Source organism: Micromonospora okii (assembly GCF_020884795.1).
In the GTDB taxonomy this organism is placed as follows: domain Bacteria; phylum Actinomycetota; class Actinomycetes; order Mycobacteriales; family Micromonosporaceae; genus Micromonospora; species Micromonospora okii.
The window spans coordinates 1-55,453 of the sequence record NZ_BBZF01000032.1 but is presented as its reverse complement, the minus strand read 5'-3'; the positions used below and the strand labels follow the sequence as shown (position 1 = coordinate 55,453).

The window sequence follows — 55,453 nt, the reverse complement described above, 5'->3', positions numbered from 1 at the left end:
ACCGGCACCACATCGGTGACGGCTGTCAGACCGGCGAACACCGCGTCGAGAATCGCCTCCGGGGCGGGAACGGTGCCCGAGACCCCGCTGAGGAGGACGAAACGGCTGTCGTCGGGGCGGTGCACCCCGAGTTCCGGTGAGCGTTCCTCCTTCCTCGCGACGTAGGCGGTGCCCACGGCGCTGGTCGCCTCACCCGTCAGGTACTTCTTGAAGGCCCCCATGTTCTGGTCAGCCAGGCCGATGAGTCGTCGGTCGACCGACTCCTGCCAGCCGTCGAACAGCGTGTCGGGTTTGTCGAGCCGCGTGGGCGCGGCGCCGGGGCTGGGCGCGGTGCCGGCGGGATCCCGAGGCGCGACGGTGTCCCCGGGACGGGAACATCCGGTCGTCCCCAGCAGGACGGCCAGGATGAGCGCGCCGGCCCTCGCGGCGTGGGATGCGCCGTCGCCTGGCCCGGTTCTCGTCATGTTCGCGCTTCCTTCTCCCGAGAGTCGGCGCACGATATCGCAGGAGCCGTGCTTCGGCGTCGACCGCCGGAACTCGTACGGCTGGTGTGGAATGGGTGAACCAGAGCGGGAGGTGACGGGGGTGGGTTACGCGGAGGTCAACGGCCTGCGGCTGTGGTACGAGGTCCACGGCGCCGGCCGCCCGCTGGTGCTGCTGCACGGCGGGTACGGCGCGGTGGAGACGTTCGCGTCGATTCTGCCCGCCCTCGCCGAGCGCCGCCGGGTCGTCGGGGTCGACCTCCAGGGCCACGGGCGCACCCCCGACGTCGACCGTCCACTGCGGTACGAGTCGATGGCCGACGACGTCGCCGCGCTGATCCGCCACCTCGACCTCGGCGAGACCGACGTGCTGGGCTACTCGCTGGGCGGCGGCGTGGCCCTGCGGCTGGCCGTCCAGCACCCGGAGGTGGTGCGCCGGCTGGTGGTGGTTTCCGCCCCGTTCCGCCGGCGAGGGTGGTACCCGGAGGTGCTGGCGGCGATGGCCGCCCACGACGAGCAGACCGGCGAGCGGATGCGGGGCACCCCGCCGCACGAGCGGTACGCCCGGATCGCGCCGGACCCGGACGCGTGGCCGGCGCTCTGGGCCAAGTCGGGCGACCTGCTGCGCCGCGACTACGACTGGTCGGCGCAGGTGGCGGCCCTCGCCGCGCCGACGCTGCTGGTCTTCGCCGACGCCGACTCGGTGCCGACGGGCCACGTGGCGGAGTTCTTCGGGCTGCTCGGGGGCGGCCACCGCGATGCGGGCTGGGACGGCACGAACCGTCCCGCGTCCCGGCTGGCGGTGCTGCCCGGCCTCACCCACTACGACATCCTCGCCTCGCCGGCGCTACCGGCGGTGGTGCTCCCGTTCCTCACCACCCAGGTCCGCGAGCCGACCTGAGCCTCCGCGAGCAGCCGGCCCGACCCCGCGAGCCGGCCTGAGCCCCCGCGAGCAGCCGGCCTGACCCCGCAGCGAGCAGCCGGGCCGACCCCGCGAGCCGACCTGAGCCGCCAGCAGCCGACCTGATCCCGCCCCGACCAGCCGGCCTGACTCGGCGATCCGACCCTGGCCCGCGTGCCACGTGGCCGCCGGATTACCGCTGGCGCGTTCGCCCGCCCTGCTGCACCATGCCGGGGGCGGGTTGCTGCTCGACCCGCCCGCCACCTCGGTCGACGCCGGCCCCCGACGCCGACCGGGTGGATTCCGCCCTGGTGTCCCGCCTCGTCGCTGGCGTCACCCGCAGCGCGGGCTGCGGAGGTGCCGCGCGGCCGACGGCGGCCTGCCCCCGAGGAGTCGCCGTGCCGCTCACCCTGACCCCCATGACCGCCGACCAGCTCGCCCGCCTGCGGGTGCCGCTCGAGCAGGCGTACGGCGAGGACCTGGCCGAGGCCAGGGGCCTGTCCCCGGAGGAGGGGCAGGCCGAGTCGCTGCGGCAGGTCGCCCGGCTGCTGCCCGACGGTGTGACCACCCCCGGTGTTTTGCTGCGGGTCGCCGAAGCCGACGGCGAGGAGGTCGGCTGGATCTGGGTGACCCTGCCCGGTCCCGAGCAGCCGACGATGGCGTGGGTCCACAACATCGAGGTGCATCCCGCCCACCGGGGACGCGGGCACGGTCGCCGGATGATGGAACTCGCCGAGGCCGAACTCGCCCGACTCGGCGTGGGTCGGCTCGGGCTGAACGTCTTCGGCCACAACACCGTGGCGCGCCGGCTGTACGAGAGCCTGGGCTTCGAGGTCAAGACGCAGCAGATGAGCAAGCCGATCGCCCCGTCGCCGCGCTGACCCGCCCCCAGGTGTGCCCCCGGGGCGAGCGGGAAACCCGCCCGGAACGCTTTCCCTGCGGGAGGAGCGAGGCGAATGAGGGACGGCACCGGCCCGACCATCGGCGTGCTCGGCTCGTACGGCGGGCGCAACCTCGGTGACGAGGCGATCCTGACCGGCCTGCTGGCCGACCTGCGCTCCCACGAGCCGCACGCCCGGATCGTCGTCTTCTCCCGCAACCCGGCACACACCGCCCAGGCCCACCCGGACGTCGAGGCGGTGCCCTGGGAGGGGGTGAGCCGGGTCGACTCGGCCCAGATCCTGGCCGAGCTGGACCTGCTGATCCTCGGTGGCGGCGGCATCCTCTACGACCGGGAGGCCCGCCGCTACCTGCGGGTGGTCCGGGTCGCCCAGGAGCGCGGCCTGCCCCTGCTCACGTACGCGGTGGGGGTGGGGCCCCTCAGCGACGCCGTGGACACGGGGATGGTGCGGGAAACCCTGGCCGGGGCGGTCGAGGTGACCGTGCGGGACCAGGAGTCCCGGATGGTGCTGGAGGAGGCCGGGCTGCTCAACCCGATCACCGTGACCGCCGACCCGGCGTTCCTGCTCACGCCCGAGGAGTTCCCCGACCGGTTCCTGCGCGAGGAGGGGGTGCCGGCCGGCCGGCGGCTCGTCGGGCTCAGCGTCCGCGAGCCGGGCCGGGCCGCCGAACGGCTCGACGTCGACGGCTACCACCGGTTGATCGCCCAGATCGCCGACTTCCTCATCCACCGCATCGACGCGTACGTGCTGTTCGTGCCGATGGAGCGCGACGACATCCGGCACTCGCACGGCGTCATGTCGCACATGACCGCCGCCGACCGGGGTCGCATCCTGCACGGCGACTACTCGCCCCGGCAGGTGCTCGGGCTGATGCGCCACTTCGACCTCGCCGTCGGCATGCGGCTGCACTTCCTGATCTTCGCCGCGATGGTCGGCACACCGTTCCTGCCGCTGCCGTACGCCGGGAAGGTCTTCGACCTCGCCCAACGGCTCGGCGTGCCGGCGCTGCGGGGCGTGGAGCGCGAGGTGGAGGGGCCGTTGCTGGCGGAGGTCGACCGGCTGTGGGACGAGCGGGCCGCCCGCGCCGGGGAGACCGCCCGCCGGGTTGCCGAGGTCTGCGACCAGGCCCGGGGAACCTCGCAGGTGACGGGCGCGGTGCTGGAGAGCCTGCGCTCCCGGACCCTGACCCGGGCCGCCGCGCCCGGTCAGACGGCCGACCTCCGCCACCGGTAGACCCACCCCTGGTCCCCGCCGGTCGACTCCAGCTCGTAGACCTCGGCCTCGGCCAGCCCGCGCTCGCCGAGATGGTGGTGGGTCAGCGGCGGCCGGCCGTTGCTGTCCAGCTCGACCGTCACCGTCCGCCCGTCGGCGGCCCCGCCCGCCAGCGGGATCTCTACCGTTGATGCCATGGGCCCATCCTGCCCCGGCGACCGACCCCCGGGCAGGAGATAGCCGTACCCGCGCCCAGCTCGGGACGACGGTCGTCTCCTCCAGCGGGGCCGACCCCACCGGAATCCGCCGTCGGGGCGGGCCTGCCGCGAACGGGTCCGGCGGCTAGGGTCCGGGGATGGCGGAGATCCCGATCGACCCCACCCTCGGGCCGGTGCTGGCCCGCACCGGCGACGAGCGTGCCGTGCTCGAATCCTTCCTCGACTTCCACCGCGCCACCGTGTCGCGCAAGCTGGCCGGCCTCTCCGACGCCGACGCGCGGCGCCGGTTGGTGCCCTCCCTCACCACCCTCGCCGGCCTGGTGAAGCACCTCACGCTGGTCGAGCGGAACTGGTTTCCCTTCCTGCTCGCCCCGGAGCCCGGCGACGCGTACATGACCAGCGAGGAAGAGGCCGAGGCGAGCTTCGCCCTCGACGACTCCGACACCGTCGAATCCCTCGTGATCGACTACGAGCGGGCCTGCGTCCGGTCCCGGGAGATCGCGGCCCGCTTCGACCTCGACCACGTGGTGCCACATCCGCAGCTCGGCGAGGTCTCGCTGCGCTGGATCCTGACGCACATGGTCGAGGAGACCGCCCGGCACGCCGGCCACGCCGACATCCTGCGGGAACTCACGGACGGCTCGACCGGCGCGATCTGACCCGCGCCCCGGTCGCGGCCGAACCGGGACGCGCCCGGCCCGACCGCCGGGGACCGGCCCGGCGGCCCGGCTATCCTCGGGTGTCGCCGGGCGGAGGGGGAGCGGGTGCTGGTCGTCCACGGGTCGTGGCTGCCCGGCGCGGGCCTCGCCGTCTGGGCGGAGGACAGCACCCTGCCGCCCCGGGCGCCCCGCCGGCCCGGCCGCGCGCCCCGCGAGCGCCCCCACCCGTTCGCCGCCGACCACGCCACGCTGGCCGCCGCCCTCGACGCCCCGGAGACCGCCGAGGCCGGGTCGGTGCTGCTGCGCCTGCCCACCCGGGCGGGCTCGCCGGCCGAGTCGCCGGAGCTGGTCCGGGCCGACGTCGCCGAACCGGTCCGTGGGCCGGTCACCCTCGCCGGCTGGCGGGCCCCGGCCCTCCGGTACGCCCCGGCGGACGCGCTCGCGCTGCTGACCGCCGCAGACGAGCGCGGCAGCGTGTCCGGTGCCACCCTGCGGCACCTGGTCGAGCTGGCCGGGTTCGCGGCCGACCTGGTCCGCCGCGGCCGGCTCCTGCCCGGCGTCGCCCCGGCCCCCGCGCCCCGGCCGACGTCCTTCCTCCCGGCCGACGCCCCGCCCGCCGCCCGCGCGGCCCGCCCGGCCCGGCAGGCCCGCCCGGCGCGGGGTGGCGCGGCGCGGGCGGTGTGGCGACCCCTGCTCACCGGCTCCGACGCGGCCTGGGCGCGGTCGCTGGCCCTGGCGTTGCCGCCGGCCGCCCGCGCCGCCGCCGACCTGCCGCCCGGCGAGCTGGTCGCCGCCGCCCTCGACGCGCTCACCGACGCCGCCGCCCGCGCCGCCCTGCCCCCCGGCGCGCTGACCCGGGCCGGGCGGCACACCGGCGCGGTGCCGGCCTGGCTGGCCGCGCTGACCGGGCCGGACGGCGGGTTCGCCGCCGACCCGGCCGCCCTCGACGCGCTGGCCGCCGAGCTGGACGCCTGGCAGCGCGACGCGGCCGGCGGCGCGGTCCGGGCCAGCTTCCGCCTCGTGGAGCCGGCCGTCGACCCGCTCGCCGACGCCCTGACCGCCGAGCTGGGCGTCGCCCCGGCCGCCCCCGATGCCCTGGCCGCCGAGCTGGGCATCGCGCCGGTAGCCTCCGATGCCCCGGCCGCCGAGCGGGGCGTCGTCCCGGCCGCCTCCGACGGGCAGGAGGCCGCCCCGGGCGACGCCGCCCGCTGGCGGGTCGAGTTCGGGCTCCAGGCCGCCGACGAGCCGAGCCTGCTGGTCGACGCCGGGCAGGTCTGGCGGTCCCCGACGAGCGAGACGGGGCTCGGCGGCCGGCTGGACGCCCCGCAGGAGACCCTCCTCGCCGAGCTGGGCCGGGCCAGCCGACTCTGGCCGGAGCTGGACGCCGCCCTACGCACGGCCGCCCCCGAGGCGCTGGAGCTGGACGTCGAGGGCGCGCACCGCTTCCTGCGGGAGGGTGCGCCGGTGCTGCACGCCGCCGGCTTCGGGGTGCTGCTGCCGGGTTGGTGGCGACGGCCGTCGGCGCGGTTGGGGGCGAGGTTGCAGGCGCGCAGCCGTACCGCCCCGGGGACGGTGGCCGCCGCGAGCGCCCTGGGCCTGGACGCCCTGGTCGACTACCGGTGGGAGGTGGCGCTCGGCGACGAGCCGCTGACCGCCGAGGAACTGGCGGCGCTGGCGGAGCTGAAGACCCCGCTGGTCCGGCTGCGCGGGCGCTGGGTGGAGCTGGACCCGGGGCGGCTCGCCGCCGGGCTGCGGCTGCTGCGCTCGGCCGGCGAGCTGACCGTCGCCGACCTGCTCCGGCTCGGGCTCGCCGAGGCGGACTCCGACGACGCGCTGCCCGTGCTGGAGGTGACGGCCGACGGGGCGCTCGGCGACCTGCTCGCCGGGCAGGCCGAGCGTCGCCTCACCCCGCTGGACCCGCCGCCCGCCTTCGCCGGGACGCTGCGGCCGTACCAGCGGCGCGGGCTGGCCTGGCTGGCCTTCCTCCAGTCGCTCGGCCTGGGCGGGGTGCTCGCCGACGACATGGGGCTGGGCAAGACGGTGCAGTTGCTCGCCCTGCTCGCCGGGGACCCGCCGGAGGCCGGGCCGACCCTGCTGGTCTGCCCGATGTCGCTGGTCGGCAACTGGCAGCGGGAGGCGGCCCGGTTCACCCCGAAGCTGCGCGTACACGTGCACCACGGGGCCGAGCGGGCGCGCGGCGACGACTTCGCGGCGGCCGTGCACGCGGCGGACCTGGTCCTCACCACCTACTCGGTGGCCGCCCGCGACGCCGTCGACCTCGCGGGGATCGACTGGCACCGGGTGGTGGTGGACGAGGCGCAGGCGATCAAGAACGCCTCGACCCGGCAGGCGGAGGCCGTGCGGTCGCTGCCCGCCCGGCACCGGATCGCGGTCACCGGCACGCCGGTGGAGAACCGGCTCGCCGACCTGTGGTCCATCATGCAGTTCGCCAACCCCGGGCTGCTCGGCCCGGCCGCCAGCTTCAAGAAGGCGTACGCCGAGCCGATCGAGCGGCACGGCGACGCCGAGGCCGCCGAGCGGCTGCGCCGGATGACCGGCCCGTTCGTGCTGCGCCGCCTCAAGACCGACTCGTCGATCATCTCCGACCTGCCCGAGAAGCTGGAGATGGAGGTGCTCTGCAACCTCACCGCCGAGCAGGCGTCGCTCTACCAGGCGGTGGTGGACGACATGCTGGCCCGCATCGAGTCCAGTGAGGGCATCGAGCGCCGGGGCCTGGTGCTGTCGGCGATGACCCGGCTCAAGCAGGTCTGCAACCACCCCGCCCAGCTCCTGCGCGACGGCTCCGCGTTGCCCGGGCGCTCCGGCAAGCTCGCCCGGCTGGAGGAGATCCTCGACGAGGTGCTCGCGGCGGGGGAGCGGGCGCTGCTGTTCACCCAGTACGCCGAGTTCGGCGGGATGCTGCGCGGCCACCTCTCCGCCCGGTTCGGCCGCGAGGTGCTCTTCCTGCACGGCGGGGTCGGCAAGGCCGACCGGGACGCGATGGTGAGCCGGTTCCAGTCGGCCGGGGGGCCACCGCTGTTCGTGCTCTCCCTCAAGGCCGGTGGCACGGGGCTCACCCTCACCGCCGCCAACCACGTCGTCCACGTCGACCGGTGGTGGAACCCGGCGGTCGAGGACCAGGCCACCGACCGGGCGTTCCGGATCGGCCAGCGCCGCCGGGTGCAGGTCCGCAAGTTCGTCTGCGCGGGCACGGTCGAGGAGAAGGTGGCCGCGATGATCGCCGAGAAGCGGAGTCTCGCCGCGTCCGTGGTGGGCACCGGCGAGCAGTGGGTCACCGAGCTGTCCACCGCGCGGCTGCGGGAGCTGTTCACCCTGGAGGCCGGGGCGGTGGTCGAGTGAGCGCCGACCCGGGGGCGACCGGCCGGTTCGCCGACTACGGGCCACCCCGCCGAGTGGAGGGCGGGTTGCGGGCGCGCAGCACCCGGGGCGCGATCGGCCACTCCTGGTGGTCCCGCCGGTTCCTGGAGGTGCTGGAGTCGTTCGCGCTGGGCACCCGGCTGACCCGGGGCCGGTCGTACGCGCGGGCCGGGCAGGTGCTCGACCTCGACATCGCGCCCGGCGTGGTCACCGCGCGCGTGCAGGGCTCGCGGGCTCAGCCGTACCGGGTGACGATCTCGCTGGCGCCGTTCCCGGCGGCGCTGTGGGACCGGGTCGAGGCGGAGCTGGCCGCGCAGGCGTTCTTCAGCGCCCGGCTGCTCGCCGGTGACCTGCCCGCCGAGCTGGAGGAGCTGTTCGCCGCGGCGGGCGCGCCCCTCTTCCCGGCCGGGGTCGGCGAGCTGACCCAGCGGTGCAGCTGCCCGGACCACGCCGTGCCGTGCAAGCACCTCGCCGCGACGTTCTACCTGCTCGCGGAGGCGTTCGACGCGGACCCGTTCGCGCTGCTGCACTGGCGGGGCCGCCGCCGCGCCGACCTGCTGGACCGGCTGCGGGCCCTGCGCGCCCGTACCAATGCCGGCGGAGACGAAGCCGGAAGCGCCGCGCCCGCGCCCACGAGGGACGCCGCGCCGGGTTCCGCCCGGGACGGCGGCACCGGCCGGGTGCTGCCGGCCGTGGGCGCCGCGCGGGCGCTCGCCGCGTTGCCGGCGGGGCCGCTCGCCGACGCCGTCGACCGGTTCTGGGCGGTGCCGGTGCCCCTGCCGGACCGGCCGCCGAGCCTGGCGACCGGGCCGGACCTCCTCCTGCGCCAGCTCGGTGCCCCGGGCGCCGCGCTCGGCGGGCCCGGCCTGGTGGAACGACTGGGTCCGGCGTACCGGGAGTTCGGCCGGTACCGCCCGGAGGCGGACCGTCGACCGCCGCAGCCGTGACGGTCGGACCGCAGGCCGCCCGCAGCCGTGACGGTCGGATCCCCGGAAGCCCGGAGGCCGTGACGGTCGGACCGGAGGCAGGCCCTCGGGAGTCCTGACGGGTCAGATCCAGCGCCGACGCAGGCGCCACATGAGCGCGGCGTTGGCCAGCAGCACCATCGCGAAGATCGCCCCGGCCAGCCGGCCCGCCAGGACGGTCGCCGCCGGCAGCGAGGCCCACAGCACGATGGTCAACAGCATCAGGTACCGGCCGCGGCGGGCCCGGGCCCGGTGGTCCAGACGGGCGAAGAACTCCGGGTCGCTCTCCCGGAGCCGACGGGTGATCTGTTCGAACCTGCGCTGATCCTCTTTGCTGAGCATGGCGGTGCCTTCCCCTCACGCGTTCAGCGGTTCGGCGGCATACCCGCTGCGGCGGCGGCTCACGCGCTCCTCCTGCCGCCACTTTCGCCCCCGCCCGACGGCCCGCCCGCCCGGGGCGCCTTCCCCGGCGTCGGCCCAGGCGCGGCAACACCCGTGGCCCCGAACCTCCCAGGCCGCCGAAGGGCGCACGAAGCGCCGGTACGGGGGCGAAACCTCGCCCCCGTACCCGATCGGCGCGTGTCCGGCCCCGCTCCGGACACCGCCCCCGGCAACGGCCGAACCGGACGGTCCCGGCCGGGGCGGCGCGCGCCCTGCCACCCGCGCCCGGAGACCTCGGCCGGCCGAGGCGCGCCCGTTCGTCGGCCCTGGATCCCGTCCACAATGGATGACGAAGCCGGCCCGGAGTCGGGGGCGGCGGCACGCGCCGATAGCGGTGACGACGCCGGGGGCGACCCGGCATCGAATGGAGTCAGCTTGCGGGGCGGCGGGTGCCGGCGGGGCGGGAACCCGTCGGGCGGGGGCGTCCCGGGCGGGAGCCGGGCGGACGGGTGGGCGGCCAGCGTCGCCCCCGGCGGTGGTACGGCGGCGGTTCGGCGCCGCCGGGCTGGCGCGCCGTGTCATCCCCGGACATCAGACCCCCGCTCGTGGCGCGCTCGCGCCCTCCACCGGGTCAACGATTCCCCGGGGCGCCGGGACGCTGCCCCCGACGCGTCCGGTCCCCGACAGCACGGCTCACCGGCCGCGCCGGGGCAGCGGCAGGTGGCCGGGGAACAGGTCGGCGAGGACCGGCACGCCGGCCGCCCGCAGCGCCTCGACCAGCGCGTTCTGCAAGAGGTAGGAATCCGGGAGCTGCCAACGCGCCTGCTCCGGGGCGACCGCCCAGCGCACCGTGCCCTCGGGCAGCCGGGTGGGCGGCGCCGGAATCCACGAGCCGACGCCGTGCCGGACGACGTGGAAGCAGTGCTCCAGTTCGGGGCGGAGCGGGTCGCCGGGGCGGACCAGGTACATCCACCGCCCGGTGGGGGTCACCAGCACCGGCCCGCGCACCCCGCGCCCGGCCGGGTGGGTGCCGATCGCGTCGAGGACGTCGCGCCCGAGGTGGGCCGACACCTCCAGGACGTCGAAGGCCCGCCCGGTGGCCAGCAGCACACCGTGCGGGCGGCTGCGCCACCAGGTCGCCACCCGCGCCGGGTCGGCGGTCGCCGCCCGCTCCCACTCCTCCAGGGCCGGGTGGCAGCCGACGGTGGGGCAGCCGACCCGGCCGCACACGAAGCGGCTGCGTGCCAGGCACGCCCCGGGGGTCACCTCCCAGCCGTGTGCGGCGTAGCGGACGGCGACCCGGCGCAGCCGGACCCGTTCCAGCGGCGACAGCCGTGCGACCCGTGGTCCGACGTTCCCCCACATTCCTACGAACTCCTCCCGCCCGGCGCCGCCAGGTGCCGGGTCACGTCGAGCGCCGTCACTGCCGTAATGCGCGGTCGTTGTCCTGGCGAACGGCTGGTGCAACTTGCACGGAAGCTACGAGGATCGTCCGGACGGCTGACGTACTGGCTGTGCGACCAGTGGAGACCTGAGGACGAACGGACGACGGCCCCATCCGGAGGGGGCGTCGCCGGGGGCCAGCCGGATGACGGCGGGAGAGGGACACGGAGATGGACGAGTTACCCATTGGCCGGCGGGTGGCCTACTGGCGCGGGCGGCGCAAGATGTCCCAACAGGTCTTCGCGGACCGGCTCGGCAAGTCGAAGAGCTGGGTGGACAAGGTCGAGCGCGGGGTGCGCCGGCTGGACAAGTTCTCCGTCCTCTACGAGATCGCCGACATCCTCGAGATCGACGTGCAGCTCCTGCTGGGCAAGGATCCGGAGCGCCGCACCGACGCGCTCAACTGCATCGACCAGGTCGAGGTCGAGGAGATCCGCGCCGCCCTGGAGCAGTACGACTCGATGAGCGCCTACTTCGCCGCGGTCCCGTTCCCGCCGCCGCTGGCGGACATGCGCAAGGCGGTCAACCACGCCTGGCTCACCTACCAGTACGGCCGCTACGCGATGCTCACCCGGGCGCTGCCGAAGCTGCTGCGCGACGCCCAGGCCGCCGACGCCGGCCACGGCGGCGACCACGCCCTGGAGGCGGCCAGGCTCCTCGGCCAGGTGTACCAGATCGCCTCCTCGGTGCTGCGCAAGCTCGGCGAGTGCGAGCTGGCCTGGCTGGCCGCCGACCGGGCGATGACGGTCGCCCTGCGCGCCGACGACCGCCTCCTGGCCGGCATCGCCACCACCCGGGTCTGCAACGCGTTGGCCTCGATGGGTCGGCTCCGCCCCGCCCTGGAGCTCAACGTCACCATCGCCAACCAGCTCGCCCCCGGCGGCGCCAACGACGCCACCCCGGAGCGCCTCTCCGTGTACGGGATGCTGCTGCTCCAGGGCGCGATGGCCGCCGCCCGGCTCGGCCACCCCGACACCGTGGCGGACCTCATCGGCGGCGCCGAGGAGGCGGCCGGGGTGGTCGGCGACGGCCAGAACCACTACTGGACCTCGTTCGGCCCGACGAACGTCGAGCTGCACCGGGCCGCCGCCGCCGTGGAGCTGGGCGACGGCGGGCGGGCGGTGGAGATCGACCAGCAGCGCATCGTCCCGGTCTCCTTCAACGCCCTGATGCCCGAGCGCCGGGCCCATCACCTGCTCGACCTGGCCCGGGGCATGGCCCAGATCGGCGACGTGGCCGGGGCGGGGGAGATGCTGCTGCGGGGCGACCGGCTCGCGCCCTCGGAGATCCGCTGCCGCCCGATCGCCCACGCGGTGATGTCGGACGTCCTGCGTCGCACACGGGGTGCGCCGTCGCCGCTGATTGCCGAGTTGGCTGAGCACATGGGAGTGGGAGTATGAGCGCGACGGGGGCCGGGACGCCCGGTCCGCAGCGCAGCAGCGAGCGCCGCGAGGTGCTCTACGTCATCGCCTGCGGGTCGCCGCTGGCCGGCCACATCGGTCGACTGGTCGAGCTGGCCCAGCGGGACGGCTGGGACGTGTGCGTGGTCACCACACCGGACGGCGCGAAGTTCGTCGACCGGCCGGCGCTGGCCCGGCAGACCGGCCACCCGGTGCGCAGCCGCTACAAGGGCCCGGGCGACCCCGACGTGCTGCCGTCCGCCGACGCGATGATCGTCTGCCCGGCCACGGTCAACACGGTCAACAAGTGGGCGGCCGGGATCACCGACACCCTCGCCCTCGGCCTGCTGGTCGAGGCGCAGGGCAAGGGGGTGCCGGTCCTGGCGGTGCCGTTCACCAACGTGGCGATGGCCGGGCACCCGGCCTTCCGCGCCAGCCTGGCCCGGCTCGCCGAGTGGGGGGTGGAGGTGCTCTTCGGCGACCACGTCGTCCCGCTGCACCCGCCCGGCTCCGGCGAGCGCCACCTGCACGCCTTCCCCTGGGCCGCCGTCCTGCCGGCGCTCCGCGACCGGCGCCGCCCGGTCACCCCCGCCGCCTGAGAAGAGGAGCAGGGCCCCCGGTGACGGACTCCGTTGCGCCGGGGGCCCGTGCCCACGGCCGAGGCCGTGCGGCGCGGTCAGCGCCGGTAAGCTGGCCCGCCGTGAGCACAACCGCGACAGCACCGCCGACGGTGGCCGACGTGGTGGCGGCGCTGGAGCGGCGCTACCCGCCGGCCTGGGCCGAGGAGTGGGACCGGGTCGGACTGGTCCTCGGCGAGCCCGCCGCCGAGGTGCGCCGGGTGGCCTGCGTGGTCGACGTGGTCCCCGAGACCGTCGCCGAGGCCCTCGCCGCCGGGGCGGACATGATCGTCGCCCACCATCCGCTGCTGCTGCGCGGGGTCTCCTCGGTCGCCCCGACCACGTACAAGGGGCGGATCGTGCACCAGTTGATCAAGGCCGACGTGGCGCTGTACGTGGCGCACACCAACGCCGACGTGGCCGACCCCGGCGTCTCCGACGCCCTCGCGGCCCGCTTCGGGCTGACCGGGCTGCGCCCGCTGCGCGCCCCCGCCCCGGGCTCCCCGGCCGCCGGGGCGGGCCGGGGCATCGGCCGCATCGGCGAGCTGCCCCGCCCGATGACCCTGGCCGAGCTGACCCGGCACGCCGCCGCCGTGCTCCCCGCGACCGCGTGGGGGGTTCGCGCCGCCGGCGACCCGGGGCGTATGGTGCGTACCCTCGCCGTCAGCGGCGGCTCGGGGGACGCCTTCCTCGGCGCGGCGAGCGCGGCCGGCGTCGACGCCTACCTCACCGCCGACCTGCGCCACCACCCCGCCGGGGAGCACCTCGCCGCCGGCGGCCCCGCCCTGCTCGACGCCGCCCACTGGGCGACCGAGCGCCCCTGGCTGGACGACCTGGCCGCCGCGCTCCGCGCCGAGCTGGGCGTCGAGACCACGGTGTCTGACCTGGACACCGACCCCTGGACCCTGCACGCCCCCGCCGCCACCGCCCCGGTGACCGCACCCGCCGCCGACCCCGATCCCGCCCCCGCCGCGGACGACAAGGAGCCCCGACGTGAAGGCTGACCCGAAGGTCCAGCGCCGCCTGCTCGACCTCCAGGCGATCGACACCGCCCTCGCCCAGCTCGCCCACCGCCGCCGCTCCCTGCCCGAGCGGGCCGAGCTGGAGGCCCTCGCGCGGGAGCTGTCCGCCCTGGAGGACGAGCGGGTCCGCGCGCAGGTGGCCGTCGACGACCTGGACCGGGACATCGCCCGGCTGGAGAAGGACGTCGACCAGGTCCGGGCCCGCAAGAGCAAGGACGAGGCCCGGCTCGCCGCCGGCACCGGCCCCGCCCGGGAGCTGGAGGCGCTCCAGCACGAGCTGGTCTCGCTCAACCGCCGGCAGAGCGACCTGGAGGACGCCGAGCTGGAGCTGATGGAGCAGCGCGAGACCGCGCAGGGCGTCCTCGACGGCGTCGAACGGCGCGCGGCGGAGGCGCGCGAGCGCCGCGAGGCCACCGAGCGCCGCCGCGACGAGGCCCTCGCCGAGATCGCCAAGGAGGAGGAGTTCAAGCGGAACGCCCGCCAGCCGCTCGCCGCCGACCTCCCCTCCGACCTGGTCACCCTCTACGACCGCATCCGCGAGGACACCGGGCTCGGCGCGGCCCCGCTCACCGGCGTCCGCTGCGGCGGCTGCCGCCTGGAGCTCTCCGGCGCCGACCTGGCCCGCATCCGCAAGGCTGCCCCGGACGACGTGGTCCGCTGCGAGGAGTGCAGCCGGATCATGGTCCGCACCAACGGGCCGGGGCTGTAGCCCCGATGGCGGTGCGCGCGGTCGTCATTGAGGCCGACGGCGGGTCCCGGGGCAACCCCGGCCCGGCCGGCTACGGCGCGGTGGTCCGGGACCCGGCCAGCGGCGAGGTCCTCGCCGAGCGCTCCGAGGCGATCGGAACGGCCACCAACAACGTCGCCGAGTACCGGGGGCTGATCGCCGGGCTGGAGGCCGCCGCCGAACTGGGCGCGGCCGAGGTCGACGCCCGGATGGACTCCAAGCTCGTGGTCGAGCAGATGTGCGGCCGGTGGCAGATCAAGCACCCCGGCCTGCGCCCGCTCGCCGCGCAGGCCGCCGCCCTGGTCGGCCGCTTCGCCAAGGTCCGCTTCCAGTGGATCCCCCGGGAGCGCAACCGGCACGCCGACGCCCTCGCCAACGCCGCGATGGACGCCGCCGCCGGCAGGCCGACGGGGGCCGCCGCCCCGGGCCGCGCTGCCGCCGCCGGTCCTGCGCGCGCTGCCGCTCCCGCCGAGCCGGCGCGCGAGGTGGCCGCCCCGGACTCGCCCGCGCGGGCCGCCGCGCGGGAGGCCGCCGCCCGCGCCGCCACCCGGGGGGCCGGCTCCGACCCGGCCACCGTCCCCGCGTCCTGGGAGCCGCGCCCGAGCGACGCGGCCACCCGGCTGATCCTGGTCCGGCACGGGGAGACCGAGTTCACCGCGCAGGGCCGCTACTCCGGCCGGGGCGACGTGCCGCTCTCCGCGCGGGGCCGCGCCCAGGCGAAGGCCACGGCCGCCCGGGTGGCCGCCCTCGCCCCGACCGTCGCGGCCGTGGTCACCTCGCCCCTGTCCCGGTGTACGGCCACCGCCGAGGCGATCGCCGACGCGCTCGGCGGCGTCCCGCTGCGCCGCCTGGACAACCTGGTCGAGTGCGACTTCGGGGCCTGGGAGGGGCGGACCTTCGCCGAGGTGCGCTCCGGCTGGCCGGGGGAGATGGACGCCTGGCTCGCCTCGACCCGGGTGGCCCCGCCGGACGGGGAGTCGTTCACCGAGGTCGCCGCCCGGGTGGAGCGGGCGACCGGGGCGCTGCTGAAGGCGTACCCCGGGGAGACCGTCGTGGTCGTCTCGCACGTCTCCCCGATCAAGCTGGTGCTGCGCGACGCTCTGGTGGCCGGCGACGCCTTCCTGCACCGCCTCCACCTGGCCCCGGCCGGCATCTCCGTGGTGGACCGCTGGGCCGACGGCGGCGTGACCGTCCGCTCGATCAACGACACGGCCCACCTCCCGCTCCCCACCCCCTGACGCCCGCCCCCTGCGGGGGCAGCCTCCGGGGTGGGGTGGGAGGAGTCGCCGGCCGTCAGCGGCGGGGGCGGTTCTCCAGCGCGCGGTTGAGCCGGGTGAGCATCTCGGCGAGGGTGTCACGGTCGCCGGGGCTCCAGTCGGCGAGGATGTCGCCGTAGAGCCGGGTGCGGGCCGCCCGCACGGCGGCCATCCGGTGCAGCCCGGCCGGGGTGGGGGAGATGACCGTGCCCCGGCCGTCGGTCGGGTCGGGGGCCCGGTCGATCAGGCCGTCGCGCTGCATGGCCGAGACCTGCCGGGTGACGGTGGAGCCGTCGAGGTCGAGCCGGGCGGCCAGCGCCGAGACGTTCTGCGGCCCGGCTGCGGCGAGGTGCCGCAGGATCACGTACGCCGCGCGGTCCAGCACCCGGTGCTCGGCGGTGCCGGTGGCCCGGCGGGTCGCCTCGCCGAGGCGCATCAGCATCGCCACCTCGGTCTCGATCCGCGCAAGGGCGGTCTCGTCCGGCTCGCTTCCCGTGGGGTGGTCGTCGCTCATGTTTGTATGATACAACCGAATTAACTGTACGATACAGCTATTTCGGGAGGCGGAGTGGAGCGGCGTATCGAGCCCCACCGCAGTGCCATCTACGCCACCACGCTGGTGGCCTTCCTCGCCATCGCCGGCATCGCCGTGGTCGACCCGATCCTGCCCGCCATCGGCGAGGCCATCGGGGTCACCGCCTGGCAGGTCGAGCTGCTGTTCACCGCGTACATCGCGGTCATGGCCGTCGGGATGATCCCCGCGACGCTGGCCAGCGGCAGGTTCGGCTTCAAGCCCGTGCTGATCACCGGCGTCTCGATCGTCGGCGTGGCCGCCGTCGCCGCCTCGCTCAGCAACGACATCGTCGCGCTCTCCGTGCTGCGCGGCGTCTGGGGGCTGGGCAACGCGATGTTCTTCGCCACCGCCATGGTGGTGCTGGTCAACCTCGCCAACGACCGCGAGTGGGTGGTCGGCCTCTTCGAGACCGCGCTCGGCCTCGGCTTCGCCGTCGGCCCGCTGATCGGCGGCCTGCTCGGCCAGGTGAGCTGGCGGCTGCCCTTCTTCGCCTGCGGCGTGTTCATGGTGCTCGCCCTGGCCGTCGCCGCCCGCAAGCTCCGCGAGCCGGCCCAACGCCAGGCACCCGTACGCGTCGGTCAGATCTTCGCCACCTACCGCAGGCCCGCGTTCGTCACCCTCTGCGTGGTCACCGCCGCGTACAACTTCGTCTTCTTCGTGGTCCTCGGCTACACGCCGCTCTTCCTCGGCCTCGACGTCGTACCGCTGGGCCTGGCCTTCACCGGCTGGGGCCTCGGCCTGGCCGCCGGCATCCTGGTGGTCGGCCACCGGCTCGCCCACCGCATCGGCGCGGTGCAGACCGTCGGCGTGGCCATCGCCGGCCTGCTGGTCTGCATGGCGCTGTTCGCCACCTCGACCGGCACCACCATGTCGCTGGTCGTGCTCGTGGCCTCCGGCCTGTTCATGGGCCTGGCCAACGCCAACCTCACCGACCTGGCGCTCGGCCTCGGCTCCCGCGACCGCCGGGTGGCCACCGGCGCGTTCAACCTGGTCCGCTGGGGCGCCGCCGCGCCCGCCCCGATCATCTCCGGCAAGCTCGCCGAGCACGGCCTCGCCCTGCCGTTCTGGGTCGGCTTCGGCGTCCTCGCCGTCGGCGTGCTGGTCTACCTCGCCTTCGCCCACGTGATGGCCGCCGGCTACGGCGAGCGGGTGCTCTGGTCCCGGTGGAACCGCGCCGCCGCCGACGCCGAGCGCGCCCCGGAGGAGCCGGTCGGCGAGGCGTACTGAGCCGTCCTCCCGGCCCGGCCCCGCCGGGGCTCAGCGCCGCCCGCTTGGCCCGGTGCCGCCGTCGCTTCTGTGCGGTCCCGCTCGGCCCGGTGCCGCCGGCGCTCAGCGCAGCGCGCGCCAGAGCAGGTACAGCCCGATGCCGACGCCGAACACCACGATCAGCGTCTTCAGCACCACCGGCGGCAGCCGGCGGACCAGCCGCGCCCCCACGTACCCGCCGACCAGGCTCGCCGGGGCGACCACCGCGACGGCCGCCCAGTTCACCGGCCCGAACAGCGCGAACACCACCACCGTGGTCAGCCCGATCAGGGCCGAGAGCACGTTCTTGACCGCCATCACCCGGGCCAGCGTCGCGTCCAGCACCAGGGCCAGGCCCGCCACCAGCATCACCCCGAGCGCCGCGCCGAAGTAGCCGCCGTACACCGCGCCGACCGCGACCATGGCCTGCGCACTGACGGTACGGCGGCGCGGGCCCATGCCCGCCGGATGCCCGACGAGGCGGCGCAGCGGCCCCTGGAACGCGAGCACGGCGGTGGCCCCCAGCACCAGGAACGGCACCACCAGCTCGAAGGCCCGCGCCGGTGTGGCCAGCAGCAGCAGGCACCCGACGACCGAGCCGGCCACCGCGGTGGGCAGCAGCGCCCACAGCGACCGCCCGCGCGGCAGGTCCGCCCGGCTGCCCGCCACGCTCGCCACGTACCCGGGGAAGACCGCCACGGAGTTGGTGACGTTCGCCGGCACCGGCGGCAGGCCCGCCGCGATCAGGGCCGGGAAGGTGATCAGCGAACCGCCCCCGGCCACCGCGTTCACCGTGCCCGCGGCGAGACCGGCGGCGACCAGGAGCGCGACGTCGGAGACCTGCATGATCCACGAGGCTAGTACGCCCCGCGCGTGCCGTGCTCCTCGCCACCTCGCGCGCCGTCTCGCCGCGTCGGGGCGTCGCCGCCTCGCCGGCGTCGGCGTCGGGCCGTCGCCATGTCGGCGACATGGCGCTATCCGAGCGCCCCGGACCCCGCAATGTCGCCGACATGACGCCGGCTGCTCCGCCCCGAAGGCCGAGAAATGGGCGCGGCGGCGTCGTCGTTAGGATGAGGGTGCGACGGACGAGTCGACCGGGCGGTCGCGTAGGCGGGCTCCGGCCCGTCGCCGAGGAACGTCCGGACTCCACAGGGCAGGGTGGTTGTTAACGGCAACCCGGGGCGACCCGCGGGACAGTGCCACAGAAAACAGACCGCCGACCCCATACGGGGACGGTAAGGGTGAAACGGTGGGGTAAGAGCCCACCAGCATCCCGGGTGACCGGGATGGCTCGGTAAACCCCACCCGGAGCAAGGCCAAGATGGGCCGCCACCGCGAGGTGACGGCCTGCGCAGACGCTTGAGGGCTGCCCGCCCGATGTCTGCGGGTAGGCCGCTGGAGCCTGCCGGCGACGGCAGGCCTAGATGGATGGCCGCCGCTGGCGCGGGCCCCGCGAGGGGTACGCGCCGGGCACAGAATCCGGCGTACAGGTCGACTCGTCCGTCGCCCACCAGCTCAGAGCCTCGATCAAGGCGCTGAACTGGTTCCTCATGTCAGGAGCGCCATCGTAACCGGGGGTTCAGCTCGCCGGGCATCGCGCGCCGGGGGCCGGCAGCGCCAGGTCGACGAGGTAGCGGTCCACCACGGCGGTCGTGCAGTCGTTGCGCTGGTACGTGCCGTGGCCCCAGCCCTCGTACGTGACCAGGCGCCCGTGCTGGCCCAGTTGCCGGGCGACATTGGTGGCCCAGTCGTAGCCGGTGCGGGGGTCGTGCAGCGCGTTGAGCAGCAGCAGGGGAGTCCGGGTGTGCACATCCAGGTCGTGCGGTGGGTTTCGGACCGGCGACGGCCAGCCTAGGCAGGTGTGCGTTGCCAGCAGTCCGCCGCCGTACCGGACGTCTGGCGCTACGGCCGCGGCCTCCCGGACCAGGTCGGCATACTCGTCGTAGTCTCGCACCGTGGCCGGCCAGTCCGCGCAGAGTGCCCCGGCGGCGAGCGGGAGGTTCACCGCGGGTGGCGGCATGCCGGCGTCCATGTCCCGCACGGTCGCGGCCAACTGCGGCCAGCGCGGGCCGGCGAGCATGCCGATGGCCAGGGCGGTGACGTCGAAGGCGGTACGGGGCGCGTACTCGCCACGGTCCGCGCGGTCCAGCACCCCGTCCCAGACCGACCGCACGTTCCGGTCGTGAAGCACACACTCGGCCGAGCTGTCGCACCAGGCCGCGAACTCGTCGAACGCGTCCTGTAGGGCGGCCGCCTGGGTCCGCACGAAGGATCGCATGTCGAGGCTGTGGTCGAACACGCTTTCCAGCACGACCGCCCGTACTCGCTTGGGGTACTGCTCGGCGTACTGCTGACCCAGCAGCGTGCCGTACGAACTGCCGTGGAAACTCAGCAGCCGTTCTCCCAGCGCGCGCCGCAACGCATCGAGGTCGTGCACCGTGCTGAGCGTGTCGGCGTGGTCGAAGACGGGGCTGGTTGGGCGGCACCTGTCCCACAGCGCCCGGTTGTACGCCACCAGTGCGTCGAAGTCGGCCTGGCTGGTCAACGGGATCGACGGCCTGCGCAGGGTCGGGTCCGGCGTGCAGACCGGCGCGGCGGTGCGGGCCACGGTGCGCGGGTCGAAGCTGACCAGGTCGAACCGGCCGAGCAGCTCGTCGCTGAACCGGTCCGCCTTGCGGACGCGTTCCACCCCTGAATCACCCGGGCCCCCGGGCCCGAACACCAGGGTGCCCACCCGGCGGTCCGGCAGGCGCGCGGGCCGGCGCGCCACGGCGAGTTCGAACGATTCGCCGTGCGGCTGCGCCCAGTCCACCGGCAGGCGGAGCCGGGCGCACTGCACGCGCGGGTCGAGCGGAACGTCCGGCAGGTCGTCGGGGCACTCACCCCAGACGAGAGGCGGCGGCTTGGAGACGGCCTGTGCCGCCACGGGCAGGCCGGCGAGGACGGTGAGCGCAGCGACGACGACCGCCACGGTACGTCTGGGCATGGAACCTCCTCGGGTTGGACGCGGCTCAAGTCTGGGCTCGCACCTCACCCGAGCCATATCCGGAAGCACCCGGAAACGGCCCCCATCTCCTTCCTCGATTCAGTGCCCGTCGTCAGGTGATTCGTTGGCGGTGGATGTGGCAGGTGGCCTGGGCTGCTGCGATCGCGCCGCCGTCGAGACGGCCCGCCTCACGGCCCGCCTTCGGCTGGGGCCGGAGCCTCGCATGGAACCGGCCGATTGCCGCCGTCGATGGGATGACCGTCTGGAACCGGACCTCGCTTGGTTGACGCAGCAACTTCCCGGGTGGATTGTGGGATAGGCATCCGCCGCTCTGTCTGTGGGTTGAGTCGAGCTTCGAGCCTCTGCCGAACGCCGTCCCGGAAGGACACCTATGCGCAGATCAGCCACCCGAATCGCGGCAGGTTTCGCCGCCGCCCTGGTCACCTCGCTGACCGTGGCGCTACCGGCGTCGCCCGCGACCGCCGGCGAGCCGTTCAAAAGCCCCGACACGGGCCTGGTCTTCTACTCGAGCTACCCGACCGAGGTGGTCGGTCGGCAGGCCACGCCGGACGGCGTCTGCCGCCCGGTGCCGGCCGACGCGACCTGGCTGCTGGCCTGGAGCGGCGGCTTCGGCTCCGTTCCCGGCTACCGGACGCCCGACTGCAGCGGTGAGGCGTCCGAGCTCAACAACTTCCACAGCTGGCCGAAGGGCCGCTACCTGACGTACAAGGCGAGCTGACCGGCGTTCCCACTACGCTGCTACCGACCGCGGCATGACCCGGTGTCCAGACCCCGGGGGAAGCCGTGGTTCTGCCATCCGTACGGCGTGAACGTCGACACGCCGCCCGGCCGCCAAGCCGAACAGCGTGTCGACCAACGCCGTGAAGGTTCGTGGTCAGGGCACTAGATCATGCGGCGCCGCACCCGCCACACCACCACACCGAGCAGGACGGCCGCGACGGCGACGAACAGGGCCGCCTCGATGAGCTGGAACGTCCAGAACCGGTCGGCCGGGTGGTAGACCTCGAACTGCTGGATGCCCCGCGCGTGCAGGAACTGGTTGAGGTTGGTGCCGGCCCGGTCGGCGGCGGCCTCCAGGTCGTAGTACTCGGCTGAGCTCAGCCGGCGCCCGGTGGTGTCTGCGTAGCCGTGTTCGATCATCCAGTCAGCGATGCTGGGCGCGGGCGGGTGCCCCGCCTGGTCCTTCGGGCCGCCGACGGGGACCGGCTCCATGGTGGTGAGCGGCGTGGCGTACGCGGGACGGGCCAACAGCGCCACCGACATCCGGGCGGCGAGGAACGCCCCGAACGCGACGCCGAACGCGGGCAGGCTGCGCCGCAGGATCGCCCCGGCGGCGGTGGCGACGCCGAACGCGAACAGCGCGTACGCCGCCGGAACGAGTCCCTCCACGTCGAAGGCGTCGTACTGGAGTCGCCCTTCCCAGGCGTCGAACGGCTGACGGAACCAGGTGATGACTGCGGTGAACATCCCGGTGAGCGCGACGGTGACGCCGGCCAGTGCCGCGAGCTTGGCCGCCAGCCAGCGCATCCGAGGCACGGCCTGTGTCCAGGCGAGCTGCCAGGTGCCGTCCTCCAGTTCGCGTGCGAGCAGTGGCGCACCGAGGAACGCACCGATGACGACGGGGAGCAGATAGAAGCCCGCCAGGAGGTTCTCGACGTACCCGTACTCCTCGTCGAGCCGGCGGAAGGAGGCCGCGCATGCCTCGCTGACACCGGCCTCTCCCGCACAGCGGGCGGAGCCGCCGGGGAACAGGTCGTGGGCCTGCGTCCCGAGCACGAGCAGGGCAATGCCGAACACGCCGACGAGAAGGCCCAGGACGCAGACCTCGGTCCGGTGCTGACGCCAGATCAACCACGTCATGCCGCCACCCCCGACGTGAGGGCGGCGCCCGGCTCGGACGGCCGGCGCAGGTACGCCAGCACCAGGTCCTCCAGCGCGACCGGCTGGGCCTGCCACCCGGGCGCGGCGGGGATCCCGCCGTCGCGTACCAGCAGGGTCGTGTGCCGGTCGCTGTGGACGGCCTGCACGACGGCGCCGGACCGGTCGAGGTCGGTGGCCGTGCGCGGGCCGACGAGCAGCCGGTGCTCGGCGAGGAGGGTGTCGATGTCACCGGTGAGCGTGACCCGGCCGTGGTTGAGCACGACCAGGTGGTCGCAGACGCGCTCCAGCTCGTGCACGACGTGGGAGGAGAACAGGACCGTCACCCCGCCTTCGGCCACTGCGCCCATGAGGACCTGCAGGAACTCGTGCCGGGCCAGCGGGTCGAGGCTGGCCACGGGCTCGTCGAGGACGAGCAGGTCGGGCCGCTTCGCCAGGGCCAGAGCCAACGCGACCTGGGCCTGCTGGCCGCCGGAGAGCGTGCCGGCCCTGCGGTCGAGCGGGATGCCCAGCTTCGCCAGCCGGCGCTCGGCCAGCCCCTGGTCGAACCGCAGGTTGCAGGCCCGGCCGAAGCGGAGCATCTCGGCGACGGTGAAGCGCTTGTACAGCGGGTGGTCCTGGGCCAGGAACCCGACCCGGGACAGCGTTTGCGGGGTGCTGGCGGTGACGTCGTGGCCGAGGACCTCCACCGTGCCGGTGCTCGGTGCCAGCAACCCGACGACCATGCGCAGCAGCGTGGTCTTGCCCGCGCCGTTCGGCCCGACCAGGGCGATCACGCCGCCCGCCGGCAGGGCCAGGGTGCAGTCGCGCAGCGCCCAGCCCTTCCGGTACCGCTTGCCCACACCCTCGGTGCGCAGCGCGAACTCCGTCGCTGTCACGCCACGTCCTCATTCCTCGTCTGCTGGTGGACGGAAGCAAAAAGCGCGTTGACCGCCTGTTCGTCGAGGCCGGCCGCATAGGCGCGGCGCAGCCAGGCCGCCAGGCCGCGGCCCAGCGACGTGTACGTCGATGGCGACATCGCGGCCGACTGCTGTTCGTTGACGAACGTGCCCTGGCCGGGTCGGCCGGTGACCAGGTTCTCCTGCTCCATCTGCCGGTACGCCTTGGCGACGGTGTTCGGATTGATCGCCAGGTCCTCGACCACCTCGCGGATGAGCGGGAGGCGGTCACCGGGTTGGAGGAAGCCCAGCAGCACCGCCTGGCGGACCTGCTGGACGAGTTGCAGGTACGGCGGCACGCCGGAATGGGTGTCGAGCCGGAAGACGAACACGGTAGCCCCTTACTACTTCACTAGGACCATAGTAAAGCAGTAAGGGGCCGGTCAAGAGAGCCGACGCGCCCGCAGGACCGGCTCTGGCACGTATCGGTATGGCCGTCCCGGGAGGCATGGCGGCATGGAACCTTGCCGTCGGGGTCGCGGACGAGGAAGGTCATCCTCGTCCTGCTCCCACCTGCGGTCGTACGGGCCATCGAGCGCGCCGTCGACGGCTAATGTCTTGCGCAGGTGCCGGGATGAGGGTTTGGCTGCTCGCCATGCCTTCCCCCTCACCGGTCTTCGTTGCGGGCACGGGTCGTTCGGGAACGTCACGGATCGCCGACATCATCGGCGAACACCCGCTGATCCATCGGATCCCCATGGAGACCCGGTTCCTCGTCGACCCGGGTGGCCTGCGGGACCTGGCCGACGCGCTCACCGATCGATACGACCCCACCGTCGGTGAGGACGCCCTGCACCGGCTGAGCGACTTCCTCACCGTACGGGTGCCCGGCCGGCGCGACGACCGCGGCAGAACCGTTCCCGAGCTGGTCGGCGAGCGGCGCTACCGGGACGCGGTGCAACAGCTCTGGCCGCAGTTGATCGCGCACACGTACGACGAACCCGCGCCCGTGGAAGGCTTCGGGGACGCCGACCGCCCTGCCGGGCCGTTCGCGCCGCTGAGCCGTCGGCGGGTGCTTCCCAGGTACTTCAGCGACCGGGGCGAACTGCTCGGAATCCTGCGGGGCCTGATCGACACCATGTTCGGCGGGGCAGCCGCCGACGCGGGCAAGCCGACCTGGTGCGAGAAGACACCGTTCAACCTGCTGTGCATGGAGTTCCTCTGGGAACTGGTGCCCGAAGCGACCATCGTGCACATCAAGCGCCACCCGGTCTCGGTGCTCGCATCCCATCTGGCCCAGCCATGGGCCCCGCCCACCGTCGACGGGGCGCTCGCGTACCTCAAGCCGGTCTACCAGCGATGGCTCACCTGGAAGGACACGGTCGACCTGACGGGCAGGCGATACATCGAGGTGAAGGCAGAAGATCTCGCAGCCGACTGGCCCGGGCAGCGCCGCGCCCTGTTCGAAGGGCTCGGCGTCGACGACTACGCCACCGCTTCGACGTTCCAGTCGCACAAGCTGGCGAATCGCAACAACCAATTCGACGACGAAACCCGCGAGCTCATCGAAGAGGCGCTCGGCAAAGTCATCTCGGCTATGGGATATGCGTGACGGCTCTGATCAAGTAGGACCGGACTCTCAATAGGCGAGTTAAGATCAGGCGAGGCCACAAGCGGCTCCGAGCTGCAAGGTGTTGAGACCTTCATCTCCGCCGACAGGGTTTCGGGCCGAAGAGGAGACAGGAACTCTATGCTTGCCGCCGGAATGCCTGCGACCCGATCGGGCCGAGGGAAAGCGCCACTACAAGGATTTGCGAATGGGCCGGAAATCTGCTCTGAACAATGTCGGTGCTGGCGTCGGCCGGGTAATGCCAGGTAGCGAAGCGCCAACCTCCCACGCAGACGACGACGTTGCGCGCCGATCCGCAGTCGCCGAGGAACAGGAGTTCCTCGACCTGGCCACGGCCCGGCGCGACAGGCTTGCCGACCACCTACAGGCCGAGCTTTCGGCGGACGCCCTGGACGCGTTGGAACGGGCGCGGCTGCGCCTGCTCCGCCAGCAGTACGAGGAGCTACGGCGGGCGCAGGAGGGGCTGGTCTTCGGCCGCCTTGACGGTCGTGATGGCACCGTGCGCCACGTGGGTCGTGTCGGTCTCCGCAACGACGACGAGGGCGGTGAGCCGCTGCTGCTGGACTGGCGCGCTCCCGCAGCTCGACCGTTCTACACCGCGACTGCTGTCGACCCGCAGGGTCAGGCACGGCGCCGTCACATACGCACGACGGGATCGGCCGTTGTCGGCGTGGACGACGAGCCGCTGGACGGGACCGTGACGGGGGAACTCGTCGGCGAAGGCGCTCTGCTGGCCGCCCTGGACCAGCGGCGCACCGGTCGCATGTCGACGGCGATCTCCACGCTGCAACGGGAACAGGACGACATCATCCGGGCGGAGGCGACCGGCCCGCTGATCGTTCAGGGCGGTCCCGGCACCGGCAAGACCGTGGTCGCCCTGCACCGCGTCGCCTACCTGCTGTTCGCGCACCCGAAGATAGCCGACCAGGCGGTCCTGGTCCTCGGCCCCTCCCCGCGGTTCCTCCAGTACATCGCCCAGGTGCTGCCCGCGCTCGGGGAGACCGCCGTCGTCTCGGCGACCTGCGACACCCTGCTGCCCGGAATCCGCGTGGGCCGCGAGGAGAGCCGGCTTCTGGCCGAGATCAAGGGCCGCGCCCTCTGGCAGCCCGCGCTCGAAAACTACGTCACGTCGCTGCTTCCCCGGCCCCGCGAGCTGAGACTGCGCTGGGAGGGCGAGTTCTACGTCATCGCAGCGGCAACGGTGGCACAGGCGCTCGCCTCGGTACGCGGACGCCCGTACCACCGCGCCCGCCAGTCGTTCGCCGAGCAGCTGCACCACGTCCTCGCCGAAGCCGTCGTCGAGCAGCGCGAGGCGCTGATGGAAGAGATGGAGGAGGGCTTCGAGGACATCCTCGCCCGCGTCGACAGGAGCATGCAGTACGACCGCCATCCCGGTGGGGGGTCCGCCGGCAGTGACGTCGACGGCTTGCTCTCCGAGGAGGAGATAGAAGACCTCCGGCGTCGTATCGCAGCGAACGCGACCATCGCCCGGTTCGTCGAGGCATGGTGGCCCACCCTCGACGCCGAAACCCTGCTGCGTGACCTCCTGACCGACTGCACCCTGCTGGCCCGCTTCGCCCCGCAGTTGTCCACGGAGGAGATTACCGCCGTCTCGGCCGAGCCCGCACCGTGGGCGTCGAGCGACATCCCCCTGCTCGACGCCCTCGCCGACCTGCTGGGCGAGGTCGAAGCCCCGCAACCGCAGGGCGAGTTCGTCGCCGACCACGCTCGCCGGCAGCGCGGCTGGGTGTACGGCCACGTCGTCGTCGACGAGGCGCAAGAGCTGTCCGAGATGCAGTGGCAGATGGTCCTACGGCGTTGCCCCAGCCGCTCCATCACCGCGGTCGGCGACATCGACCAGGCGGAGGCAGCCCACCGGCACACGAGTTGGGCAGAAGCGGTGCGGGCAGCTTTCGGAGAACGCTGGACCGCTGCGGAACTGACCATCTGTTACCGGACCCCGCGTGAGGTCATGGACCTCACCGCGCCCGTCCTGAGGCAAGCCGGTAGCCACAACACCCCACCCCGGGCGGTGCGCTCCTCCGGCGTCGCGCCCTGGACGCTCACGACCACGCCCGCCGAGCTTGCCGGCACCGCCGGCCAGGCCGTACGACAGCTTCGGGAACGGTGGCACGGCGGCACGGTCGGCGTCATCGCCCCCGCCGGCCGCATCGCCGAACTCCTACCCCTGCTGGGCGACGTGCCGGTGCTCACCGCCACCCAGTCCAAGGGACTGGAATGGGACGCGACGCTACTCATCGACCCCCAGGGCATCGCCGCCGAACCGCGCGGCTGGAACGGCCTCTACGTCGCGCTCACCCGATGCACCCAGGAGCTCGGACAACTGGTAGTCACGTAGCAGCCGCCACATTGATCGACAGGATCGCCGAACGCCGCCACTTTCCCGGCCGGTTCAGCGGGCGTGAAGCAGCCCACGTTCGGCCATGAAGGCTTGCAGCGTCTCGGCGTCCTCGGCGGACATCAACCAGCGGGGGATCACGGTTGCCGGCATCCGGCCGACGTACACGATCCAGAACTCGGGGGTCTCCCTCACCTGGGTGACCCCGTCCCAGGCGATGCCGCCGGACTCCGAGCCGCTGCGCATCATGATGTTGTCTTCGGTGATGTCGTAGCCGCCCTCGACGGCGAAGCCACTGGAGCGGCGTCGCGCCCGCAACCGCACCCACGGCGCGTAGAGCATCGACAGCAGACCACCCACGACCAGCGTCATCCACAGCGACGTGGTCCGCTCGCCCCACGCGAACCCCTGGGAGACGGCGAACCCGATCGCCCCGGCCCCCACCAGCACCGCGCCGATGTAGCCGTACCTGCGCAGGCGAACTCTGCTGAGCGCAGCGGCCACCCGACCCGGGTAGGCGGGATCGGCGGGGACGTCGAAACGGATCTGCACGCCAGAACGATAGTGCCCCCACCTGCTTGCGAGATTGCCCGACTCCCGCACCCGGTGGCCGGATCGCCAGGGCGTCTGTTGTCAGCGACCCCCGACGAGAGACTCAATGGCGGAAGGCCGTCATCGCCGAGATCGCAGCGAAATGTGAGCTGAGCCAGAATCTCAGGTGCTGATCAGGTCCTTGGCGTCCTGGCAGAATCGGCGGACGGCAGGGGTGCGGCGGTACGGCGTCAGGTTGCCGACGAGATTGCGTACGTGCTTGATGCACCGCGCGGAGGTCACCTGGCCGGTCAGCGTCTGGACGGCCTGGTCGCCGAGGGAGAGCGCGCGGTCGAGGTCGGCGTGCTGCTGTCGCACGTAGGTGGTGGCGAGCAGGGCGTTCCGCAGCGCGCCTTCGCGGCTGTACTCGTTGCCCTGCAACCGCAGTGCGGCGCGTAGGTGCTCGCGGGCGCGCGGCCAGTCTTCGAGTTTGACGTAGCAGTAGCCGGCCTGCGCGTGGGCCTGCGCTTCGTTGATCCAGTACGCCCAGTCGGGGTCGCCGTGCTGTGCCGGGTTGTCGGTGAGCCTGCCGAATGCGCCGTCGAGCGCGCGGCGGGCGTCGGTGGCCGACCCGTTGTTGGCGTACGCCTCGGCGGCCCGCAGGTCGAGGATCGCCGCGACCTTCGGACTCGTGGCCGGGTAGCTGGCCCGCGCGGTTTCGGCGAGCGTGACTGCCTGCCGGAGTTGCCCGAGGTCCTTGGCCTGGCAGGACATGAAGCCGAGGATGTTCGCGCCCAGGCCGCGATCGCCGGCGGTCTGGGCCTGGTAGAGACCCGCGATCCAGAACCGCTGCGCCTGGCTGTGCTGGCCGCCGTCGAAGGAGAGCCACCCGGCGAGGCGCAGCAGCTCGCCGGCCGTCGCGTGCAACCGTCGGCCAACGTCGTCGGTGTAGCGACGATCGCGCAGCACCCCGACCACGGTGCTGAGGTGTTGGCGGACCAGGCCGAGGGTCTGCCCGCTGCCGAAGTGGTCGTCCATGCGCCGCAGGCTGGCGGTCACAGCGTCCAGGTGGTCGACGACCCCGCCGGAGATCGGTCGTCCGGTGGCCGAGGCGACGCTGTGCGGCGGCTGGGCGATCAACCATTCGTGAGCCGGCGAGGTCAGTGCGGAACCGAGCAGAGCGAGGAACATCCGTCGCTGCGTCATGCCTTCAGATTCGTTCACGACCACGGCGGCCTGCAAGGCCCCGGCCGGCGACCAGGGCAGTTCCAGGCCGGCGGAGGCGGGCACGGCCTCGAAGCCGTCGTCCGGCCAGCCCAGCTCATCGAGAGTGATCGAACGCCTCAACTGCTCGGACAGCAGCGCGGCCGTCAGGGACGGCCACGGGCTGCGGGGGATGTCGCCCCTCTTCCACTTGTACGGCGTCTTGAGGTGCAGCCGCTCGCCGCGACCGTGCCGTTCAGCGCACTCGTTGAGTCGTCGGGCGAGCTGTTCGGGTTGCCAGCCCACCTCGGCCAGCAGTCGCGCGATCGCCTCTCCGCTGGATGCCACGTCCCTCGACTCTCCTGGGTAGCGAACTCTCCTACGCAAAGTAGCGGACGCGCGGTGGTGAAGGGGTACCCCAGCACCCGAGCGCACCGGTAGGCACCTTCGGCACCTGTCCTCACCACCGCCTCAGTCGAGTCAACTGAATCGGCTGAGCGAGGCATTGACCCGATCGACGTCGGGGTGAACGGCCGGGGGTGCGACCACGCTCCGCCCTCGGCCCGCAGGAGGTGAGCGTGCTCGTGATTTCTGAAGCGTTGTCGATCGTGTTCGGGGGCCTGGTGCCCGGATTCCTGTTCGGCCTCCTCGCCTTCCGGGTCAAGTCGCGGTGGTGTCCGCGCTGCGGCGAGTCCACCGAGGCCATGCACCACGCGGACGACCGGTGACCGGGCCGAACCAGCGCGGCGGCGCGGAGCCACCCATCGGACGGCGGGTCGCGCAGCTCCGGGCGCGGCGGGGCATGACGCAGCAGATCTTCGCCAGCCGGATCGGCAGGTCGAAGAGCTGGGTGGACAAGGTCGAGCGCGGCCTACGTACCCTCGACCGATTCTCCGTCATCGAAACCGTCGCCGGGGTCCTCGGGGTCGCCCCGGAGGTCCTGCTCGGCAAGGAGGCCCGGCGCGCGGAGCCGACCACTGCCGTACCCGGGGCCGTCGCCCAACTGCGGGCGGCGCTGGCCTCCTACCACCTTCCCGCCCCCGGGGAGGCCGACTGGCGACCGCCGCCCCCGCTGGACGAGATCGAGCGCCAGGTGGCGTACGCCTGGACGGCGTACCGGCACGCCCACCACCCGCAGGTGTTGCGGCTGCTGCCCGACCTGCTCGCCGACGCCCGGCAGGCCCGCGAGGCCGGGGTGTGGCCCGGCTCGGCGCGCGCCGCCGACCTGCTGGTCGGCACCCATCGGCTCGCCGCCCAGCTTCTCGTCAAGCTAGGCGAGCCCAGCCTCGCCTGGCTGGCCGCCGACCGGGCGATGGCCGCCGCCGCGGGCGATCCCCGCCGCACGGGTCTCGCGGCGATCGCGCTCGCGCAGGCGCTGCGCGCCCTCGGTCAGAGCCGGCTCGCGACGACCGCCGCCACCGCCGCCGTACGCCGGCTCACCCCGCCGCCGGCCCTCGGCCGCCCGCCGGACCGCTTGGCCCTCGACTGCCCGCCGGGCCGCCTGGCCCTGGCCGGCACGCTGCTGGTCGAGGCCGCGCTCGCCGCCGCCACCTGCCGGGACCACGCCGCCGCCCGCGACCTCCTCACCGAGGCCGCCCGCCTCGCCGAGGCCCGCACCACGGGCCACGACCCCGACGACCTCGGGTACGGCCCGACCGTGGTCGAACTGGCCCGCGCCCTGGTCGCCGCCGAGCTCGGCGACGCCCGTGAGGCGGTCGCCGCCCATGCCCGCGCCGCCGCCGGGGGCGGCTGGCAGCGGCTCCCCGCCGAGCACCGGGCGGCGCACCTGATCGACATGGCCCGCGTACACCTCGACGCCGCCGACCACCGCGCCGCCGGCCGCGCCCTGATTGCCGCCGACCGGATCGCCTCCGCCGAGACCCGACTCCGCCCCGCCGCGCGTACCGTGCTGGCCGCCGTCCTCCGCGAGGGCCCGGCAGCCGCCGACGTGGCCCGCCTCGCCGCGACCCTCGGCCTGACCCGACGGTGACCCACCCGACCCGCTGCCTGCCAACCCGCGGTCATGTCGCGGTCAGGTCGTGCCCGTGGAGCAGCAGGAGCAGCCCGGCCGGCATCCGCACGGATCACCGCCGCCGTCGCCGGGCCCGCCCGCTGCGGTGTCGGCGTCGGGGGCGGTCAGCGGCACGGCGCAGCAGGTGTCGCCGCGCCAGGCTTCGCGGCCCTCCCTGACCGCGACGGCGGCGATGACCAGCGCGGCGACGGGGTCGGCCCAGGACCAGCCGAGCAGGCTGTTCAACCCCAGGCCCACGAGGAGGACGGCGGACAGGTACGTGCACAGCAGGGTCTGCTTGGAGTCGGCGACGGCCGAGCGTGAGCCGAGTTCCCGGCCCGCCCGGCGCTGCGCGTACGACAGCACCGGCATGATCGCCAGCGACAGCGCGGCCAGCACGAGGCCGACGGGGGAGTGCCCGGCCTCGGTGCCGCCGACCAGCGCCCGCACCGACTCCACCGTCACGTACGCGGCGAGCGCGAAGAACGAGACCGCGATGATCCGCAGCGCGACCCCTTCCCGCGCCTCCGGGTCGCGGCCGGCGAACTGCCACGCCACCGCTGCGGCGGACGACACCTCGATCACCGAGTCCAGCCCGAAGCCGATCAGCGCGGTCGACGACGCGATCGTGCCGGCGCTGATCGCCACGACCGCCTCGACGACGTTGTAGGTGATCGTGGCGGCGACCAGGAGCCGCACCCGGCGGGAGAGCACCCGACGGCGCGCCGGCGTCGGCCCCGCCGGTGCCGGGGCGAGCAGGGGCAGGTCCATCAGCAGCAGCCCTTCTCCCCGGCGTCGGGGCAGGCTTCCGGGTCGACCGCCAGCACGAGGCCGAGCAGGTCCCCGAGGGCGTGCGCCAGGCGGGCGTCGGCCAGCTCGTAGCGGGTGCGGCGGCCCTGCGGCACGGCGACGACCAGGCCGCAGCCGCGCAGGCACGACAGGTGGTTGGACATGTTCTGCCGGGTCGTGCCCAGCAGCTCGGCCAGCTCCGCCGGATATCCGGGCCCGTCGCGCAACGCCAGCAGCAGCCGTGCCCGGGTCGGATCGGACAGGGCGTGGCCGAAGCGGGCCAGCACCTGCCCGTGCGTCAACGTCTCCACGCCACGGATGGTACATCCGACGCTGTACAACATGAAGGAGTTCGCCCCCCGGCGCTTTCAGCAAACCCTCAGCCGGCACCCGCCCCGAGGGTAAAGCACGCGCTGTATCCTCGCTTCGGTCGAGTGAGCAGCAGGGTTGCCGGCGGGCGCCCCGTGCCGGAACAGCGAGGGGTGTTTTCCATGCCAGCGGACGACCGGCACGGCGCGCAGGCGCGCCGCCCAGCACGCGACACCCGCAAGCCCGGCATGAGCACGAACCTGAAGGTGACCCTCGGCATCCTCGCCGTTGCCCTCCTCGGCGTGATCGGCCTCGCGGTCGTCAACCGGGACAGCGGCACGACGCCGGTCGTCGCGTCCGACACGCTCGTGCGCGCCGACAGCCACCGCCTGTCGACCGCCCCCGACGGCAGGGTCACCATCGTGGAGTTCCTCGACTTCGAGTGCGAGTCCTGCCTCGCCGCCTATCCCGGGGTGGAGAAACTGCGCGCCGAGTACGGCGACCGGATCACCTACGTGGTGCGGTACTTCCCGATCCCCAGCCACCCGAACGCCTTCAACGCCGCGCACGCCGCCGAGGCCGCCGCCCGGCAGGGGAAGTTCGAGGCGATGTACAAGAAGCTGTTCGACAACGCGACGGTCTGGGGGCACAAGGAGGAGCCGCAGGTCGCCGTCTTCGAGGGCTACGCCCGGGAGATGGGCCTTGACCTCGCCCGGTACCGGGCGGACGTGGCCGGTGCCGAGGTCGCCGCCCGCGTCAAGGCCGACGCCGCCGACGGTGCGGCCCTGGGCGTGCAGGGCACCCCCACCTTCTTCGTCAACGGCGTCCGGTACGACGGCCTGCCGACCTACGACGATCTCAAGGCCGTGGTCGAGAAGTCGCTCAGCTCATGAGCGTGGCCCTGACCGAGGAGACGCCGGCCGACGCCGACGCGGGCGCGGTGCTCTCCGACCGCCTCGTCGGATGGGTGCTGACCGTCGGCGGGCTCGTCGGCGCCCTCGCGGCGTTCGTCCTGACCGTCGAGAAGACGGCCCTGCTCAAGAACCCGGCCTACGTGCCGAGCTGCTCCATCAACCCCGTGCTGTCCTGCGGCTCCATCATGAGCACCGGCCAGGCGGAGGCGTTCGGCTTCGCCAACCCGCTCATCGGCCTCGTGACCTTCCCCGTCGTGGCCGCCACCGGCGCCGCCGTGCTGGGCCGGGTCCGGCTGCCCCGCTGGTGGTGGCTCGCCCTCCAGGCCGGCGCGGTGTTCGGCGTCGGGTTCGTGCACTGGCTGTTCTTCCAAAGCCTCTACCGCATCGGCGCGCTCTGCCCGTACTGCATGGTCGTCTGGGTCGTGATGGTCGTGCTCTTCACCTACACCACCCTGTACAACCTCGACCGCGGCCACCTCCCCGCGCCCCGCAGGCCTGTTGACGCGCTGGTGCGCGTGCACAGCGCCGTGCCGACGCTCTGGCTGCTGATCCTCGCCGTCCTGATCGGCGTGCAGTTCTGGCACTACTGGCGGACGCTCCTCTGAGCGCGCCGGCGCTCCTCCGAGCGTGCGGCGCTTTTCTGAGCCTGCCGGGCCGACCGACCCCTCAGCCCGCGCCGTCGCCGGCGTCACGCGGCAGCGCGGCCCGCCGTCGTCACCGTCGCGCGTCGGCGCGGCCCGCCGCCAGATCGGCCACCTGGTCGAACGTCCGCACGAGCACCTCCCGCCGCTGCTGCCGGAACTCCGGCGACGGCTCCAGGCCGTCGATCGCCCCGTCCCAGACGCCGAGGAACTTCTCCTTCCAGCCGGCGACGGTCTCCGGGTCGGGCAGTCGCGCGCCGACGTAGTGCCGGCTGGCGACGAGGTGCAGCAGCTCCAGGTTGCACGGCACCGCGACGCCCCAGTATTCGTCCGGCTCGATCCCGACGGGGTCGCCGGACATCGCTTCCGCGATCTCCTCGATGAGCCGGCCCGTCAGGTCCGCGAGGTGATCGGCGGCCGTGTCGTCGTCGAAGTTGCCGCTGCCCCAGGTGCCCATCGTGTCCCTACCTCCCGCGCCCGGTCCCGCCGCGCGTCGAACGCTCCGTCGCCCGCATTGAAGCAGGACCCCCCGACGGGCACGCCCCGTCGGGGGGTTGGCCCACGGGCTGCGGGCGGCTCCCATAGGGTCATCACGACCCCGGCCCGGGAACCGCGCGAAGGAGGGCACCATGCCGGACAGTGAACGTGAGGCCGAGCTGCTCGACGCCGAACGCCGGCTCCAGGCCGCGCAGCGCGCGGGCGACGTGGCGGCGTTCGACGACCTGCTCCACGAGAACCTGGTCGCGGTCGGCCCGGACGGGACCATTTTCGGCAAGCAGGACGACCTGCGCGCCCACCGCGAGCGGACGTCGGTGGTCGACGAACTCGTGGAGGAGGAGCTGCGCCTGGTCGTCGAGGGCGGCACCGGGGTGACGTTCTTCGTCGGCCGGGTGTCGGGGACCTTCGACGGCTCGCCCGTCACGACGCGCCTGCGCTACACCCGGACCTGGGTGTACGGCGAGCGCGGCTGGCAGATCCTCGCCGCCCACATCAGTCCGGCCTGAGCGGCTGCCGCCGGCCGCCCCCGCGCCGGTTCGCTCGGCCGCCCCCGCGCGGGTCAACTCGGCGGCGTCCGTGCCGGTTCGCCCGGCCGCCGCCGCGCCGGGTCACTCCGTGGCGTCCGCCGTCCGGGCCCGGTCGTCCTCCGCCGGGCGCGGGGCCACCACGTGCACGGAGACGCCCGCGTTGCCGTTGTGCGTGTCGATCCAGGAGTCCAGCGCCGACCGGCAGGCGAGGTCCACGTGCCGAAGGCCGCGCAGGTCCAGCCGCACGGTCCGGTCGGCCGGCAGCCCGTTCAGCGTGGTGAGGATGGTGGGCAGCCGCAGGAAGGTGGCGTTGCCGACGATCGACACGTCGATCGGCCCCGCGCCGCCGTCGCGGACGGTGACCCGCACGTGGGACGTCTCCCAGGCGGTCTTGACGACGGCGAGGCCCAGGCCGACGAGCACGCCGGTGAACATGTCGGTGGTGACGATCGCCCCGGCGGTCACCGCCAGCACCACCACCTCACCCTGGTGCTGCCCCCGCCACAGCTCCGGCACCGCCCGCAGCGGCATCAGCTTCACCCCGGCGTGGATGAGCACGGCGGCGAGCGCGGCCAGCGGGATCAGCCCGAGCAGGCCCGGCACGGCGGCGGTGAACAGCAGCAGCCACACCCCGTGCAGCACCCGGGACGCCTTGGTCCGCGCGCCGGCCCGCACGTTGGCGGAGCTGCGCACGATGACGGCGGTCATGGGCAGCGCGCCGAGCAGGCCGCAGAGGGTGTTCCCGGTGCCCTGGGCGACGAGTTCCCGGTCGAAGTCGGTGCGCGGGCCCTGGTGCAGCCGGTCGACCGCCGCCGCGCTGAACAGGCTCTCCGCCGAGGCGACGAGCGTGAACGTGGCGACGGTGGCGAGCACGCCGACGTCCGCGAGGGTGCCCCAGTGCCCGAGCGAGGGCCGTACCGCCGCGAGCAGGCCCTCGACGTCGAGGGTGTCCACGGGAAGCCCGAACGCGGCGCTCGCCCCGGCCGCCGCGACCACGGCGATCAGCGCGCCGGGGACCGTGCGCAGCGGGCCGGGCAGGGTGTCCCACAGCAGCACGACCGCGAGGGTGGCGACGCCGACGGCGAGCGAGACGCGGGCCGGGTGGGACGTGACGACCTCGCCCACCAGGCCGGGCAGGCCGGTGAACTTGCCGGGCCCGGAGTGCGGCGTCGTGCCGCCGGCCAGGACGTAGAGCTGCCCGACGATGAGCAGCAGGCCGATGCCGGCGAGCATGCCCTGCACCACGGCCACGGAGATGGCCCGGAACCAGCGGCCCAGCCGCAGCAGCCCCAGCGCCACCTGGAGCAGCCCGGCGACCAGCACGATCGTGCCGAGGCCGGCCAGGCCGTAGCGGTCCACGGCCTCGGCGACCAGCACCGTCAGGCCGGCCGCCGGGCCGCTGACCTGGAGGCTGCTACCGGGCATGAGCCCGACGACGAGGCCGCCGACGACGCCGGTGACCAGGCCCAGTTCGGCGGGTACGCCGGAGGCGACGGCGATGCCGACGCAGAGCGGCAGCGCGACGAGGAAGACGACGAGGGAGGCGGGCAGGTCGGTGCGCAGGGTGCGCCAGGACAGGGCGACAGAGGTCATGGTCCACTCCGGGGAGGCGGCGGGGCGAGCAACGGGTGGCGCGCCGCGCCTACCCGCCGGCTTTCGATCGGCGGGTACGCCAGCGGAAAGGCGCGCGTGGTCGGCGGGCGACCGCGTGGTGCGGCGTGCGTGCGGGGGAGTTGCTTCCGACCCGTCCGGACCGGGGTGCCGCCGCCCGGCCGGCGCTCACTCGGAGTCGACGGGCGGCCGGCGCTCACTCGGAGTCGAAAGGCGACCGGGGCCTGCGGCGCGCGCCGCTCAGCAGCGCAGGACGCTCGGCCGAACCGCCTCGGGGCAGGCGACCGCCGCGATCGGACGCCCGGCGGCGGTGTTGTCCCGGCGCAGCGGCGCGTCGGGCGGCGCGGAGGCCGCCTGGGTCACCGGGTCGCGGCGGTCGCTGGTCGGGCTGTTCCGCCCGGGGCGGGTCACCGATCCGCACGCCTTGCCGGCGAAGTTCGCCACCACGGTCCGCTCGGGTGGCTGCCCGGTGCGCGCGGTGAGGGCGGCCACGGCGACGTGCGCCGCGAGGCGTACCGGAGCGACCCGCGCGGCGGGGGAGCCGCCGGTGGCGCGGGGTTCGGCGGTGGCGCGGGACTCGGCGTCCGACGGCATCGCGGGCGGCGGGTCGGGGCGGGTCGGGGCGGCGGCCGGCGGGCGGGCCCGGGGCGCGTCCGGTGCGGCGAGCGGCGGGCGGCAGGCGACGCCGAGATGCAGCAGGAGCGCGCCGACGAGCACCGGGGCGACAGCGACGAGTCTGCGCTGCACCGCTCACCCCCAGGCCGTGTGACGCGTGCCCCGGGCGTTCGCCCGTCACGGGGATCAACCCGCCGCCGACGGCATCGGTTACGCCCGTTCCACCAGGTGAACCGGGGTGCCACGAGTCGCTGCGGCAGGCGGTGCGGGGAATCAGCCGGTGGGGGAGAGGTACAGCAGGCGGTTCGGGGAGCCGGTGCCGGGGTTGGTCACCACGCCGGCGGTGGCCGTGGCGGTCAGGTACGACGTGACCTGGGCCGGCGTCCAGGTCGGGTTGTTCTGGAGCACGCGGGCGGCGGCGCCGGCCACGTGCGGCGTGGCCATCGAGGTGCCGCTGATGGTGTTGGTCGCCGTGTCGCCGGTGTGCCAGGCGGAGAGCACGCCCACGCCGGGAGCGAAGATGTCCAGGCAGGTGCCGTAGTTGGAGAAGCTGGCCCGCGCGTCGTTGCTCTGCGTCGCGCCGACGGTGATCGCCGTGGGCACGCCGGCCGGCGAGGAGTTGCAGGCGTTCACGGTGGAGCTGCCGGCGGCCACCGCGTACGTGACGCCGTCGGCGATCGAGTTCGCCACGGCGGCGTTCAGCGACGCGCTGACGCTGCCGCCGACGCTCATGTTCGCCACCGCCGGCTGGCCGGGCTGGTGGTGGGTGCTCACCCAGTTGACCCCGCCGATGACGCCGGCGATGGTGCCGCTGCCGACGCAGTCCACCACCCGCACGGCGACCAGTTTCACGTTCTTGGCCACGCCGTGGGTCGTGCCGCCGACGGTGCCGGCGACGTGGGTGCCGTGGCCGTTGCAGTCGGCGGCCGGCAGGGCGTTGTCCACCGCGTCGTAGCCGTCGACGGCCTGGCCGCCGAAGTCGTCGTGGCTGGTCCGGATGCCGCTGTCGATGACGTACGCGGTGACGCCCGTGCCCGCGCTGGTGTAGCTGTACGCGCTGTTCAGCGGCAGGGCGGGCTGGTCGATCCGGTCCAGCCCCCACGGCGGGTTCGCCTGGGTGGACTGGATGCGGACCTCGTGGTTCTGCTCGACCCAGGCGACGGCGGGGTCGGCGGCGAGCCGCCTGGCGGCGGCCTCGGACAGCCGCGCCTCGAAGCCGTCGAGGGCCGCGCCGTACACCCGGACGACGCTGCCGCCGTACCGCCGGGTGAGGCCGGCGGCCGAGGCGGAGACGGCGGCCTCACGGGTGCCGGCCCGGCCGTCGACGGCGGCGTCCCGCAGCACCACGACGTAGCTGGAGGGGACGGCGGTGCCGCCGCCGGCGTGGCGGATCTGACCGGCCGCCGGGGCGGCGGCGAGCGGCGGCCCCCCGATCATGGTCGCGGCCAGGGCCGACACGGTCAGCGCGCCGAGGGCGGCGACCCTGCTCGGTAGCGTCATCCGTCGGTCTCCTCTGTCGTCGACCGCGTCGGAGCCGGCCGTGGGCGGCCCCCCGAGACGGTGCCGACAGGCTACCAGAGCATTGACGTCACTCTATTGTTCCCGTTCGGATCTCGTCGAGGACGCCCCGCTGGAAGGCCCGCGCCTCGCCGCCGCCCGGCGGCGGGCCGCCGCGCCGGGCCGCGACCGCCCGGCCGATCAGGTCGGCGGCCGGATGGCCCGGCTCGACCAGCCGTCGGCCGGCCGCCACCTTCGGCAGCCACACCCCGTCCCGCCAGCGCACCAGCGAGCGGCAGGCGCCGAGCACGGCGTCCTCGGTGCCGGCCGCCGGCTCGTCCCCGGGCGGCGTCGGCAGCGCGAGCCACCAGGTCAGCGCCGCCACCAGCAGCCCGCGCAGGTCGGCCGGGGACAGGTCGGCGAAGACCTCCCCGGCCGGCGGCCCGGCCAGAGCCAGCCCGCCTGCGTGCAGGATGCTGCGGTCCAGGCCGTACCAGAACCGGCCGTCCGCAGCCGGCCGCTCGTCGCCCGACCAGGTCACCCGGTACGGCATCCGCGCGCCCGTGTTCAGCTCCACCTCGAACCCCGGCTCCGGGGTGCCCGAGCCGGCCACCTCCCGGCGGTAGACGACCAGCTCCAGCCCCCGGGCGGGGCAGGGCAGCGCCTCGTGCCGCAGCCGGGCCACCAGCTCCCGCTTGCGGCCGTCGGCCAGGCCCCGCGCGCAGACCAGCGCCACGTCGATGTCGCTGCGCCCCGCCTGGTACGCCCCGAGGGCCACCGACCCGGCCGCGTACGCGCCGACGAGGTCGTCGCCGAGCACTCCCCGGGCCGTAGCCACCAGCTCCGTCAGGTACCGCTCCGCCTCCGCGTCCATGCCGCATTCTGGCCCGCCGTGGCCGGGGTCGCCGCCGGCGGGGGTGGGCCCGCTCAGAGGCGGCCCGGGCTCAGCAGGACGGCGAGGCGTTGCGCCACCGGCGGGGCGTGCAGGTGCAGCCGGGCCACGTTGATGCTGTCCTGCCCGACCACGGCGAGCAGTGCCCGCGCGCTGACCGCGTACACGCTGAGGTAGCCGTCCTCGTTGCGGACGGTCGACTGCTGGAAGCCGCCCTGGCCCAGCCGGAGCCCGACCTGCCGACCCAGGCCGTAGGTGGTCGCGGCGAGCGCCGCCAGGTCGTCGGGGTCGACGTCGGTCTGCAGGTTGTGCGTGATGAGCAGGCCGTCCACGCCGCCGAGGACGCAGCCCAGCAGGCCGGGGATCTGCAACCGCAGGTCCGCCAGCTCCTGCCTGATCGCCGCGTACGGCAGCGACGGGTCGCCGGCCAGCGACGGCGGGAACGACCGGGGCGGCGGCAGCTCGTCGGGCTGCCGGGCGGCGCGGCGGGGCAGGACTGTTCCGGTGCTGTCGGCCGTGCTCACAGCTCCAGGTTCTCCTCGATGACGCGGAGCTGGTGGCGGGCCATCGCCAGGTTGGCCCGGGTCTTGCCCAGCATCAGGTAGAGGAAGAGACCCTTGCCGGTCCGGCTGGTCACCGGTCGGATCAGGTGGTACTGGGTGCCGAGGGTGATCAGGATGTCCTCGATCTCGTCGTCGAGTTTCAGCATCTCGATCGTGCGCATCTTGGCGCGTACCACGTCGGTGTTGCCGGCGGCGGCGACGGTCAGATCGATCTCGCCTGTCCCGCCGGCCACGCCGAGTGTCATTCCGCTGTTGTAGTCGACCAGCGCGGCGCCGACCGCCCCGTCGATCGCCATCGCGCTCTTGAGCGCGACATCAAGGTTCGCCACAAGTGATCCCTCGGGTCGGACGGGCGACGCCACCGGCCTGCGGGCGGTCACCAGCGGTGCCGGGTGGCGCCACCCGGTGGAGAATGTTGCGACGAGGCTCGCACACGGGACACCGGAGGCGCACCTGGGGACGATCGCATCGGCCTGAGCGGAGGGAACACGACGCCCGCCGGTCCCGTAGCGGGGACCCGGCGGTGGATGGCCCGCGCCGCCCCGAGCTGCTATGTCCCGCCGCGCTCCGCCCGCCGCCGGCGCCCGGCCCTTCGCCGTCGAGCGGGACCGGCCCATTTCGTCGTTTCGGCCCGGCCGCCGGCCAGCGCGTCTACTGTGGAAGACATCGGTGACCGTTTGCGTGATCCGGTGGCGGCCGGGCGGTTCGCGGTGCACAGTGATCCCATGAGCGACAGCGGACGTGGTGGGCACTACTACTGGTGCACCCGGCACCACCGGGTCGAGACCGACGGCGACGTCTGCCCGGCGCGGCACGTTCTCGGGCCGTACGCCACGGCGGCCGACGCGGAGAACGCCCTGCAACGGGTGCGGGAGCGTAACGACGCGTGGGAGGCCGAGGACGCCCGTTGGGCCGGGGAGGACAGGTAAGGCGGCGCGGGACGGCCCGCGCCGAGGAGCTCCGTGCCCCGACAGGAGGCACGCGAGCCGTGTCCCCAAGGAGGGAACCGAGATGGCCGAGGCGCAGAAGGCCACCCCCCGCCCCGCCGACAGACGTACGACCGTGAAGAAGACGGCAGCGGCCGAGCGGGCCCCGGGCGCGCGCCGCTCCGGCACCACGGCCCCGGCGGGCCGGGCGTCCACCGTGACGAAGGCGTCGCCGAACGCCTCCGGTGCCGGTGCCGGGCGGGTGCCGGCGAAGAGGGCCGTGGCGAAGAAGACCGCGGCCACGAAGGCGGCGGCGACGAAGTCTCCGGTCGGCAGGAAGGCCCCGGCGACGGAGACCACGGCGACGAAGGCTCCCGCGAGGAAGGCGGAGGCGAAGGCCCCGACGGCGAAGAAGACCACGGCGGCAAAGGCTCCCGCGAGGAAGGCTCCGGCGGCGAAGAAGGCGGCGGCGAAGAGGGCCGTGGCGAAGAAGACGGCTGCCGCGAGGAGCACCGCCGCCGCGAGGAGTACCGCGAAGAAGGCGCCCGCCAAGGCGTCCGGCGCGGCCGGCAAGGCGACCTCCGCCGCACGTCGGAGCACCGCCACGGTCAAGAGAACCGGCGAGGCGGCGAAGAAGACCGGCGCGTCGGCGGCGAGGAAGACGACCAGCGCGGCGAAGAAGACGACCGCGGCGAAGAAGGCCGGCGTCAAGAAGGCCGGTCCGACCCGCCCCACCGGCGGCGCCCGCAAGGCCGCAGCGACGAAGGCCCCGGCGAAGAAGACCACCGCCGCCTCGTCGACCGCCACCCGCGCGGCGGCGAAGAAGGCCCCCGCCGCGAAGAAGACCACCGCCGCCCGGAAGGCGACCGCGCGTAAGGCCCCCGCCCGCCCGGCGGCGGCCCGGGCCACCGCGCCCCGCGACGCCCGTACGACCGCCCGGCGGGCCACGGGCTGACCCCGACCCCCGGCCGTACGACCGCCGCCCGACGGGCCACCGTCCGACCCGCCCCGCGACGACCGCGCGCCCGGCGGACCACGGTCCGACCCGCCCCTGCGACGCCCGTCCGGCCGCCCGGCCGACCACGGTCCGACCCGGCCTGCTTCTCGGCGGCCCGGCACCGACGCCGCGCCGGGAAGCGGATCACCGGCCGCGCTGTCAGGATTGACCCCGTGGTCATCCGACGCGTACTGGCGCCCCGCATCGACTTCGGCGCACTGCGCCGCGAGCTGGGACTGCCCGAGGAGTTCCCGCCGGCGGCGCTCAGCGAGGCCGAGGAGGCCGCCGCCGCGCCGCCCCGGCCCGCCGCCGACCGCACCGACGTCCCGTTCGTCACCGTCGACCCGACCGCCTCGCGGGACCTCGACCAGGCGATGCACCTCGCCCGCCGTCCCGGTGGCGGCTTCCGGGTCCGGTACGCCATCGCGGACGTCGCCGCCCACGTCCGCCCCGGCGGCGCGCTGGAGGCGGAGACCTGGCGGCGCGGGCAGACGGTGTACCTGCCCGACGGCAACGTGCCCCTGCACCCGCACACGCTCAGCGAGGGCGCGGCGAGCCTGCTGCCGGACGCCGACCGGGCGGCCGTGGTGTGGACGATCGACCTGGACGCCGACGGCGGCACGGTCGGCGTCGCGCTGGAACGCGCCCTGGTCCGCAGCCGCGCCAAGCTGGACTACGTCGGCGTCCAGGCCGACGCCGACGCCGGCCGATTGCCCGAGCCGATCGCCCTGCTCCCCGAGATCGGCGCCCTGCTCACCGCGCGCGGCCTGCGTCGCGGCGCGGTCAACCTGCCGCTGCCCGAGCAGGACGTCGAACCGGACGGCGACGGCTGGCGGCTGGTGCTGCGCGGGCCGGCGCCGATGGAGGACCACAACGCCCAGATCAGCCTGCTCACCGGGATGGCCGCCGCCGACATGATGCTGGCCGGCGGCGTGGGGCTGCTGCGCACCATGCCGCCGCCGAAGCCGGAGGTGGTGGCCCGGCTGCGCACCGCCGCCGCCCCGCTGGGCGTGCGCTGGCCGGACGGGGTGGGCGTGGGCGAGGTGCTCGCCGGGCTGGACGCCTCCGAGCCCCGGGCCGCCGCGTTCGTCGACCAGGCGGCCGAGCTGATGCGCGGGGCCGCGTACACCGCCTTCGACGGCGCGGCGCCCGAGCAGCCGCTGCACGGCGGGGTCGGGGCGGCGTACGCCCATGTCACGGCCCCGCTGCGCCGGCTGGCCGACCGGTACGCGACGGAGGTCTGCCTGGCGCTGCACGCCGGCCGCCCGGTGCCCGACTGGGCGCGGGCGGCGCTGCCGAAGCTGCCGGAGGTGATGGCCGCCACCGACCGGACGGCCGGCGCGGCCACCCGGGGTGCCGTCGAGCTGGCCGAGGCGGTGCTGCTGGCGGGCCGGGTCGGCGAGACCTTCGACGCGGCGGTCCTCGACGTGGACGCCCCGCCGAACGGCCAGCCGAAGCCGGGGCGGCAGCCCGGCGGGACGGTGGCGCTCGACGCCCCGCCGGTGCGGGCCCGCTGCACCGGCGAGCTGCCGCTGGGGGAGCGGGTCCGGGTCCGGCTGGTCACCGCCGACCCGACCACCCGCAAGGTCGTCTTCGCGCTGGCCTGACCGACCGCCCTTCGCCCGACCGCCCCGGCCGTGTCGTCTCGGGGCGCGTCGACCCCGCCGACTGCGCCGTGGGGTGGCCCGGCCGTCGTCGCAGGCGGGGATCGTCACAGCGGTCGGCGGGGCCGGGGCGCCGCGCGGTTTGCGAGGATGAGCCCATGGCATACGACGCGAGCACCCTGCCCGACGTGTCCGGGCTGACCGTCGGCATCATCGGCGGCACGGGCGACCAGGGACGGGGGCTGGCCTACCGGTTCGCCCGGGCCGGGCAGGCCGTGCTGATCGGCTCCCGCTCCGCCGAGCGGGCCGCCGAGGCCGCCGGGGAGATCGCGGCGCTGCCCGGGTTGCCGGCCGGCGCGACGGTCGGCGGGGCCGGCAACGACGAGGTGGCCCGCCGCAGCGACGTGGTGATCGTCGCGGTGCCGTGGGACGGGCACGCCGCCACCGTCGCCGCCCTGGCGGAGCCGCTCGCCGGCAAGATCGTCGTCGACTGCGTGAACCCGCTCGGCTTCGACAAGCAGGGCCCGTACGCGCTCCCGGTCGCCGAGGGCAGCGCCGTGCAGCAGGCCGCCGGGCTGCTGCCCGACTCCCGGGTGTGCGCCGCGTTCAACCACGTCAGCGCCCCGCTGCTGGCCGACCCGGAGGTCGACCGGATCGACCTCGACGTGCTGATCTGCACCGAGGACCGCGAGCTGGTGGACATCGTGGGCGCGCTGGCCGCGCGCATCCCCGGCATGCGCGGTGTCTACGCGGGCCGGCTGCGCAACGCCCACCAGATCGAGGCGTTCACCGCCAACCTGATCGCCATCAACAAGCGCTACCGGGCGCACGCCGGCGTCCGCGTCACGGACCTCTGACGGAACCGCCCCCGGCCGGAGGCGTGTTAGAAGGGGCCCCCTGCTCTACAGAATGCGTTAACAGGGGGCCCTTCCTTACACCTCAGAAAGTGTGTTCCGGGGCGGGGAACTCGCCGCCGCGGACCTCGTCGGCGAAACGGCGGGTGGCCTCGGTCAGCGCGCCGGCCAGGTCGGCGTAGCGCTTCACGAAGCGCGGGGCCTTCCCGGTCCGCAAACCGGCCATGTCCTGCCAGACCAGCACCTGCGCGTCGGTGTCCGGGCCGGCGCCGATGCCGACGGTCGGGATCGGCAGCTCCGTGGTGACCCGCTTGGCCACCTCGCCCGGCACCATCTCCAGCACCACCGCGAACGCGCCCGCCTCGGCCACCGCCCGGGCGTCGGCGAGCACCTCGTCGGCCGTCTCGCCCCGCCCCTGCACCCGGTACCCGCCGAGGGTGTGCTCGCGCTGCGGGGTGAAGCCGATGTGCGCCATCACCGGGATGCCCGCCCCGACGATCGCCGCGATCTGCGCGGCGCAGCGCCGCCCGCCCTCCAGCTTCACCGCGTGGCAGCCGCCCTCCTTCATGAACCGCACGGCGGTGCGCAGCGCCTGCGTCGGCCCCTCCTCGTACGAGCCGAACGGCAGGTCGCCGACGACCAGCGTCTGCCGGGTCGCCCGCACGACCGCGCGGACCAGCGGCAGCAGCTCGTCCACGGTCACCGGGAGCGTGGTCTCGTAGCCGAAGACGTTGTTCGCCGCCGAGTCGCCGACCAGCAGCGCCGGGATGCCGGCGGCGTCGAAGATCGACGCGGTGTACTGGTCGTACGAGGTGAGCATCGACCACCGCTCGCCGCGCTCCTTGGCGGCGAGCAGGTCGCGGGCGCGGACCCGCCGGGTGGCCGGGCCGCCGTAGAGGGCGGTCACCTCGGTCGGGGTGGACTCCACCATGACTGTCTCCTTTCCTCGAGGCCGCGTGCGCGGTCCCCGGGCTCTGCCGCGATCGTCGCACCGCGCGACGGCCGGAGGGAGACAGCAGTGCAGGATTTCACTCCCGGCGGGGGAGCCCGGCCCACCGTGGGCCGCGCGGGCAGTCCGGCCCACCGCCGGCCGCGCGGGGACGGGCCTCGCGCGGCCGGCGACAGCGGGTCAGCCGTCCTCGCGCCAGCGGTTGGTGATCGGCAGCCGCCGGTCCCGCCCGAACGCCTTCATCGAGATCTTCGTGCCCGGGGCGGACTGCCGCCGCTTGTACTCGGCGGTGTCCACCATGCGCAGCACCTTGTCGACGACCGCCGGGTCGTGGCCGGACTCGACCAGGCCGGCGCGGCCGAGGTCGCCGTCGACGTACCCGATCAGGATCGGGTCGAGCACGTCGTAGTCGGGCAGCGTGTCGCTGTCGAGCTGGCCGGGGCTCAGCTCGGCGCTCGGCGGCTTGCCGATCGAGTTCTCCGGGATCGGCGGGGTCTCGCCCCGGCGGGTCGCGTCGGCGTTGCGCCACTTCGCCAGCCGCCAGACCAGCGTCTTCCACACGTCCTTGACCGGGTTGAAGCCGCCGACCGAGTCGCCGTAGAGGGTCGAGTAGCCGACCGCCAGCTCGCTCTTGTTGCCGGTGGTGAGGACGAGGTGGCCCTCCTGGTTCGACAGGGCCATCAGGATCACCCCGCGCACCCGGGCCTGGAGGTTCTCCACCGAGACGCCGGAGAGCGACATGTTGGCCAGGAACGTGTCGACCATCGGCTGGATCGGCTCGACCCGGTAGTCCAGCCCCGTGCGCTTGGCCAGGTCCTCCGCGTCGGCGCGGGAGTGCTCCGAGGAGTGCTGGCTGGGCAGCGACACCCCGACCACCCGGTCCGGGCCGAGCGCGTCGACCGCGATGGCGGCCACCACCGCCGAGTCGATGCCGCCGGAGAGCCCGAGCACCACCGACGGGAACCGGTTCTTGTTGACGTAGTCGCGCAGGCCGAGCACCAGCGCCTGCCACACCTCCGCCTCGTCGGCCACCGGCTCCATGATCCCGCCGACCGCCGCCTCGCCGCCCGCCGTCGGCGGGACGTCGGCGACCTCGGTGCGGACGATCCGCATCCCGTCGGCCGGCTGCCCGCCCCCGCCCGTCGGCTGCGCCGCCGGGGGCAGCTCCACGTCGTGCACGAGCAGGTGCTCGACGAACTGCGGGGCGCGGGCCAGCAGCGCGCCGTCCGCCGCCACGATCATCGAGTCGCCCTCGAAGACCAGCTCGTCCTGGCCGCCGACCATGTTCACGTACGCGACGCAGGCCCCGGCCTCGGCGGCCCGGCGGCGCACCAGCGGCAGCCGGATGTCGTCCTTGTTCAGCTCGTACGGCGAGCCGTTGAGGGTGACCACCAGCCCGACGCCCGCCTGCCGCGCCACCGCGAACGGGCCCCCGGCCTGCCACAGGTCCTCGCAGATGGTCAGCGCGACGTCCACCCCGCCGACGCGGACCACGGTCAGCGCGTCGCCGGGCACGAAGTAGCGGTCCTCGTCGAACACCCCGTAGTTCGGCAGGTGGTGCTTGAAGTAGGTGGCCACCACCTCGCCGCGGTGCAGCAGCGCGGCGGCGTTGCGCGCGCCCCGGCCCGGCTCGGCGTCGGAGCTGACCTGCGGCGGGCCGTCGGCGTCCAGGTAGCCGACCACCACCGGCAGCTCGCCCAGCCCGTCGGCGGCCAGGTCTGCGGCGAGGTGGCGCAGCGCGGCCTGCGACGCGGCGACGAAGGAGCGGCGGAAGACCAGGTCCTCGACCGGGTACCCGGTCAGCACCATCTCCGGGAACAGGACGAGCTGGGCGCCGGCGTCGGCGGCCGTGCGGGTCCACCGGCGGACCAGGTCCGCGTTGCCGGCGAGGTCGCCGACGGTCGGATTGACCTGGGACAGAGCGAGACGCAGGGTGGGCATGGCCTCATCTTGCCCCAGCCGGCCGGCCCAGACACGCGGGCGTCGGCAGAGCCGGCCCCCGGGCCCCGCCGACGGCCCCAGGTGACGGGACAGGACAGGACGGCTCCCCGGAGGTCGCGTAACGTCTGCGGGAAGGAGCCGGTGGAGCATGGGCGGTCGGGCCCGGCCGGTGGCGGGCAACAGTGTCGCGAGGGGTGGAAGTGGACCGTCAGCAGGAGTTCGTCCTCCGTACGCTGGAAGAGCGGGACATCCGGTTCGTCCGGCTGTGGTTCACCGACGTGCTGGGCACGCTCAAGAGCGTCTCGGTCGCGCCCGCCGAGCTGGAGGCCGCCTTCGACGAGGGCATCGGCTTCGACGGCTCGGCGATCGAGGGCTTCGCCCGGGTCTTCGAGTCCGACATGGTGGCCGTGCCCGACCCGACCACCTTCCAGGTGTTCCCCTTCGAGGGCGGGGCCAGCGGCGAGAGCGCCCGGATGTTCTGCGACATCCTGCTGCCCGACGGCGGCCCGTCCTGGGCCGACCCCCGGCACGTGCTGCGCCGGATGCTCTCCAAGGCCGCCGAGAAGGGCTTCACCTTCTACACCCACCCGGAGATCGAGTTCTTCCTGCTGGAGAACGGCCCCCAGGACGGCTCGGTGCCCGTCCCGGTCGACACGGGCGGCTACTTCGAGCACACCACGCACGCGGTGGCGCGGGACTTCCGCCGCCAGGCCGTGCTCTCCCTGGAGCGCATCGGCATCTCGGTGGAGTACAGCCACCACGAGGTCGCCCCCGGCCAGCAGGAGATCGACCTGCGGTACGCCGACGCGCTCACCACCGCCGACAACATCATGACGTTCCGGCACGTGGTGAAGGAGGTGGCCCTCTCCACCGGCGTGCAGGCCAGCTTCATGCCGAAGCCGTTCACCGACCAGCCGGGCAGCGGGATGCACACCCACCTGTCGCTGTTCGAGGGGGAGCGCAACGCGTTCCACGACGCCGGCGACCCGATGAAGTTGTCGAAGGTGGCGAAGTCGTTCATCGCCGGGCTGCTCACGCACGCCCGGGAGTACACGGCGGTCACCAACCAGTGGGTCAACTCGTACAAGCGGCTCTTCCCGCAGGCGCTGCCGGACCGGATCACCGAGAGCCCGGCGTACGTCTGCTGGGGGCACCTGAACCGCTCGGCGCTGGTCCGCGTCCCCGCGTACGGCAAGCCGAACTCGGCCCGGGTGGAGGTCCGCTCGCTGGACTCGGCGACCAACCCCTACCTGGCCTTCGCGGTGCTGCTCGGGGCCGGTCTCAAGGGCATCGAGGAGGGGTACGAGCTGCCTCCGGGCGCCGAGGACGACGTCTGGTCGCTGAGCAGCGCCGAGCGCCGCGCCATGGGGTACGAGGCGCTGCCGGAGAACCTGTCCGAGGCGATCGACGTGATGGCCGGCTCCGAGCTGGTCGCCGAGGTGCTCGGCGAGCACGTCTTCGACTTCTTTCTGCGCAACAAGCGGGCCGAGTGGGAGCAGTACCGCCGCGAGGTCACCCCCTACGAGCGGCAGCGCTACCTCTCCCTGTAGGACCGCCGTCGGCCCGTTGCGGCGGGCCGCTATCGTCTCGATCACCGCGCCGGCACCCCCGCCGGGCGCGGCGGGTGATCGGGAGGACGTCGGTGCTGGAGGACCTGCTCAATGGAGCCGGGCGGAGCATGCTGTTCGGGGTCGTCGGGGTGGGGCTGATGGCGGCCGGCTTCGGCCTGGTCGACCTGCTCACCCCCGGCCGGCTGCGCGATCTGATCTGGGTGCGGCGCAACCCCAACGCGGGGCTGCTGCTGGCCGCGAACCAGCTCGGCGTCGCCGGCATCGTGTTCACCGCGATCCTGACCAGCTACCACGACTTCGCCAAGGGGCTGGCCTCCACGGTCATCTTCGGGCTGATCGGCCTGCTGGTGATGGCGCTGGCCTTCTTCGTGCTGGACCTGCTCACCCCGGGCCGCCTCGGCGAGGTCATCTGCGCGGACGAGCCGCACCCGGCCGCCCGGGTCAGCGCCGCCACCCACTTCGGGGCCGCGCTGATCGTCTGCGCCTGCATCGCCTGACCCCGGCCCGTCGTCAGGGCCCGACCGGCCCCGGCCCGTCGTACCCTCCGGCTAGCCTGCGCGGGTGAACCGGACGGACCGCCTCTACGCCCTGGTGGAGGAGCTGCGCGCCGCCTCGCCCCGGCCGCGCAGCGCCCGCTGGCTGGCCCACCGCTTCGAGGTCAGCTCCCGCACGATCGAGCGGGACATCGGCGCGTTGCAGCAGGCCGGGGTGCCGATCTGGGCCGAGCCGGGCCGCCTCGGCGGCTACGTCGTCGACCGCGCGCACACCCTGCCGCCGCTCAACCTCACCGCCGCCGAGGCGGTGGCGATGGCCGTGGCGCTGCACCGCCTCGGCGGCGGCCCGTTCGCCGAGGCGGGGGCCACGGCGCTGCGCAAGCTGCTCGCGGTCATGCCGCCGGCCGACGCCGCCGAGGCGCGCCGACTCGCCGGCCGGGTGTACCTGGTCGGCGACGGGCCGGCCGCGCCCGTCCCAGCCGCCGTCGCCGACGCGGTCACCGCCCGCCGGGCGCTGCGCATCGGGTACGCCGACCGCGCGGGCGCCGCCACGGAGCGGGTCGTCGAGCCGCTGGGCTTCCTCGGCAACCCCTGGCACTGGTACCTGCTGGCCTGGTGCCGGCTGCGCGACGGCCTGCGGGCGTTCCGGGTCGACCGGATCGCCTCGGTGGCCGCGCTGCCGCAGCCGGTGACCCGGGATCTGGTCCCCGACGACCTCGACATCCCGCCCGAGCGGGTCCGCGCGCTGAGCCTGGTCTGAGCGGCGCTGAGCCCGGTCCGAAACCCGACAGCGCTCCGGCCGCGTCCGCGGGAGCCTGGCGGATCCGCCGTCCCCCCGGAAGGAAGACCGTGCCCGACACGCTCAGCTACGCCGACGCCGTCCGCCTGCTCGGCGGGCAGGACAGCACACTGGTCACCTGGTTCGACCGGCTGACCGGGGGCGCGCTGCTGGCCGCCTCGGTGCCGGTGCCGGCGCTGCTGGGCATCTTCGACGCCAAGGCGGAGTTCGTCCGCCTCGGCCACGAGCTGATGCGCGGCGCGGCGGAGAAGCGCTCCGGCCTGTCCCGGTACGGGCGGTCGCGGCGGCTGGAGGCGGCGCACGCGGTGCTCGCGGTGACCGCGTTCTTCGAGATCCTCAACGAGCGGGCCCCGTCCGGCCTCGGCGACTCCGGGCCCACCCGGGAGGAGCAGTTGACGCTGGCCGGGGGCACCCCCGGGGGCGACCTCGTCGCCGCGCTGTTCGCCACGGCCGCCCCGGTGCCCGGCCCGCAGCGGCCCTACCCCGAGCTGCGCGCCGCGCTCGCCGCCTACTACGCCGGGCTGGCCGACCGCGTCGTCGGCTTCTTCCGGGGCCTCGCCGTCGCCGACCGCCTCGACGAGACGCGCTGGGCTCGCGCCGAGGCGGCGCTGCGCGACCTGCCGCCCGCAGCCGTCGACCGGCACCGCGACCTGCTGACCCGGCTCGCCGTCGACTTCCCCGAGGCGGCCCTCTGGCTCGACCTGGACGAGCACGAGGCGACCCGGAAGGAGGTCCGCCGCCTCTCCGTCGGGCTGGCCGACCTGCACCGGGCCCTGTCGGAGATCTCCACCGGCCGGGCCCCGGACGAGCGGCGAGCCGGGCTCGCCGCCGCGTACGCCGCCGAGCTGCGCCGGCCCGTGATCGCCTCCGGGGACGTGCCGGCGGGGCTGACCGTGCCGACGCTCGGTGAGGCGTACGTCCCGCCGCTGTGCCGGATCGCGGAGCTGGGCCCGACGACGCGCCCCGCCGACGAGACGTGGTGGGGCGACCAGGCGGTGCGCGACGACCTGTGGCAGTCCCTCGTCGTGCACCTCACCTCGCCCGGCGCGACCCGGGCGCCGCTGCTGGTGCTCGGGCAGCCGGGCTCCGGCAAGTCCGTGCTAACCAAGGTCGTCGCCGCCCGGCTGCCGGCGGCGGACTTCCTGGTGGTCCGGGTCGTGCTGCGCGACGTGTACGCGGCCGGCGAGCTCCAGGACCAGATCGAGCAGGCGGTCCGCGACGCCACCGGCGAGCGGCTCGACTGGCCGGCGTTGGCCCGCTCGGCCGGCGACGCGCTGCCCGTGGTGCTGCTCGACGGCTTCGACGAACTGCTCCAGGCCACCGGGGTCAGCCAGACCGACTACCTGCGCCGGGTGGCGGCGTTCCAGCGCCGCGAGGCCGACCAGGGGCGGCCGGTGGCGGTGCTGGTCACCAGCCGCACCAGCGTGGCCGACCGGGCGCAGCCGCCGCCCGGCACGGTGGCGCTGCGGCTGGAGCCCTTCGACGACGCGCGGGTCGGGGCGTGGCTGGATACCTGGAACCGGGTCAATGCCACCGGGTTCCGGGCGCGGGGCGTGCGCCCGCTGGGCCGGGGCACGGCGCTGGAGCACCGGGAGCTGGCCGAGCAGCCGCTGCTGCTGCTGATGCTGGCCCTCTACGACGCCGAGGGCAACGAGCTGAGCCGGGCCGGGAAGCTGCGCCGGGGCGAGCTGTACGAGCGGCTGCTGCGCCGCTTCGCCCGCCGGGAGGTGGTCAAGCAGCACACCGGCCTGCCCGAGCCGGAGCTGGACCGGGCCGTCGAGGCGGAGCTGCGTCGGCTGGCCGTGGTCGCCTTCGCCATGTTCAACCGCCGCGCGCAGTGGGTCACCTCGACGGAGCTGGACGCCGACCTGGTGGCGCTGCCGTTCGGCGGTACGGGGCCGGGGGAGCGGGCCGGGCTGCGCGCGCCGCTGGCGGCGGCCGAGGTGGTGCTGGGTCGCTTCTTCTTCGTCCACCGCTCCCGCGCCCACGACGACGAGCGCCACCGCGAGACGTACGAGTTCCTGCACGCCACCTTCGGCGAGTACCTCGTCGCCCGGCTCGCCGCGCAGGTGGTGGACGACCTGGTGGCCCGCGACGCCGCCGCCGGGCTGTCCTGGGGCGGCGAGCCGGTCTCCGACGACCTGCTGCACGCCCTGCTGTCGTACGCCGTGCTCACCACCCGGGCCACCGTCTTCGCCTTCCTCGCCGAGCGGCTGGCCGGACGGGACGAGGCGCACCGCCGCGCCTGGGCGGACCTGCTGCTGCGGCTGTTCCACGCCGCCCCGTACGCCGCCGGCACCCGCCGGTACGACGACTACCGCCCCCGGCGGCTGACGATGCCCGCCCGCCACGCCGCGTACGCGGCGAACCTGCTGCTGCTCACCCTGGCCGCCGCCGACGCGGTGACCGGGCGGGAGCTGTTCCCGGAGGCGACCACGCCCGTCGAAGCGTGGCGGGCCCAGGTGGGGCTGTGGCGCGCGCAGCTTGACGCCGAGGAGTGGGAGAGCCTGAGCGACCTGCTGGCGCTGGAACGCTTGGGCGACGGCACCAGCCGGGACGTCCGGGTCTGGGCCGACGGCCATCTGGCCTTCCCGCCGGAGCTGGACGTGTCGTGGACGCTGGGCGTGCGCGAGGGAGTCTCGTACGCGCTGCCGCGCGAGGGACTCATGCGGCTGCGCCGCACCACCCACCTGACCTGCGACCTGGACGCCGCCTTCGTGGTGCACGCCCTGGAGCCGATGTTTGACAAGCTGCCCACGGCATTCGCCGCATTTCCCGACGCGGGGCTCGGCGTCGCCACCTCGGTCGCCCGCGCGTTGGTCGACGCCTGGCTCCTGCCGCTGCGCCCCGCGACCCAGCAGGAGCGGCGGACCGTCTACCTGCGTGGTGTCCGGCTGGCGCTGACTGGGGGGCACCTGGTCGACGACTGGGACCGGGCCGCCTTCCTGCGGCTGCTGCTCGACCGGCTGGCGACGGACCGCGAGGTCACCCCCGACGTGGTGGCCGACGTGCTGTCCCGCTGCCGCGGCCCGATCCTCCTGAAGCAGGCCGAGGTGTCCACCGCGCTGCTCCGGTGCGCGCAGCGGTCGCTGGGGGCGGACCCGGCCGCTGACCGGAGGATCGGCGAGGCAGTGGCCGACGCCTATCTCGCGCTGAGCACCGCACCCTGGGCCTGGCTGGATGACGATGTCGTCACCGATGTGATCGTGCGCCTCCACGAGGTCGGTCTCGGTCGGTTGCTGAAGCCCGGGCTGGCGATCGAGCTGGCGGCCCGGTACAAGGGCCACCGACCCGACTTCGTACGACGGCTTGTGGAACTGTCGCACGAGGCTTCGCTCCGCAGGAAACACCGACAGGACGGTGTCGCGGGCGCGGGTGAGGCTGGTACCTGACGTCGGCCGAGCGGCCGGCACGAGGAGGAAGCATGTCCAGCACGCCCGTCACCTGGTTCGAGATCGGCACCGACCGGCCCGAGGAGGCCGAGCGCTTCTACGCCGAGCTGTTCGGCTGGGCGTTCGAGGAGCAGGGCGCTCCGGGCCGGTCGTACCGGGTGACCGAGGGCGGCGGCGACCGCGGGATCGGCGGGGCAATCCGTGCCTCCGACGGTTCGACCCCGAACTACGCGGTCTTCTACGCCCAGGTCGCCAACGTGGCGGACGCCTGCCGGCGGGCCGAGGCGGCCGGCGGCACGGTGTTGGTGCCGCCGGTCACCGTGCCGAGCGGGCTGACCTTCGCCCAGCTCGCCGACCCGTCGGGCAGCCGCCTCGGGGTGTACACGCCGCCCGCCTCCTGAATCTCCCCTGCGTGAGCGTGCGGCCCCGCCCGGGTGGTCCGGGCGGGGCCGCGTGGGGTTCACACGCTGGGCGCGCCGTGGCTCGCGCGGTGGGTCACTTGCCGGCGGTCTCGCCGTCCGACCCGCCGCCGACCGGGCCGTCGTGCCCGCCGTGGCCCGCGTGGCCGCGACCCGGGCCGCCGCCGGGGAGGACGCCCGCCTCGGCGGCCTTGGTGATCGCGTCGGCCTGCTCCTGGGTGAGCTTGCCGTCCTTGACGGCCTGGGCCAGCCGCTCCTTCAGCGCGGCCTGCCGCTCGGCGGCGTCCGGACGCTCGCCCCGCTCGCCCCTGGCCTGCTCGCCGCGCCCCGGCCGGTCGGCCTTGTGCTGCTCACGGATCTTCTCCAGGGCGTCGGTCACCTTGTCGGCGGAGACGCCCAGCTCCTTCGCCAGCGCCTCGGCGAACTCGGCCTGCCGGTCGGCCCGCTGCTGCTGCCGGTCGGTGCCCCCGGCGCTGCTGGCGCTCGGCTTCGGGGTGGGGGCGTCCTCGGCGAACGCGACGGCCGGGGCCGCGATCCCCACGCCGAGCACGCCCGCCGCCGCGAGGCCGGCCAGCAGGTGCTTCTTCGACATCGTGCGGGACATGTGTCCTCCAGAACCTCTGCTCGGATGCGATGACCCACCGACGGTGACCGGCCCACCTGGGTACGGGCCGTGGCGACCCTGTCAGCGAGCTGAAAATCGCGCTTCCCGCCGGGCAAACCGGTTGCCCGGGGCGTCGTCTCCCCGCAGGCTGGGCCGAGTTGATCAGGAGAGGCGGAACCACCGTGACGCAGCCCACCATCCGTGAAACGGCCATGCCCGACCCGCGCAGCGGGCCGTACGGGATCACCGCCGGGCCGGACGGCGCGCTCTGGGTGACCCTGGTCGGCACCGGCGGGATCGCGCGGGTCACCGCCCAGGGGGCGGTGGACGTGCACCCCGGCGACCCGGCGAGCCGACCGCTGATCATCACGACCGGCCCGGACGACGCGCTCTGGTTCACCCGCTCGGGGGATGACCGGATCGGCCGGATCACCACCGACGGGACGGCGACCTCCGTGGCGCTGCCGGCCGGCACCGGGCCCTGCGGCATCGCCGCCGGACCCGACGGGGCCCTCTGGTACACGGGGATGAGCAACGACACCGTCGGTCGGGTCACCGTCGACGGGACGGTCACGGCGTACCCGCTGCCGCTGACCGGCGGCTTCCCGTCGATGATCACGGCGGGGCCGGACGACGCGCTGTGGTTCACCCTGAACCAGGGCAACGCCGTCGGCCGGATCACGCCCGACGGGGCGGTGACCCTGCACGAGCTGCCCACCGACGCGGCCGGCCCCGTCGGTATCACCCTCGGCGTCGACGGGGCGCTCTGGTTCGTCGAGATCGCCGCCGGCCAGCTCGGCCGGATCACCCCTGACGGCCGGGTCGAGGAGTTCCCGCTGCCCGACCGGGCCGCCCGGCCACACGCGATCGTCGCCGACCCGGCCGGCGGCTGCTGGTTCACCGAGTGGGCGGCCAACCGCATCGGCCACGTCACCCCCGACGGCCGCGTGGACACCTACGACCTGCCCACCCCGGGCGCGGAGCCGCACGGCCTCGCGCTCCTCCCCGACGGCACGATCCACGTAGCCCTGGAATCGGGCGCACTGGCCCACCTGACCCCCTGACCCCACCCCACCTCCCTGCGCTCCCCGCCCCCGCCTTCCTGCCCCCCGGCCGCCCACCCCGCCGTCCCCGGTGATCAAGAGGTTTCGGTCGCGATGGGCCCCGG

At 74.5% G+C, this 55,453-nt stretch carries 53 protein-coding genes, 1 other RNA gene and 1 pseudogene (1 of these 55 cut by a window edge); 31 read left to right on the top strand and 24 right to left on the bottom strand.

The genetic code is table 11. The features are described 5' to 3' along the window. On the bottom strand, nucleotides 1-464 hold the 5' portion of the coding sequence (locus LPU43_RS28065; protein ID WP_229403564.1) for a hypothetical protein. The gene continues 190 nt to the left of window position 1, outside the view; 464 of the gene's 654 nt are visible here — the first part of the coding sequence; the start codon lies at nucleotides 462-464; its stop codon lies beyond the left edge, outside the window. Between the two features lie 121 nt (nucleotides 465-585). On the opposite strand from LPU43_RS28065, the gene LPU43_RS28060 reads away from it, so the two are divergent. The 3 genes from LPU43_RS28060 to LPU43_RS28050 all read left to right on the top strand — a co-directional run bounded on the left by LPU43_RS28060 (nucleotide 586) and on the right by LPU43_RS28050 (nucleotide 3,518). Continuing rightward, a complete protein-coding gene (locus LPU43_RS28060) occupies nucleotides 586-1,383 on the top strand; it encodes an alpha/beta fold hydrolase (RefSeq protein ID WP_229403572.1) in 798 nt (265 codons plus the stop codon). Nucleotides 1,384-1,781: 398 nt separating this feature from the next. Continuing rightward, nucleotides 1,782-2,264, top strand: coding sequence for a GNAT family N-acetyltransferase (locus LPU43_RS28055; RefSeq protein WP_229403563.1), 483 nt, complete (start codon nucleotides 1,782-1,784; stop codon nucleotides 2,262-2,264). A 75-nt stretch (nucleotides 2,265-2,339) separates the two neighbouring features. Continuing rightward, nucleotides 2,340-3,518 carry a polysaccharide pyruvyl transferase family protein gene (locus LPU43_RS28050; RefSeq protein ID WP_229403562.1) on the top strand — a complete coding sequence of 393 codons (1,179 nt, stop codon included), beginning with the start codon at nucleotides 2,340-2,342 and terminating at the stop codon, nucleotides 3,516-3,518. Here LPU43_RS28050 and LPU43_RS28045 read toward each other — a convergent pair. Further along, a complete protein-coding gene (locus tag LPU43_RS28045; RefSeq protein WP_229403561.1) occupies nucleotides 3,491-3,694 on the bottom strand; it encodes a DUF8847 domain-containing protein in 204 nt (67 codons plus the stop codon). The two genes, LPU43_RS28050 and LPU43_RS28045, sit on opposite strands and share 28 nt — an antisense overlap. 158 nt (nucleotides 3,695-3,852) lie before the next feature. Between LPU43_RS28045 and LPU43_RS28040 the strand changes: the two genes are divergently transcribed. The 3 genes and pseudogenes from LPU43_RS28040 (at nucleotide 3,853) to LPU43_RS28030 (ending at nucleotide 8,699) form a co-directional block, all read left to right on the top strand. Next, the gene (locus tag LPU43_RS28040) at nucleotides 3,853-4,374 is read left to right on the top strand and encodes a DinB family protein (protein ID WP_229403560.1); all 522 of its coding nucleotides are present in this window, start codon (nucleotides 3,853-3,855) and stop codon (nucleotides 4,372-4,374) included. Between the two features lie 666 nt (nucleotides 4,375-5,040). Then, a pseudogene (locus tag LPU43_RS28035) lies at nucleotides 5,041-7,734 on the top strand (DEAD/DEAH box helicase); the annotation flags it as partial. After that, the gene (locus LPU43_RS28030; RefSeq protein WP_229403558.1) at nucleotides 7,731-8,699 is read left to right on the top strand and encodes an SWIM zinc finger family protein; all 969 of its coding nucleotides are present in this window, start codon (nucleotides 7,731-7,733) and stop codon (nucleotides 8,697-8,699) included. The pseudogene LPU43_RS28035 and the gene LPU43_RS28030, both read left to right, overlap by 4 nt. Before the next feature lie 102 nt (nucleotides 8,700-8,801). Here the strand turns inward: LPU43_RS28030 and LPU43_RS28025 are convergent, their stop codons facing one another. Next, nucleotides 8,802-9,059 carry a DUF3040 domain-containing protein gene (locus LPU43_RS28025; protein WP_229403557.1) on the bottom strand — a complete coding sequence of 86 codons (258 nt, stop codon included), beginning with the start codon at nucleotides 9,057-9,059 and terminating at the stop codon, nucleotides 8,802-8,804. 732 nt (nucleotides 9,060-9,791) lie between these two features. Continuing rightward, complete coding sequence (locus LPU43_RS28020) at nucleotides 9,792-10,463, bottom strand: bifunctional DNA primase/polymerase (protein WP_229403556.1); 672 nt, start codon at nucleotides 10,461-10,463, stop codon at nucleotides 9,792-9,794. A 248-nt stretch (nucleotides 10,464-10,711) separates the two neighbouring features. On the opposite strand from LPU43_RS28020, the gene LPU43_RS28015 reads away from it, so the two are divergent. From LPU43_RS28015 to LPU43_RS27995, 5 genes are all read left to right on the top strand, one after another. Further along, a complete protein-coding gene (locus LPU43_RS28015; RefSeq protein ID WP_229403555.1) occupies nucleotides 10,712-11,941 on the top strand; it encodes a helix-turn-helix domain-containing protein in 1,230 nt (409 codons plus the stop codon). Next, nucleotides 11,938-12,540: a flavoprotein gene (locus LPU43_RS28010; protein WP_229403554.1), complete on the top strand. Its 603-nt coding sequence runs from the start codon at nucleotides 11,938-11,940 to the stop codon at nucleotides 12,538-12,540. The genes LPU43_RS28015 and LPU43_RS28010 overlap by 4 nt, the downstream gene beginning before the upstream one ends. A gap of 101 nt (nucleotides 12,541-12,641) precedes the next feature. After that, nucleotides 12,642-13,562, top strand: coding sequence for a Nif3-like dinuclear metal center hexameric protein (locus LPU43_RS28005; protein WP_229403553.1), 921 nt, complete (start codon nucleotides 12,642-12,644; stop codon nucleotides 13,560-13,562). After that, nucleotides 13,552-14,289, top strand: a complete 738-nt coding sequence (locus LPU43_RS28000) for a zinc ribbon domain-containing protein (protein WP_229403552.1) — start codon at nucleotides 13,552-13,554, stop codon at nucleotides 14,287-14,289. Before LPU43_RS28005 ends, LPU43_RS28000 begins: the two co-directional genes overlap by 11 nt. A 5-nt stretch (nucleotides 14,290-14,294) precedes the next feature. Then, on the top strand, nucleotides 14,295-15,545 hold the full coding sequence (locus tag LPU43_RS27995) for a bifunctional RNase H/acid phosphatase (RefSeq protein WP_229403551.1): 1,251 nt from the start codon (nucleotides 14,295-14,297) through the stop codon (nucleotides 15,543-15,545). Between the two features lie 55 nt (nucleotides 15,546-15,600). Here the strand turns inward: LPU43_RS27995 and LPU43_RS27990 are convergent, their stop codons facing one another. Further along, nucleotides 15,601-16,077: a MarR family winged helix-turn-helix transcriptional regulator gene (locus LPU43_RS27990; RefSeq protein ID WP_229403550.1), complete on the bottom strand. Its 477-nt coding sequence runs from the start codon at nucleotides 16,075-16,077 to the stop codon at nucleotides 15,601-15,603. Between the two features lie 54 nt (nucleotides 16,078-16,131). Here LPU43_RS27990 and LPU43_RS27985 point away from each other — a divergent pair, with 54 nt between their 5' ends. Beyond that, a complete protein-coding gene (locus tag LPU43_RS27985) occupies nucleotides 16,132-17,364 on the top strand; it encodes an MFS transporter (RefSeq protein ID WP_229403549.1) in 1,233 nt (410 codons plus the stop codon). A 102-nt stretch (nucleotides 17,365-17,466) separates the two neighbouring features. Here the strand turns inward: LPU43_RS27985 and LPU43_RS27980 are convergent, their stop codons facing one another. Then, a complete protein-coding gene (locus tag LPU43_RS27980; protein ID WP_229403548.1) occupies nucleotides 17,467-18,228 on the bottom strand; it encodes a sulfite exporter TauE/SafE family protein in 762 nt (253 codons plus the stop codon). 240 nt (nucleotides 18,229-18,468) lie between these two features. Between LPU43_RS27980 and rnpB the strand changes: the two genes are divergently transcribed. Further along, an RNA gene (rnpB, locus tag LPU43_RS27975) (RNase P RNA component class A) lies at nucleotides 18,469-18,885 on the top strand. Between the two features lie 76 nt (nucleotides 18,886-18,961). On the opposite strand, the gene LPU43_RS27970 is transcribed toward rnpB, so the two are convergent. Then, nucleotides 18,962-20,368 carry an alpha/beta hydrolase gene (locus LPU43_RS27970; protein WP_229403547.1) on the bottom strand — a complete coding sequence of 469 codons (1,407 nt, stop codon included), beginning with the start codon at nucleotides 20,366-20,368 and terminating at the stop codon, nucleotides 18,962-18,964. Nucleotides 20,369-20,759: 391 nt separating this feature from the next. On the opposite strand from LPU43_RS27970, the gene LPU43_RS27965 reads away from it, so the two are divergent. Then, a complete protein-coding gene (locus LPU43_RS27965; protein WP_229403546.1) occupies nucleotides 20,760-21,107 on the top strand; it encodes a hypothetical protein in 348 nt (115 codons plus the stop codon). A 164-nt stretch (nucleotides 21,108-21,271) separates the two neighbouring features. Here LPU43_RS27965 and LPU43_RS27960 read toward each other — a convergent pair whose 3' ends face one another. From LPU43_RS27960 to LPU43_RS27950, 3 genes are read right to left on the bottom strand one after another with little or no spacing between them, the layout of a single operon-like run. Next, nucleotides 21,272-22,249 (bottom strand): ABC-2 membrane transporter-related protein, encoded by a 978-nt coding sequence (locus LPU43_RS27960; protein ID WP_229403545.1) that lies wholly within the window; start codon nucleotides 22,247-22,249, stop codon nucleotides 21,272-21,274. Then, nucleotides 22,246-23,145 (bottom strand): ABC transporter ATP-binding protein, encoded by a 900-nt coding sequence (locus LPU43_RS27955; RefSeq protein ID WP_229403544.1) that lies wholly within the window; start codon nucleotides 23,143-23,145, stop codon nucleotides 22,246-22,248. The genes LPU43_RS27960 and LPU43_RS27955 overlap by 4 nt, the downstream gene beginning before the upstream one ends. After that, nucleotides 23,142-23,537, bottom strand: coding sequence for a GntR family transcriptional regulator (locus LPU43_RS27950; protein ID WP_229403543.1), 396 nt, complete (start codon nucleotides 23,535-23,537; stop codon nucleotides 23,142-23,144). The genes LPU43_RS27955 and LPU43_RS27950 overlap by 4 nt, the downstream gene beginning before the upstream one ends. A gap of 242 nt (nucleotides 23,538-23,779) precedes the next feature. On the opposite strand from LPU43_RS27950, the gene LPU43_RS27945 reads away from it, so the two are divergent. Both LPU43_RS27945 and LPU43_RS27940 read left to right on the top strand, forming a co-directional pair. After that, nucleotides 23,780-24,757: a sulfotransferase family protein gene (locus LPU43_RS27945; protein WP_229403542.1), complete on the top strand. Its 978-nt coding sequence runs from the start codon at nucleotides 23,780-23,782 to the stop codon at nucleotides 24,755-24,757. 205 nt (nucleotides 24,758-24,962) lie between these two features. After that, nucleotides 24,963-27,134 (top strand): HelD family protein, encoded by a 2,172-nt coding sequence (locus tag LPU43_RS27940; protein WP_229403541.1) that lies wholly within the window; start codon nucleotides 24,963-24,965, stop codon nucleotides 27,132-27,134. A gap of 54 nt (nucleotides 27,135-27,188) precedes the next feature. On the opposite strand, the gene LPU43_RS27935 is transcribed toward LPU43_RS27940, so the two are convergent. Together LPU43_RS27935 and LPU43_RS27930 are read right to left on the bottom strand one after the other, a co-directional pair. Next, nucleotides 27,189-27,686: a YcxB family protein gene (locus tag LPU43_RS27935; protein WP_229403540.1), complete on the bottom strand. Its 498-nt coding sequence runs from the start codon at nucleotides 27,684-27,686 to the stop codon at nucleotides 27,189-27,191. 162 nt (nucleotides 27,687-27,848) lie between these two features. Further along, nucleotides 27,849-29,216 carry an NsdA family TPR-like regulatory protein gene (locus tag LPU43_RS27930; RefSeq protein WP_229403539.1) on the bottom strand — a complete coding sequence of 456 codons (1,368 nt, stop codon included), beginning with the start codon at nucleotides 29,214-29,216 and terminating at the stop codon, nucleotides 27,849-27,851. Nucleotides 29,217-29,440: 224 nt separating this feature from the next. Between LPU43_RS27930 and LPU43_RS27925 the strand changes: the two genes are divergently transcribed. Next, nucleotides 29,441-29,596, top strand: a complete 156-nt coding sequence (locus LPU43_RS27925; RefSeq protein ID WP_229403538.1) for a hypothetical protein — start codon at nucleotides 29,441-29,443, stop codon at nucleotides 29,594-29,596. Continuing rightward, nucleotides 29,593-30,858 carry a helix-turn-helix domain-containing protein gene (locus LPU43_RS27920; RefSeq protein ID WP_229403537.1) on the top strand — a complete coding sequence of 422 codons (1,266 nt, stop codon included), beginning with the start codon at nucleotides 29,593-29,595 and terminating at the stop codon, nucleotides 30,856-30,858. Before LPU43_RS27925 ends, LPU43_RS27920 begins: the two co-directional genes overlap by 4 nt. Nucleotides 30,859-30,900: 42 nt before the next feature. Here the strand turns inward: LPU43_RS27920 and LPU43_RS27915 are convergent, their stop codons facing one another. After that, entirely contained in the window at nucleotides 30,901-31,650 is a 750-nt protein-coding gene (locus LPU43_RS27915; RefSeq protein ID WP_229403536.1) for a cation efflux transmembrane domain-containing protein, read from the bottom strand. Further along, on the bottom strand, nucleotides 31,650-32,012 hold the full coding sequence (locus LPU43_RS27910) for an ArsR/SmtB family transcription factor (protein WP_229403535.1): 363 nt from the start codon (nucleotides 32,010-32,012) through the stop codon (nucleotides 31,650-31,652). The genes LPU43_RS27915 and LPU43_RS27910 overlap by 1 nt, the downstream gene beginning before the upstream one ends. A 213-nt stretch (nucleotides 32,013-32,225) precedes the next feature. On the opposite strand from LPU43_RS27910, the gene LPU43_RS27905 reads away from it, so the two are divergent. Both LPU43_RS27905 and LPU43_RS27900 read left to right on the top strand, forming a co-directional pair. Then, entirely contained in the window at nucleotides 32,226-32,870 is a 645-nt protein-coding gene (locus LPU43_RS27905) for a DsbA family protein (protein ID WP_229403571.1), read from the top strand. Further along, the gene (locus LPU43_RS27900) at nucleotides 32,867-33,496 is read left to right on the top strand and encodes a vitamin K epoxide reductase family protein (protein WP_306416179.1); all 630 of its coding nucleotides are present in this window, start codon (nucleotides 32,867-32,869) and stop codon (nucleotides 33,494-33,496) included. The genes LPU43_RS27905 and LPU43_RS27900 overlap by 4 nt, the downstream gene beginning before the upstream one ends. A gap of 109 nt (nucleotides 33,497-33,605) precedes the next feature. Here LPU43_RS27900 and LPU43_RS27895 read toward each other — a convergent pair whose 3' ends face one another. Further along, on the bottom strand, nucleotides 33,606-33,989 hold the full coding sequence (locus LPU43_RS27895) for a DUF4259 domain-containing protein (RefSeq protein WP_229403534.1): 384 nt from the start codon (nucleotides 33,987-33,989) through the stop codon (nucleotides 33,606-33,608). 172 nt (nucleotides 33,990-34,161) lie between these two features. On the opposite strand from LPU43_RS27895, the gene LPU43_RS27890 reads away from it, so the two are divergent. Next, the gene (locus LPU43_RS27890) at nucleotides 34,162-34,536 is read left to right on the top strand and encodes a nuclear transport factor 2 family protein (RefSeq protein ID WP_229403533.1); all 375 of its coding nucleotides are present in this window, start codon (nucleotides 34,162-34,164) and stop codon (nucleotides 34,534-34,536) included. 102 nt (nucleotides 34,537-34,638) lie between these two features. Here LPU43_RS27890 and LPU43_RS27885 read toward each other — a convergent pair whose 3' ends face one another. The 6 genes from LPU43_RS27885 to LPU43_RS27860 all read right to left on the bottom strand — a co-directional run bounded on the left by LPU43_RS27885 (nucleotide 34,639) and on the right by LPU43_RS27860 (nucleotide 40,064). Next, nucleotides 34,639-36,150 carry a SulP family inorganic anion transporter gene (locus LPU43_RS27885; RefSeq protein WP_229403532.1) on the bottom strand — a complete coding sequence of 504 codons (1,512 nt, stop codon included), beginning with the start codon at nucleotides 36,148-36,150 and terminating at the stop codon, nucleotides 34,639-34,641. 258 nt (nucleotides 36,151-36,408) lie between these two features. Further along, a complete protein-coding gene (locus LPU43_RS27880; protein WP_229403531.1) occupies nucleotides 36,409-36,915 on the bottom strand; it encodes a hypothetical protein in 507 nt (168 codons plus the stop codon). Between the two features lie 141 nt (nucleotides 36,916-37,056). After that, the gene (locus LPU43_RS27875) at nucleotides 37,057-38,283 is read right to left on the bottom strand and encodes a S8 family peptidase (protein ID WP_229403530.1); all 1,227 of its coding nucleotides are present in this window, start codon (nucleotides 38,281-38,283) and stop codon (nucleotides 37,057-37,059) included. Nucleotides 38,284-38,371: 88 nt separating this feature from the next. After that, nucleotides 38,372-39,154 (bottom strand): nucleotidyltransferase domain-containing protein, encoded by a 783-nt coding sequence (locus LPU43_RS27870; protein WP_229403529.1) that lies wholly within the window; start codon nucleotides 39,152-39,154, stop codon nucleotides 38,372-38,374. A 53-nt stretch (nucleotides 39,155-39,207) separates the two neighbouring features. After that, nucleotides 39,208-39,696 (bottom strand): roadblock/LC7 domain-containing protein, encoded by a 489-nt coding sequence (locus LPU43_RS27865; RefSeq protein ID WP_229403528.1) that lies wholly within the window; start codon nucleotides 39,694-39,696, stop codon nucleotides 39,208-39,210. Further along, nucleotides 39,693-40,064: a hypothetical protein gene (locus tag LPU43_RS27860; protein WP_229403527.1), complete on the bottom strand. Its 372-nt coding sequence runs from the start codon at nucleotides 40,062-40,064 to the stop codon at nucleotides 39,693-39,695. Before LPU43_RS27860 ends, LPU43_RS27865 begins: the two co-directional genes overlap by 4 nt. 396 nt (nucleotides 40,065-40,460) lie before the next feature. Between LPU43_RS27860 and LPU43_RS27855 the strand changes: the two genes are divergently transcribed. The 4 genes from LPU43_RS27855 to npdG all read left to right on the top strand — a co-directional run bounded on the left by LPU43_RS27855 (nucleotide 40,461) and on the right by npdG (nucleotide 44,119). Then, nucleotides 40,461-40,664 carry a hypothetical protein gene (locus tag LPU43_RS27855; protein ID WP_229403526.1) on the top strand — a complete coding sequence of 68 codons (204 nt, stop codon included), beginning with the start codon at nucleotides 40,461-40,463 and terminating at the stop codon, nucleotides 40,662-40,664. 82 nt (nucleotides 40,665-40,746) lie between these two features. Beyond that, nucleotides 40,747-41,616, top strand: a complete 870-nt coding sequence (locus LPU43_RS27850) for a histone (RefSeq protein ID WP_229403525.1) — start codon at nucleotides 40,747-40,749, stop codon at nucleotides 41,614-41,616. A gap of 215 nt (nucleotides 41,617-41,831) precedes the next feature. Then, on the top strand, nucleotides 41,832-43,265 hold the full coding sequence (locus LPU43_RS27845; RefSeq protein ID WP_229403524.1) for an RNB domain-containing ribonuclease: 1,434 nt from the start codon (nucleotides 41,832-41,834) through the stop codon (nucleotides 43,263-43,265). Between the two features lie 155 nt (nucleotides 43,266-43,420). Next, nucleotides 43,421-44,119 (top strand): NADPH-dependent F420 reductase, encoded by a 699-nt coding sequence (npdG, locus tag LPU43_RS27840; protein ID WP_229403523.1) that lies wholly within the window; start codon nucleotides 43,421-43,423, stop codon nucleotides 44,117-44,119. 82 nt (nucleotides 44,120-44,201) lie between these two features. Here npdG and panB read toward each other — a convergent pair whose 3' ends face one another. Next, nucleotides 44,202-45,047 (bottom strand): 3-methyl-2-oxobutanoate hydroxymethyltransferase, encoded by an 846-nt coding sequence (panB, locus tag LPU43_RS27835; RefSeq protein WP_229403522.1) that lies wholly within the window; start codon nucleotides 45,045-45,047, stop codon nucleotides 44,202-44,204. Nucleotides 45,048-45,245: 198 nt separating this feature from the next. Then, complete coding sequence (locus LPU43_RS27830) at nucleotides 45,246-47,006, bottom strand: NAD+ synthase (protein WP_229403521.1); 1,761 nt, start codon at nucleotides 47,004-47,006, stop codon at nucleotides 45,246-45,248. Between the two features lie 200 nt (nucleotides 47,007-47,206). Between LPU43_RS27830 and glnA the strand changes: the two genes are divergently transcribed. From glnA to LPU43_RS27805, 5 genes are all read left to right on the top strand, one after another. Beyond that, nucleotides 47,207-48,556, top strand: coding sequence for a type I glutamate--ammonia ligase (gene glnA, locus LPU43_RS27825; protein ID WP_229403520.1), 1,350 nt, complete (start codon nucleotides 47,207-47,209; stop codon nucleotides 48,554-48,556). Between the two features lie 92 nt (nucleotides 48,557-48,648). Further along, a complete protein-coding gene (locus LPU43_RS27820; RefSeq protein WP_229403569.1) occupies nucleotides 48,649-49,074 on the top strand; it encodes a DUF350 domain-containing protein in 426 nt (141 codons plus the stop codon). A gap of 64 nt (nucleotides 49,075-49,138) precedes the next feature. Further along, nucleotides 49,139-49,831 (top strand): helix-turn-helix transcriptional regulator, encoded by a 693-nt coding sequence (locus LPU43_RS27815; protein ID WP_229403519.1) that lies wholly within the window; start codon nucleotides 49,139-49,141, stop codon nucleotides 49,829-49,831. Nucleotides 49,832-49,920: 89 nt separating this feature from the next. Then, nucleotides 49,921-53,262: an NACHT domain-containing protein gene (locus tag LPU43_RS27810; RefSeq protein ID WP_229403518.1), complete on the top strand. Its 3,342-nt coding sequence runs from the start codon at nucleotides 49,921-49,923 to the stop codon at nucleotides 53,260-53,262. 32 nt (nucleotides 53,263-53,294) lie between these two features. Further along, a complete protein-coding gene (locus tag LPU43_RS27805) occupies nucleotides 53,295-53,663 on the top strand; it encodes a VOC family protein (protein WP_229403517.1) in 369 nt (122 codons plus the stop codon). Nucleotides 53,664-53,757: 94 nt separating this feature from the next. Here the strand turns inward: LPU43_RS27805 and LPU43_RS27800 are convergent, their stop codons facing one another. Continuing rightward, nucleotides 53,758-54,285, bottom strand: a complete 528-nt coding sequence (locus tag LPU43_RS27800; protein ID WP_229403516.1) for a hypothetical protein — start codon at nucleotides 54,283-54,285, stop codon at nucleotides 53,758-53,760. A gap of 182 nt (nucleotides 54,286-54,467) precedes the next feature. Here LPU43_RS27800 and LPU43_RS27795 point away from each other — a divergent pair, with 182 nt between their 5' ends. Then, nucleotides 54,468-55,349 (top strand): Vgb family protein, encoded by an 882-nt coding sequence (locus LPU43_RS27795; RefSeq protein WP_229403515.1) that lies wholly within the window; start codon nucleotides 54,468-54,470, stop codon nucleotides 55,347-55,349. The last annotated feature ends 104 nt before the right edge of the window (nucleotides 55,350-55,453 follow it).

Coding starts and splice junctions, on each gene's coding strand:
- LPU43_RS27990 (WP_229403550.1), bottom strand. CDS start 16,077: ATGAGCGACGACCACCCCACGGGAAGCGAGCCGGACGAGACCGCCCTT.
- panB (WP_229403522.1), bottom strand. CDS start 45,047: ATGGTGGAGTCCACCCCGACCGAGGTGACCGCCCTCTACGGCGGCCCG.
- LPU43_RS27965 (WP_229403546.1), top strand. CDS start 20,760: ATGCGCAGATCAGCCACCCGAATCGCGGCAGGTTTCGCCGCCGCCCTG.
- LPU43_RS27900 (WP_306416179.1), top strand. CDS start 32,867: ATGAGCGTGGCCCTGACCGAGGAGACGCCGGCCGACGCCGACGCGGGC.
- LPU43_RS27905 (WP_229403571.1), top strand. CDS start 32,226: ATGAGCACGAACCTGAAGGTGACCCTCGGCATCCTCGCCGTTGCCCTC.
- LPU43_RS27940 (WP_229403541.1), top strand. CDS start 24,963: ATGGGCCGGAAATCTGCTCTGAACAATGTCGGTGCTGGCGTCGGCCGG.
- LPU43_RS28040 (WP_229403560.1), top strand. CDS start 3,853: ATGGCGGAGATCCCGATCGACCCCACCCTCGGGCCGGTGCTGGCCCGC.
- LPU43_RS27945 (WP_229403542.1), top strand. CDS start 23,780: ATGAGGGTTTGGCTGCTCGCCATGCCTTCCCCCTCACCGGTCTTCGTT.
- LPU43_RS27960 (WP_229403545.1), bottom strand. CDS start 22,249: ATGACGTGGTTGATCTGGCGTCAGCACCGGACCGAGGTCTGCGTCCTG.
- LPU43_RS28045 (WP_229403561.1), bottom strand. CDS start 3,694: ATGGCATCAACGGTAGAGATCCCGCTGGCGGGCGGGGCCGCCGACGGG.
- LPU43_RS27995 (WP_229403551.1), top strand. CDS start 14,295: ATGGCGGTGCGCGCGGTCGTCATTGAGGCCGACGGCGGGTCCCGGGGC.
- LPU43_RS28050 (WP_229403562.1), top strand. CDS start 2,340: ATGAGGGACGGCACCGGCCCGACCATCGGCGTGCTCGGCTCGTACGGC.
- npdG (WP_229403523.1), top strand. CDS start 43,421: ATGGCATACGACGCGAGCACCCTGCCCGACGTGTCCGGGCTGACCGTC.
- LPU43_RS27910 (WP_229403535.1), bottom strand. CDS start 32,012: ATGTTGTACAGCGTCGGATGTACCATCCGTGGCGTGGAGACGTTGACG.
- LPU43_RS27855 (WP_229403526.1), top strand. CDS start 40,461: ATGAGCGACAGCGGACGTGGTGGGCACTACTACTGGTGCACCCGGCAC.
- LPU43_RS27885 (WP_229403532.1), bottom strand. CDS start 36,150: ATGACCTCTGTCGCCCTGTCCTGGCGCACCCTGCGCACCGACCTGCCC.
- LPU43_RS27800 (WP_229403516.1), bottom strand. CDS start 54,285: ATGTCCCGCACGATGTCGAAGAAGCACCTGCTGGCCGGCCTCGCGGCG.
- LPU43_RS27805 (WP_229403517.1), top strand. CDS start 53,295: ATGTCCAGCACGCCCGTCACCTGGTTCGAGATCGGCACCGACCGGCCC.
- LPU43_RS27850 (WP_229403525.1), top strand. CDS start 40,747: ATGGCCGAGGCGCAGAAGGCCACCCCCCGCCCCGCCGACAGACGTACG.
- LPU43_RS27915 (WP_229403536.1), bottom strand. CDS start 31,650: ATGGACCTGCCCCTGCTCGCCCCGGCACCGGCGGGGCCGACGCCGGCG.
- LPU43_RS27890 (WP_229403533.1), top strand. CDS start 34,162: ATGCCGGACAGTGAACGTGAGGCCGAGCTGCTCGACGCCGAACGCCGG.
- LPU43_RS27875 (WP_229403530.1), bottom strand. CDS start 38,283: ATGACGCTACCGAGCAGGGTCGCCGCCCTCGGCGCGCTGACCGTGTCG.
- LPU43_RS27970 (WP_229403547.1), bottom strand. CDS start 20,368: ATGCCCAGACGTACCGTGGCGGTCGTCGTCGCTGCGCTCACCGTCCTC.
- LPU43_RS28015 (WP_229403555.1), top strand. CDS start 10,712: ATGGACGAGTTACCCATTGGCCGGCGGGTGGCCTACTGGCGCGGGCGG.
- LPU43_RS28025 (WP_229403557.1), bottom strand. CDS start 9,059: ATGCTCAGCAAAGAGGATCAGCGCAGGTTCGAACAGATCACCCGTCGG.
- LPU43_RS27980 (WP_229403548.1), bottom strand. CDS start 18,228: ATGCAGGTCTCCGACGTCGCGCTCCTGGTCGCCGCCGGTCTCGCCGCG.
- LPU43_RS28010 (WP_229403554.1), top strand. CDS start 11,938: ATGAGCGCGACGGGGGCCGGGACGCCCGGTCCGCAGCGCAGCAGCGAG.
- LPU43_RS28020 (WP_229403556.1), bottom strand. CDS start 10,463: ATGTGGGGGAACGTCGGACCACGGGTCGCACGGCTGTCGCCGCTGGAA.
- LPU43_RS27870 (WP_229403529.1), bottom strand. CDS start 39,154: ATGGACGCGGAGGCGGAGCGGTACCTGACGGAGCTGGTGGCTACGGCC.
- LPU43_RS27830 (WP_229403521.1), bottom strand. CDS start 47,006: ATGCCCACCCTGCGTCTCGCTCTGTCCCAGGTCAATCCGACCGTCGGC.
- LPU43_RS27895 (WP_229403534.1), bottom strand. CDS start 33,989: ATGGGCACCTGGGGCAGCGGCAACTTCGACGACGACACGGCCGCCGAT.